Genomic DNA, 57671 nt, shown 5'->3' with positions numbered 1-57671 from the left:
GGCGTTAAAGTTGCCGACAAGAGCGAAGCAATTGACAAACTTGTTTCATTACATGAAAAGTGCGGAAACCTCAAGGATGTTAAAGCCTACAAAGAGGGAATCCTCAACCGTGAAGAACTCGGCACAACAGCTGTAGGTATGGAGGTTGCAATTCCCCATGCCAAGAGCGAAGCTGTAAAAGCTCCCGCCCTCACGGCTATCACAGTTCCAGACGGTGTAGATTATGACTCGCCCGACGGTAAGCCCTGTAAGCTGCTCTTTATGATTGCCGCAACAACAGACGGTGATGTTCATCTTGAAGTACTTGCAAGACTTATGCAGCTTTTGATGCATGAAGATTTTACCGCAAAGCTTAAAGCCGCAAAAACTCCGGAAGAATTCATCTCGATTATTGACGCAAGAGAAACAGAAAAGTTCCCCGATGAACCAAAGGCAGAAGTTCCTGCAAAGAAGGGTTACAGAGTTCTTGCTATCACAGCCTGTCCAACAGGTATTGCTCATACTTATATGGCGGCTGAATCACTCCAGAAAGCCGGCGACAGCCTTAACATTCCGATTAAGGTTGAAACAAACGGTTCGGGCGGTGCAAAGAATGTGCTTACCGAAGAAGAAATTGCAAATTGTGACGGTATCATCATTGCCGCTGACATCACAATAAATCTTGCCCGTTTTGACGGCAAGCCCGTTTTACAGTGTGCCGTTTCAGACGGTATTCATAAGCCGGAAGAGCTTATCAACAAGATTGTAAACAAAGAAGTTCCCGTATATCATCACAAAGGTGGTTCTGCAGATGCTCCAAGGAAGAGAGGCGGCGCTTACGGTCACCTTATGAACGGTGTATCACATATGCTCCCGTTCGTTGTAGCAGGCGGTATCTTCATTGCAATCGCATTCCTCATTGATATTGCATGCGGTGTTAACGCACAGGAGGTTGGCAGTGCATTCGGTACGGTAACTCCTGCAGCCGCATGGTTTAAGACACTCGGCGGTGTGGCATTTAACCTTATGGTTCCTATCCTTTCCGGCTTTATCGCAATGTCAATTGCAGACCGTCCCGGTCTTCTCGTTGGTCTTGTAGGCGGTTTCCTTGCAACATCAGGCGCAACCTTTATGGATCCTGCCGCTGCAGAAACAGTTCCGTCAGGCTTCCTCGGCGGCTTGCTTGCAGGTTTCGTAGGCGGTTACTTAATGCTCGGTATTGAAAAAATGTGCGATAAGATGCCTAAGGCTCTTGAGGGTATCAAGCCCGTTCTCATCTATCCGCTTCTCGGACTCGGCGGTATTCTCGTTGTAATGTGCGCAGTCAACCCGTTCATGGGTATGATTAACTCAGGTATGTCAAACGGCCTTAACGCTATTGCCTCTAACCCTGCAATGATGGTTCCGCTCTGTGCGCTCCTCGCAGGTATGATGTCTATCGACATGGGCGGTCCTTTCAACAAGGCAGCTTATGCATTCGCAACACTTAACCTTGCAAACGCAGACGATCAGGCATACATCATTATGGCAGCAGTTATGATCGGCGGTATGGTTCCTCCAATCGCAATCGCTCTTTCAAACACATTCTTCAAGAATCGTTGGACAGACGAAGAAAGAAAGAATGCTCCCGTAAACTATGTAATGGGACTTTCATTTATCACAGAAGGTGCAATTCCTTACGCAGCAGGTCATCCGCTTCAGGTTATCCCTTCATGTATCGTTGGTTCTGCAGTAGCAGGCGCACTTTCAGCTCTCTTTGGCTGTAAGCTTATGGCTCCTCACGGCGGTATCTTCGTATTCGCAACAATGCAGGGTACATGGTATTTCTACCTCCTTGCTCTTGCAATCGGTGCAGTAGTTACAATGCTTATGCTTGCACTTCTCAAAAGACCGATTAAAAAATAATTAATTTGCTATTACCCGTTTTTTGAAATGTTTTGTTCCTCGGCACCGGTGTAAAAGCCGGTGCCACCCCTCAAAACTCAAAGAACTTTCACGACATTAGATTCAAAACTTCAAAACACAAATTTATTTTATAAAGGAGATTTTATTATGGTATCAAAAGAGCTCGTACTCACAAATGCACAGGGATTTCATATGCGTCCGGCATCGGTTTTTGCAACAGCTATGGGCAAATACAGCTGTGATGTAACAATCAAATTCAACGGCAATCAGTACAACGCAAAGAGCCTCCTCAACATTATTGCGGCTTGCATCAAGTGCGGCAGTGAAATTGAAGTTGTTTGCGACGGTGCTGACGAAAACGAGGCACTTGCAGAGGCAGTACAGCTCATTGAGAGCGGTCTTGGCGAGTAATGGCTCCGATGATAGACCAGTTACAAGAGGTGAAGATTATGCTACACGGAACAGCCGCATCCGAGGGTATCGGAATCGGTAAGGTAATGCTTATTGAAGAACATTCGCTTGAATACACTCCACGAACAGTAACGGATACTGAGGCAGAGTCACAGCGTTTTAAGGCAGCAGTAGATGCTTTTTGCTACAATACTGAAAAACAGGCAGAAAATCTTCGCAGTTCAGCCGGTGAAAAAGAGGCAGAAATTCTTGCAGGTCACATTCAGATTATCAAAGATCCGTATCTCAGCGGTGAAATTGAAAAGCTGATTGCAGACGGTCAATGTGCGGAATCTGCTCTTGAGCATATGTGCGATATGTTTATTGCAATGTTCTCGGCAGCTGACGATGAGCTTACAAAACAGCGTGCGGCTGATGTCAGAGATATCAAGAGTGGTGTTCTCGGCATTCTTCTCGGAGTAAACGAAATTAAAGTAAGCGATGCGCCAAAAGGCACTGTGCTTGTTGCAAGGGAGCTTACTCCTTCTGTTACGGCAGGTATTGTAAAAGAAAACATAGCAGGCATTATTACTGAAACAGGCGGAACAACTTCCCACTCTGCAATTCTTGCAAGAGCGCTTGAGATTCCCGCCGTACTCAGTGTTGAGGGTGTCGCATCAAGCCTGAAAAACGGCGACACAGTTGTAGTTGACGGCAGTGAGGGTGCTGTAATTGTTAATCCGGATGATAACACAGTTGCAGAATACTCCAAAAAGCGTGACGCTTTTCTTGCAGAACGCAAAGAGCTTGAAAATTACAGGGGACGAGAAACAAAATCCGCAAGCGGAGAAGTTTATGAACTTTTCTGCAACATAGGAAAACCCGAAGACGCTGTCAAGGCAGTTGATGCAGACGGCGAGGGTGTCGGACTTTTCAGAACAGAGTTTCTGTTTATGGACAGAACTTCAATTCCGACAGAGGACGAACAGTTTGAGGCCTACAAAAAGGCGGCTCTTATCTTAAAGGGCAAGTCGCTGATTATCAGAACACTTGATATCGGCGGTGACAAGGACATTCCGTACCTTGGACTTGAAAAAGAAGAAAATCCGTTCATGGGATTCCGTGCAATCAGATATTGCCTTAAAAACCGTGAACTTTTCAAATCACAGATTAAAGCCATTTTGCGTGCAAGCGCATTCGGTGACATCAAGATTATGTTCCCGCTCATCACAACTATGGATGAACTTCGTGAGGGCAAAAAGCTTGTTGCAGAATGCAAAGCCGATTTACGCAATATGGGCATAAATTTCAACGAAAACATTCAGGTTGGTGTTATGGTTGAAACAGCGTCTGCGGCAGTTATCGCAGATATGCTTGCAAAAGAGGCAGACTTCTTCAGCATCGGCACAAACGACCTCACAGGCTACACAATGGCTTGTGACAGAGGCAACAACGATGTGTCTTACCTCTACTCTCCCCTCCAGCCAAGCGTTCTCAGAATGATTAAGCGCACAATTGAGTGCGGTGTTCAGAACGGCATTTCAGTCGGAATGTGCGGTGAGGCTGCCGCAAACAAGCTGATGATTCCGTTGCTTATTTCATTCGGACTCACAGAATTCAGCGTTTCTGCTCCGTCAGTTCTCAATGTGAGAAAAATAATTTCCACATGGACAAAAGAAGAGGCAGACAAAGTTACTGCAAAGGTGCTTGAAATGAGTACACAGCAGGAAATTGTCGAATACCTCAAATCGGTTGTGTAAAACAACCAAGTTAATATGCGTTAATCTCAGTTAAATAATTTGCAAACACGATTAATCCCCGTCAGAAATTCTGACGGGGATTTGTCTTTTGGTATATTAATTAGTTTTTTCTCTGCATACTATCCCTTTTTGAAAAGACGCAGCCGCAGTAGTTTTGGCGGTAGAGGTCATATTCTTTTGAAAGGATGATTGAACGCTTGTAGCCTTCACGCTTTTTGAAGTCGCTGTACAGCCACGGAATGCCGTACTTCTCGCCAAGCTCCGCACCGATTGAATTGAGCAACTGCGCATTTTTCAGCGGACTGATTGTAAGCGTGGTTGTGAAATAATCAAAGTCGTGTTCCTTTGCGTAGCGTGCAGAGGATTCAAGTCGCAGTCTGAAGCATTTTTCACACCGCTTTCCGCCCTCGGGTTCATTTTCAAGGCCTTTGACATACTCAAAGTAATCCTTGGGCAAATATTCGCCCTCGACCACCTTTACAGGATGTTCAAACGGCATAAGCGACACAAGACGCTTTTCTTCGCTCAGGCGGTAATTATACTCATCCGCAATCGAAATATTCGGATTGTAAAAATAGACCGTGATATCAAAATATTTTGAAAGATACTCAAGACAGTATGACGAACACGGGGCGCAACACACATGCAAAAGCAGCTTAGGGACTTTTCCCTCCTCCGTTATTTTTTCAATCACCCTGTCGAGTTCTTTCTGATAGTTTATCTTGTTCATACTATTATATAAATTTGCAAATGTAATCAAAAAGTTCTTCGGCTGTGTCTGCAACAAAGGGCGCACCTGCGTTCATAAGCTCGTTTTTTCCCCTGAATCCCCATGAAACACCTGCCATTTTTACACCCGCATTGTTTGCCGTAAACACATCGACATCGCTGTCACCGACATATAAACATTCTTCGGGAGTTACGCCGCTCATATCAAGGAGTGCAAGCAGAGCATCAGGCTCGGGCTTTGTCTTGTACTGTGGTTTCTGCCCCCATGCCTGAGTAAACTTGTGATTTGTAAATGCTTTTTTTAGCATTTTATCAACAAATTCATCGGGCTTGTTTGAAAGCACACCTGTTTTTACACCCTTTTTTGCAAGCTTTTCAAGCATTTCGGCACAACCGTTATATGCGGCAGTGTGGTCGTTGCAATGAACGGCATAGTGTCTGTCGTAATCAGCCTTGACCTTTTCAAAAAGCTCGTGGTCGGTCCACGCATCTCCCATTGCCCTTCTGATGAGCATTTCTCTGCCGTTTCCGACATATGTTTTATAATTTTCAATCGGCTTTTCTTCAAGACCGTTAAGCTTCAAACCGTAGTTCACACTTATAGCAAGATCGGTAAGCGAATTCATAAGCGTGCCGTCAAGATCAAATACTACCATTTTTACCATAAATATCACCTTAGTTTAATCCTTTTTCCTGTTCAAAGAGTATTGCTCTGCATGGTGCCGCCTCAACTCCACCGAGCTTTATCGGAAACGCACACAAATCATATTCGCCGTCAGCCACTCCCGAAAGATTGAGATTTTCGAGAACGGCAATATCCGCTCTGCCGAGTTCAAGATGTGTTTTAACTTCATCAAACGGAGGTGCGATTGACTCGGCATCCGTACCGACAAGCACCACCCTACTTTGTGCAAGCACAATTGCGGCAGAATGTGAAAGGTATGTTTTGCCGTTCCCACGAAAGAGTATGCGTTTTCGGCAATACGGCAACAGCTTGTCCATATCTTCGCCCGTCAGCACACCCTTGACCGTTATTACGGTGCATTTTCCGTAGAAAGTGTTGAGCCTTAAATCAGTTATCCCTTTACCGTCAGGGCAAAAGTGGAGAGGAGCGTCAATATGCGTGCCTGCATGAACGCACATAGAAATCTGCGAAAGATTGCACTCGTCATCTTCATCAATACTTCTCAGCGGAGTCACAACAGTTTCGGGATCACCCGGATATGTTTCGGTTGTAAGAGTATCTCTCGAAATATCATGAATATACATACATCCTTCGCCTCTTTTCTTTTTGAACATTTTTAATTAACGCAGAGCATCAGCTCCTCAGAGTCTAAGTAAAATATAACTCTGCTTAAATTCAGAACGACCCCACCGTATGAGTAAAGCGGAACATCTACACTATGATTATACCACATATTACTGCACTTTGCACCTTTATCGGCAAAATTTCCTTGTTTTACGGCAAAAAATAACCCCACAGGAGAACCCTGTGGGGTAAATTGCAATTGTGAATTTAATCAACAGCGATTAATTATTCAACAGAAATCGGTGAACCGACATTGCCTGTTTCGTAACCGCCAACGATGTACTTCTGAACGATAGTAGCATCCTTGATTGAGATTCTGCCGTCCTCGTTAGCATCACATGTCTTGAATGCGTTTGCATCATCAGCAGCAATACTCATAAGGTTGATAGCAATCTTCTGAATTGTTGTAGCATCTACAACTGTAATTGAGTAGTCACCGTCAGCATCGCCGAGAAGCGGAACACGGTTACCGTCAATCTTAATATTAGCCTTAGCACCTGAGCGTGACGGATAATCAAACTTAGTAAGATCAAGTGTGATTGTTACATCAACGAGTGAATCTTCCGGATAACCGGCAGAAACTGTGTTAAGGAGCATATTTTCACCATTGAATGTAAGGTCAAAATCTTCGCCTATAGTAGCTGCGCTCTGCTCAGGAAGACCCCAGTTAGCAGCCCAATCGTCGTTAACTGCAAACTTGAACTGGTATGCAGCATCAGCAGATTCAACACCTGTGTATGTAATCTGATAAACCTTGTCAGCAATCTGAGTCATGTGGTTAACTTCAGCGTCAACGCCCCATGCTACACCGTTAAGCCAGCTGTTTTCGCCGTTACCAACAACTGTGATGCTGTTGATTTCAAGGTCTGTAACCATTTTAACGCCGTCACCTGTTACAGCAATCTCGTTTGTAGCAGGATTGAAAGTTACAGTTACATCACAAGCACTTTCTACATCGAAAGTTACATTGTTGTCTGTACCGTCAAGACCGATCCACTTCTGCTCGTCGCCTGTGTTTGCAACGACCTTGAGCTGATAGCTTTTGCCCACCGGAACAGCTGTAAATGTCTTTGTATAAACATCGCCGCTCTTTGTCATTACATTTTCGGGAGCGAGTGCAGGAGAACCCTGCCATTCATAACCTGTGAGTGACTCAACGCCTGCTACAACATACTGTGTTGCGTCAACAGGCTCTGTTGCAGGTTCTGTTGTGGGTTCTGTTGTGGGTTCAACAGTTGTAGGCTCAACAGTTGTTGGTTCAACAGTTGTAGGTTCTTCTGTTGCAGGAGCTGTTGTACCTGAAGGATCAACACCGAGAAGTGTAGCTACTGTTGTAAGCGGAGCACAGTCGGGATAAGCTACGGGATCAGCAAGCTCTGTTGCATACATTTCAGCATAAGCGTTGTAAACATCCATTGGCTCAGCCTCAACCTGTGCACAAATGTCAGCTACAGTTTCGGGAGTGTAGTTTTTAGGATTCTTAACAGCCCAGTTGAAAATAGCCTGTGCAACCATTTCTGCTCTTGAAAAGTAAATTGGGAATCTACCCTCAGTTACATGACCGAGTGATGTGATTGCAGCCTTTGGACCGTAGTTATCACTGTTATTCTTCCATGTTGCAGCAAAGTCACGCTTTGATGAATCTTCGGTATTCTCAACTGTACCGCCTGTGAGGTAAATTGTGTCGCCGAGACAAGGCTTGCCGAGTGTTACATTACAGGTCTGGTGACTCTGTGATTTAGTATCAATTGTTGAGAAAATTACAGCATAGTCAGCGTTGTCTTTAAGACCGCCGTGATTTGTGCCGTCAGCTGACTTCAATTTTGCAGTATCGAAGTAGTAAAGACCTGTAGCAGTATCCTTCTTACATTTCTCTGCCTTACCCTGCCAAGATGTTTCAGGTAAATCATCGCCTGCTACAGCGTAAAGGTGACAGTATACTGTCTTTGTTGTTCCCCACTCTGCAGGGAGATTAGATGCGTCAAAATAGATTTTTGTGTCGGTTTCTTCAGCTGATGCAGAGAATATGGTCAAGCCTGAAAAACAGGATACAGCCATAAGAACTGCAAGCACCAAACTGAGAACCTTGGATGATTTTTTCATCGCTAATTCCTCCTTTTTTTTACTCAATTTTCGAGTAATTACATTATATATCAAAATGTTCAGATTTACAAGTGGTTTTTGGCAAGTTTGTAAATTTTTTCTAATTCTTGTTTTAAACCTATTGTTATGCGCTAACATTTGGTGTTTTTACTTGACAACAGTTGCAAATAATTGTATTATTTTAATGGTTATTTTTATCTATCTATCTGTTAAGAGAGGTTAAGTTATGGAAAACAGCAAAAAAACCATGGATAAAATCGTTGCCCTGTGTAAAAACAGAGGCTTTGTTTACCCAGGCTCCGAAATTTACGGCGGTCTTGCAAACACATGGGATTACGGTCCGCTCGGTGTTGCACTTAAAAACAATATCAAAAACGCATGGCTCAAAAAGTTTGTTCAGCAGAACAAATATAATGTAGGTCTTGACTCTGCAATTCTTATGAACCCGCAGACATGGGTTGCATCGGGTCATCTCGGCGGTTTCTCTGATCCGCTTATGGATTGTAAGGAATGTAAAACCCGTCACCGTGCCGACAACCTTATTGAAGATTTTGACGGCACAAATGTTGCAGGCTGGACAAATGAAGAAATGATGAATTACATCAAGGAAAAAGAGATTCCGTGCCCTAACTGCGGCAAGCACAACTTTACCGACATTCGTCAGTTCAACCTTATGTTCAAAACATTCCAGGGCGTTACAGAGGACAGCAAGAATGAAATTTATCTTCGTCCCGAAACTGCTCAGGGCATTTTCGTGAACTTCTCTAACATTCAGAGAACAAGCCGTAAGAAAGTTCCTTTCGGTGTTGCACAAATCGGTAAATCTTTCAGAAACGAAATCACACCCGGTAACTTTATTTTCCGTGTTCGTGAGTTTGAGCAGATGGAGCTTGAATTCTTCTGCAAGCCGGGCACTGACCTTGAATGGTTTGAATACTGGAGAGGTTTCTGCCGTGACTGGCTCTATTCTCTCAATATTAAGGAAGAAAATCTCCGTCTTCGTGACCATGCAAAAGAGGAGCTTTGTTTCTATTCAAAAGCCACAACAGACTTTGAATATCTCTTCCCGTTCGGTTGGGGCGAGCTTTGGGGCGTTGCCGACAGAACAGACTATGACCTTACACAGCACAGCAAAACAAGCGGTAAGACACTTGAGTATTTTGATCCGACAACAAACGAGAAGTACATTCCGTATGTTATTGAGCCGTCACTCGGTGTTGAGCGTCTTTTCCTTGCTCTTGTTGTTGAGGCTTACGATGAAGAAGTTATTGACGAAAAGGATACACGAGTTGTGTTAAGACTTCATCCGACACTTGCTCCTTACAAAGCTTGCGTTCTTCCGCTTTCAAAGAAGCTCAACGAGCAGGCCGGCAAGGTTTATGAACAGCTTTCAGCCGACTTTATGACTGATTATGACGATGCCGGTTCAATCGGCAAGCGTTACAGAAGACAGGACGAAATCGGTACTCCGTTCTGTATCACATATGACTTTGAGTCTGTTGACGACGGTTGTGTAACGGTTCGTGACCGTGACACAATGCAGCAGGAAAGAGTTGCAATTGACAAGCTCAACGATTATATCGCTGAAAAGATTAAGTTCTGATTTTAATATGATATCAAAAGGACATTCCAAATGGAATGTCCTTTTTTTATTGCGTATTGCATTCATCGGATGCCGAAAAATTTTCTATCAAGATTGAGTTTATAAATGGCACAAATTAGTAGCGGCGAACAAGGTTCGCCACTACTGTATGACAATTATTTTGTGGCATTTATATAATCTGTCTTATCACAAATATTGTGCCGTTACTTAGCGGGCACCCAATGAGCGCCCCTACTGATAATAACCGATAACAAAAACAGCGGATAACCTCAAAATTCGGGTTATCCGCTGTGTGTTTTATTCAATATAATAATCTGAATTCAATCAAATTACTTTGAGAGGTTTGTGAGAACCTTTTTGATTCTCTCAACAGCCTCAATCGTGTTTTCTCTGTCACCGAATGATGTAAGACGGAAGTAGCCGGCACCGTTTTCGCCAAAGCCCTCACCCGGAGTACCTACAACATTTGCCTCGTTGAGGAGGAGGTCAAAGAATTCCCAACTGCCCATATTGTTCGGACACTTGAGCCAGATGTAAGGTGAGTTCTTACCGCCTGTGTAGTAGATGCCGAGTTCATCAAGAGCAGATGCGATAATTCTTGCATTTTCCTGATAGTAAGAAATGTTCTCCTTGATCTGCTTCTGACCTTCTTCGCTGAATACAGCGGCAGCAGCACACTGAACAGGCCATGAAACACCGTTGAACTTTGTTGCCTGACGGCGGTACCATGTTGCATAGATATTGTGACCGTCACGCTCAAGCTCCTTAGGAATTACCGTGTAACCGCATCTTGTGCCTGTGAAGCCTGCTGTCTTTGAAAGTGAGCACATTTCAATTGCGCACTTTCTTGCACCTTCGATTGCAAAAATTGAACGAGGAAGATCCTCTGTGATGAATGCCTCATAAGCTGAATCGTAGAGGATTATTGCATCGTTTTTGAGAGCATAGTCAACCCATGCTTTGAGCTGTTCGGCATTGTATGCAGAACCTGTCGGGTTGTTAGGTGAGCAAAGGTAGATGATATCTGCCTTTACATTTTCATCAGGGAGAGCGGCAAAGCCGTTTGCCTCATTTGATGTAGCATAAACAATTTCTCTGCCTGCCATAATGTTTGAGTCAACATATACGGGGTAAACAGGATCGGTTACGAGAACAACATTATCCTTTGAGAAAATGTCACCTATGTTACCGCAGTCCGACTTTGCACCGTCTGATACAAAGATTTCGTCAGCGGCTACTGCAACACCAAAGCTCTTGTAGTAATCTGAAATAGCCTGTCTGAGGAACTCGTAGCCCTCATAATCGGGATAGCCCTTGAAGGTTTCCTTGTGAGCAAGATCCTCTGCGCCCTTTTTCATTGCCTCAACAACAACAGGAGCAAGCGGAAGGGTTACATCACCGATACCAAGCTTGATAACCTTTTTATCGGGATGAGCCGCAATATATGCATTTGTCTTTTTTGCAACATCTGCAAAAAGATAGTTAGGAACGAGATTGTCAAAATTTCTGTTAATCTTCATTAAAATCAGTCCTTTAAATCTGAAAGTTAAGTGGAAAAATCAATTACTTTTCAAGTGATGCTTTAATAAATTCTCTGAAAAGCGGATGAGCACGGTTCGGGCGTGACTTGAATTCGGGATGATACTGAACAGCAACGAAGAAACGGTTGTCGGGAACTTCAACAGCCTCAACAAGAAGTCCATTAGGTGAAGTACCTGTAATCTTCATGCCTGCATTTTCAATTTCCTCTCTGAAATCGTTATTGAACTCATAACGATGACGGTGACGCTCTGAAATTTCATGCTGACCGTAAGCCTTAGCCATAAGCGAATCGGGCTTGATAACACACGGATATGCACCAAGACGCATTGTGCCGCCCATATCCTCAATGCCTTCCTGTTCAGGCATAAGGTCAATAACATTATGCTTGCCCTCTGGTGTAAACTCACCGCTGTTGGCATCAGCATAGCCGAGAACATCTCTTGCGTATTCGATTACTGCAGTCTGCATACCGAGGCAGATTCCGAGATACGGAATATCATGCTCACGGGCATATTTTGCAGCCATAATCTTACCTTCGATACCTCTGTTACCGAAGCCGCCCGGAACGAGGATACCGTCAACATCACCGAGAAGCTCGTCAACCTTGTACTTTGTAAGAAGTTCGCAGTCAACCCACTTGATTTCAACATCGGCGGAATTTTCATAGCCACCGTGACGAAGTGCCTCTGCAACAGAAAGATATGCGTCATGGAGAGCAACATACTTACCGCAAAGAGCAATCGTGCATTTCTTTGTACGGTTGTTGATACGGTTAAGCATTTCTTCCCACTCGGAAAGGTCGGGCTTTTTGTCTGTTACAATATTGAGCTCACGACATACAACATTTGAGAAATTGCTCTTTTCAAGCATAAGAGGTGCCTGATAAAGCGTTGGGAGAGTAATATTTTCGATTACACAATCCGGCTTTACATTGCAGAAAAGTGCAATCTTGTTGAAAATGCTCTCCTCAAGAGGTTCGTCACAACGAAGAACGATGATATCGGGATTGATACCGAGTGAACGAAGCTCTTTTACAGAATGCTGTGTCGGCTTTGATTTGTGTTCCTCGCTGCCCTTGATATAGGGAACGAGAGTTACATGAATAAAGATGCTGTTCTCTCTGCCGACTTCAAGAGATACCTGACGGATAGCCTCAAGGAACGGCTGGCTTTCGATATCGCCCACCGTACCGCCGATTTCCGTAATTACAACATCGGCATTGGTCTTTTCACCTACATTGTAGATAAAAGACTTAATTTCATTTGTGATGTGAGGAATTACCTGAACTGTCTTGCCGAGGTAGTCGCCGTGACGCTCCTTTTCAAGAACATTTGAGTAAACCTTACCTGTTGTGAGGTTTGAATACTTGTTAAGGTCCTCATCAATAAAACGCTCATAATGGCCGAGGTCGAGGTCGGTTTCTGCACCGTCCTCCGTTACATATACCTCGCCGTGCTGATACGGGCTCATTGTACCCGGATCGACATTGATATACGGGTCAAGCTTTTGAGCAACAATCTTGAGCCCTCTTGCCTTTAAAAGTCTGCCGAGAGATGCGGCTGTGATACCCTTGCCAAGACCGGATACGACACCGCCTGTTACAAATATATATTTTTTATTTTTCTTATGTTCGGTTATCTCCACGATTACACCTCAACTTCGCCTTCAAATACTTTTTCCGCATTACCTGTCATATATACCGTTTCATCAGTATAGTTGATAATAAGATCGCCGCCCTTGAGCTTAATCTTGATGTCTTCGCCCTTTTTGCAGAAACCGTTTTCACAAGCGGCAACCGCAACAGCACAAGCGCCTGTACCGCAAGCCCATGTTTCGCCTGAGCCACGCTCCCACACTCTCATCTTGATTGTATGGTCATCGAGAACTGTTACAAATTCTGTATTCACTCTTTCAGGGAAGAGCTTATCGTTTTCAAACTCCGGTCCTACGGTTTCAATGTCAAGATTATCAATATCGTCCATAAATACCACGCAGTGTGGGTTACCCATTGATACGCAGGTAATGTTATAGTTCTTGCCTGCAATTTCAACAGGTCTGTCAACAACCTTGTCACCGTCGAGAACAACAGGAATTTCCTTCGGAGCAAGAATTGCCTTGCCCATATCAACTCTGAGGCGGTTAACCTTTCCGCCTGAAGTATAAGCCTTGAGTTTCTTGATACCGCTGAGTGTTTCAATTGTAATTTCGTCTTTTTCGTTGATATCAACCATACCGTGGTCATAGAGGAACTTACCTACGCAACGGATACCGTTACCGCACATCTTACCCTCTGAACCGTCAAGGTTGTACATTTTCATCTTTGCATCTGCAACCTTTGAAGGGCAAACAAGAATAATACCGTCACCGCCGATACCGAAATGTCTGTCAGAAAGTCTTACGGCAAGCGCCTCGGGGTTGCTGATTTCCTGATCAAAAGTGCTGCAATAGATATAGTCGTTGCCTATACCCTGCATCTTAGTGAATTTTAACATAAGCTTTTCCTCTCTCATGTGGTTAATGTCGATAAGCTCCGTGCTGTGCTGTGAATAGTGGCTCTTGAGGCAATCTGCAAGTGCATTTGCCGTATCAAGAGATGTAAGACACGGAATATTTCTTTCAACAGTCTTACGACGGATTTTAACAGAATCTCTTGAAGGAATTCTGCCCTTTGCAGATGTTGAAATAACATACTGAATCTTGCCCGATTCAATGAGTGTAAGAGTATTGTTTGTCTTGGACTCGTGAATTTTCTTTACGCTTACGGCGTCAATACCGTACTTCTTGAGTACATCCGCTGTACCCTCTGTTGCGTAGATTCTGAATCCGAGGTCGTAGTATTTCTTTGCGATTTCACCGATTTCAGCCTTATCCGAATTACGGACTGTGATGAACACACCGCCCTTTTTCTTCATCTTGTAGCCTGCACCGATGAGTCCCTTATAGAGAGCCTCCTCAAGTGTGCCTGCAACACCGAGAACTTCACCTGTTGACTTCATCTCGGGACCGAGGTGGTTATCAACATTGATAAGCTTTTCAAAGCTGAATACGGGAACCTTAACCGCAATGTAAGGACTCTTTCTGTAAAGACCTGTGCCGTAGCCCATATCTTTGAGCTTTTCACCGAGCATTGCTCTTGTTGCAAGGTCAACCATAGGAACGCCTGTTACCTTACTGATGTAAGGGATTGTTCTTGAAGAACGGGGATTTACCTCGATAACATAGAGTTCGTCTTTATAGATAAGGTACTGAATGTTTACAAGTCCCTTTGTACGGAGTTCGATTGCAAGGTTCTTTGAGCTTTCAATAATAATCTGAGTCATTCTGTCTGAGAGATTCCATGCCGGATAAACCGCAATTGAGTCGCCCGAATGAACACCGGCACGCTCGATATGCTCCATAATACCCGGAATAAGAATATCTTCACCGTCACAAATGGCGTCAACTTCAAGCTCTGTACCCTGAAGGTACTTATCAATAAGAATCGGATTTTCAATATTCTGTGCAAGAATGATTGCCATATACTCTTTGACATCATCTTCGTTGAATGCAATAATCATATTCTGACCACCGAGAACATATGACGGACGGAGAAGAACAGGATAACCGATTTTGTCTGCAACATCGAGAGCCTCGTCTGTTGTCATAACCGTTACGCCACGGGGACGCTTGATGTGATACTTTTCAAGAAGCTCGTCAAAACGCTCTCTGTCCTCTGCCATATCAATGGCATCGTATGATGTGCCGAGAATATTTACACCGTTGTCGCTGAGGAACTTTGTAAGCTTAATTGCTGTCTGTCCGCCGAATGCAACAACTACACCGAACGGATTTTCTGTCTTTATTATGCCCATAACATCTTCGGTTGTGAGCGGTTCAAAATAAAGTCTGTCGGCTGTGTCAAAGTCTGTTGATACTGTTTCAGGGTTGTTGTTTACGATAACAACATCGTAGCCTGCCTTTTTGAGCGCCCATACGCAGTGAACAGACGCATAGTCAAATTCGATACCCTGACCGATTCTGATAGGACCCGAACCGAATACGATAACTGTTTTCTTGTCGCTCTTCTGCTCTCTGATGAATTCCTCAGCTTCATTTTCCTTATCAAATGTTGAATAGAAGTAAGGAGTTTCAGCCTCAAATTCTGCGGCGCAGGTATCAACCATTTTATAAACAGGAACAAGCGGATTTTCAACCTTCCTGCCTGTGATTTTTTCAATTGTTCTGTCAAGGAATCCCTTGTTCTTGGCACGAACATAGAGATCCTCCGTAAGCTCGCCGTTCTTGAGTTCGTTTTCAACGGCAATAAGATTTTTGAGCTTTTCAAGGAACCACTCGTCAATGAGAGTGATGTTGTGAATCTGTTCTACTGTAATGCCTCTCTTGAGAGCCTCATATACGCAGAAAATTCTTCTGTCATCGCAAACGCTGAGTCTGTCATAAACCGATGCGTTTGAAAGCTCTGCAAATTCCTTGTCGTTGAGAGTATCGTGAGAAATCTCGGCACCTCTTACGGCTTTCATAATAGCCTGTTCAAATGTCGGAGCAATAGCCATAACCTCGCCTGTTGCCTTCATCTGAGTACCGAGTGTTCTCTTTGCATATACAAATTTATCGAAAGGCCATTTCGGGAATTTTACAACAACATAGTCAAGCGCCGGCTCAAAGCAAGCGTATGTTGTACCTGTAACGGCATTCTTGATTTCATTAAGTGTGTAACCGATAGCAATTTTAGCGGCAACCTTTGCAATAGGATAACCTGTTGCCTTTGACGCAAGTGCCGATGAACGGGATACACGGGGATTAACCTCGATAACCGCATATTCAAATGTTTCGGGGTTGAGTGCGAACTGGCAGTTACAACCGCCCTCTACTTTAAGCGCAGAGATAATGTTGAGAGCCGCACTTCTGAGCATCTGATATTCCTTGTCGGCAAGTGTTACCGTAGGAGCGATAACGATTGAGTCGCCTGTGTGAACGCCTACAGGATCGAAGTTTTCCATTGAGCAGACAGTAATAACATTTCCGTCGCTGTCACGCATAACCTCAAACTCGATTTCTTTCCAACCTGAGATACATTTTTCAACAAGCACCTGTGTGATAGGAGAAAGTTCAAGACCGTTTGATGTGATTTCACGAAGCTCTTCCTCGTTATCGACAATACCGCCGCCTGTACCGCCGAGTGTGAATGCAGGACGGATAATTACAGGATAACCGATTTCATCGGCAAACTTAACAGCTGATTCAACATCTGTAACAACAAGTGACGGAATAACAGGCTGACCTATTTCAATCATTGTGTCTTTGAAAAGCTGTCTGTCCTCTGCCTTGTCGATTGTTTCGGGGTTTGCACCGAGAAGCTGAACATTGTATTTATCAAGGAAGCCCTCTTTTGCAAGCTGCATTGAAAGGGTAAGACCCGTCTGACCGCCGAGGGTTGAAAGAAGGCTGTCAGGGCGTTCCTTTTTGATGATTCTCTTAACTGTTTCAAGCGTCAACGGCTCAATGTAGATTTTATCAGCCATTGCGTTATCAGTCATAATTGTAGCAGGGTTTGAGTTTACGAGAATAACCTCAAGTCCTTCTTCTTTAAGCGCACGGCAAGCCTGTGTGCCTGCATAGTCAAATTCGGCAGCCTGACCGATTACGATAGGGCCCGAACCGATTACCATAACTCGTTTGATATTCTTTTTGAGTGGCATATAATCATTCCTCGTTCAAGTAATTATTGTATCTGTTCTTATGCTGAATAGTAATCCGAATTTCGGACTCTTATTTTCTGTTGTTCTTCATCAATTCAATAAAACGGTCAAACAAAAATGCTGTATCGTGAGGACCGCCGCAAGCTTCCGGATGGAACTGAACCGAGAAAGCAGGCATATTTGTGTAGTTTACACCCTCGCAGGTGTTATCATTACCGTTTACAAAGCTTACTTTGCCGTTTTCGGGCATACTGTCGCTTACAACAGCGTAGCCGTGGTTCTGTGATGTAATGTAAACTCTGCCTGTTTCAACCTCTTTTGCAGGCTGGTTTGCACCTCTGTGACCGTACTTGAGCTTTTCTGTTTTTGCACCCTGTGAAAGTGCAAGGAGCTGGTGACCGAGACAGATACCGAAGGTCGGAATCCCGAAGTCACAAAGCTTTTTGAGCTCTGCAATAATCTCTGTGTTGTCCGAAGGATCTCCCGGTCCGTTTGAAAGCATTACGCCGTCGGGATTCATAGCCTTAATTTCCTCCGCTGTTGTGTGGGCGGGAACGACTGTAAGGTTACAACCTCTCTTAACAAGCTCTCTGCCGATGTTATGCTTTGCGCCAAAATCCATAAGCACAACATTGAGGTCGCCGTTTTCAGCGTCAAAATGCTCTTTTTCTTTTATAGTAGTGCTTTCAACAGCCTCTGTAATAACATAGTTCTTAATCTCGTCAAGTTCTTCCTTTGTTACATCGGGAGAATAGGAGATTTTGCAGTTCAGAACACCGTATTCACGCACAATTCTTGTGAGCGCACGGGTGTCAATTCCGTAAATGCCGGGAATTCCCGACTCTTTTAAAAAGGTGTCAAGATCACCCTCACAACGGAAGTTTGAAGGAACTTGGCACCATTCTCGTACAATATAACCTTTCAGCGACGGAGAGTCACTCTCAAAATCGGCAGGGATAACACCATAGTTGCCGATTAAAGGGAATGTCTGAATAACCACCTGACCGTAATAGCTGGGGTCGGTGAGTGTTTCAAGATAACCTGTCATTGCTGTAGTAAAAACAAGTTCTCCCGTAGTTTCTTTTTCGGCACCAAACGCCTTGCCCTCAAAAACTGTTCCGTTTTCAAGGATTAAGTATGCCGCACGGCTCATAATAACACATTCCTTTCAATAAACTAAAAAAATTGCAGTCAGTTCTCATATGTTCTGATAACCTGCTTTGCAACCTCAAGCTTGCTTGTTCTGAGATCCATAGCCTGTTTTTCAAGATAGCGATGCGCCTGATCTTCGGACATATTAAGGCAGGTAATAAGCAGGAACTTTGCTCTGTTTATTATCTTCATATCCGCAACCATATGCTTGAGCTTTTCATTTTCCTCAATCACACGGAACATACGCATCTTAAAACATTCCGTAAACTGCAAAAAGTGGTGAAACAGGTGCTTGTTTACGGGCTTTGCAATAACAAGAACACCGTGCTCCGTAAGTGCGTCGTTCACATAATCCGCATTACGCTGCGGAACGATAATCACAACACTTGAACGGGTTGTTCCGGCAAAGTACTTTGAAAGCTCAATGCCGTTTTCCTTTTCAAGCGGTGCATTGACGCAGATGAGGTCAAAAACCTCACCATTTGCAAGCTCCTTAGCCTCCTGTGAGGTTTGGCAGACGGAAATCTCCGTATAGCCTTCGCTTCCGAGCAATTGTGACAAAGAAACGGCACTCTGTTCAGAGTGTGAAATCAACAAAGCATTTTTCAAGAACCTCACCACCGCATATTGTTTCATTCATCTTATTATTTTACAAGATTAACCCCTATTGTTATTTACTTAAAGGAATTATGACAATATTTTTTACAATTTTGTAAAAACATTTTCATTGCAAATTTGTTTTACACTTTTCAACATTTTTCGGGCTTTACAACAAATTGTCTTTTCATTATTATTTATGGTTTTAAGCTGTATAATTCAAATATCCTTCATAGTGTAAACTTTGATTTTTGACACTATATATAGTATAGAGCCAAAACACCCCGAACAGCTATTGCCGTTCGGGGCGTCTCGGTTTATGTGAATTAAAAAGGATAGGTTAATTAAGCTATTGGGGATTATTCAATATCCTGCATAGCGTCGTAGCCTGTTTCGCCTGTTCTAACCTTAACAACATCTTCAACATCATAGATAAAGATTTTGCCGTCACCGATGTGACCTGTGTAAAGTGCCTTAACAGCCGCATCAACAACTGCCTTTACAGGAACCTTGCAAACTACGATTTCAACCTTCATCTTAGGAAGGAGGTTACTTTCAATAGCAACACCACGGTAATACTCTGCTTTACCCTTCTGAGCACCGCAACCGAGTACCTGAGATACTGTCATACCTGTGATGCCGAGCTTATCCATTTCTTCTTTAAGAGCTTCAAGCTTTGACTGCTTGAGAAGAATGTCAATCTTAGTAATCTTTGTGCCGTCGGTAGCCATATCATACTTGCCTGCAAGCTGAACGGGAACTGCCTGAGTTACAGGAACATTGCTGTCAACATCAAATGTTTCATCAAGTGAAGCTGTACCGACACCGATTGGCATAAAGTCTGCATATGCGCTGATAAGACCGTGCTCGCAGATATCGAGGCCCTTCATTTCTTCGTCCTTTGTAACACGAAGACCTACTGTCTTTTTGATGATTGTGAATACGATAATCATGCAAACAACTGTCCAAGCTACGATTGTAACAATACCGAGAGCCTGCTTACCAAGCTGAGCAAAGCCACCGCCGTAGAAAAGACCTGTGATGCCGTTCTGACCGTTACCTGTTGCGAAAAGACCTACTGCAAGGCCGCCCCACATACCGTTTACGCCGTGTACCGAGAATGCGCCGACAGGATCATCTATTTTAAGCTTGATATCAACGAATTCAACTGCTACTACGATGAGGATACCTGCAACGATACCGATAACTGCTGCACCGATTGCGTCAACATCTGCACAACCTGCTGTGATTGCTACAAGACCTGCGAGTGATGCGTTAAGACACATTGAAACATCAGGCTTGCCGTTCTTGATCCATGTAAAGAGCATAGTTGTTACTGTTGCAACTGCCGGAGCAATTGTTGTTGTAAGAAGAATCTGACCGAGACGAGCGCCGTCTTCAGCAGCGGCACCGTTAAAGCCGTACCATGCAAACCAAAGAATGAATACACCGAGAGCACCGAGTGTGATGCTGTGACCGGGGATAGCGTTTACCTTGCCGTTCTTGCCGTATTTACCGATACGGGGTCCGAGAATGATTGCGCCGACAAGTGCCGAGATACCGCCGACCATATGAATTACTATTGAACCTGCAAAGTCGATACAGCCGAGCTGTGCAAGCCAACCCTGACCGTTCCAAACCCAACCTGCTTCAATCGGGTAAACAACGAGTGAAATAATTGCGCTGTAAACACAGTATGCCGAGAATTTTGTACGCTCTGCCATAGCACCTGAAACGATAGTAGCTGCTGTAGCACAGAATACAAGCTGGAATACGAATGAGTTCCAATCAAAGTTCATCCAGTCTGTGAACATATTGAGGTTTGGAACACCGATGAATCCTGCAACATAGTCCTCAGACATCATAAGTCCGAAGCCTAACAGGCTGAATACAACCGTACCGATACAAAAGTCCATCAGGTTTTTCATAATGATGTTACCTGCGTTTTTAGCTCTTGTAAAACCGGTTTCAACCATTGCGAATCCGCACTGCATAAAGAACACGAGTAATGCGCCGATCATAAACCAGACGCCTGTGCCTCCGTAAATTAGTTCTGCCATATAAATCTCTCCTTTTATCAAAATAACAAAAACGGCGTGGAGTTGACAGTTTAATTCTGTCAATCACACGCCGTTGTGTTACCTGTTATACAATATAAATAATGTTATTTAGTATAAATAGAGGTTCTATCAATCACACACCGAAAAGAAGTTCGCCGTATGAAGGATAAGGCCAGTATTCCGAAGCTGTTTCTGTTTCCATTGCGTCACCGACAGCTCTGAGTTCCTGCATAAGTGCAAATACTGTTTCTCTGTAGTACTTAGCATACTTGAGGTTGTCATCGCTGTAGTCGCTTGCCTTGATAACAGCCTCTTCAAGCTCTGCAGTTTTCTTTGAGAAACATACAAGTTTGTTTGAAAGGCTTGTAATAAGGTCTTCCTCAACACTTGTAGGAATAGCGTCTGAAAGTGCCTTCTTGGCAAGTGCTGTATCCGTAAGATCTCTTACATATGATGTAACGGCAGGAAGAATGTTCTTCTTAGCCATATCAATCATTGTGAGAGCCTCAATGTTAATCTGCTTAGAATAGCTTTCAAGCTCAATTTCATATCTTGCACGGATTTCGTCTGCCGAACAAATCTTATTCTTAACAAAGAGGTCAACATTCTTCTTGTCAAGGAAGTGTTCCATTGCGTCAGGAAGTGACTTGAGGTTAAGAAGTCCTCTTCTTTCAGCCTCTTCAACCCACTCGGGAGCGTAGTTGTTGCCGTTGAAGATAATGTTCTGATGCTCTGTGAATACTTTCTTAACAAGAGCCTTGATAGCTGCGTCCATATCATCCGCATCTTTAAGCTCATCGTAGAACTCTGAAAGTTCTTCGGCTACCATAGTGTTGAGCATATAGTTAGGACAGGCAATGTTAAGTGAAGAACCAAGTGCTCTGAATTCAAACTTGTTACCTGTGAATGCAAAAGGTGATGTACGGTTACGATCCGATGTGTCCTTCATAAAGTCAGGAAGAACATCAACGCCTGTTCTCATCTTCTGCTTACCCTTGCTTACATATTCTCTGTCATTGATGATTGAATCAACGAGTTCGCCGAGGTCATCACCGAGATACATTGAAATGATTGCAGGCGGTGCTTCGTTAGCGCCGAGACGGTGGTCGTTACCTGCCGATGCAACCGTGATTCTGAGAAGATCCTGATACTCGTGAACAGCCTTTACAACTGCTGCAAGGAAAAGCTGGAACTGAAGGTTGTTTTCAGGAGTCTTGCCGGGATCAAAAAGGTTTTCGCCTGTGTTGGTCGAAATTGACCAGTTGTTGTGCTTACCGGAACCGTTAACACCTGCAAACGGCTTTTCGTGAAGAAGACAAACAAGACCGTGTCTTTCGGCAACCTTCTTCATAACTTCCATTGTAAGCTCGTTGTGGTCGGTTGCAATGTTTGTTGTTGTGAAGATAGGAGCAAGCTCGTGCTGTGAAGGAGCAACTTCGTTATGCTTTGTCTTTGCAAGGATACCGAGTTTCCAGAGTTTCTCATCAAGGTCTTTCATATAAGCAGCAACTCTTGTCTTGATTGCACCGAAGTAATGGTCGTCAAGTTCCTGTCCTTTAGGAGCTTTTGCACCGAAAAGTGTTCTGCCTGTATAAATAAGGTCCTCTCTCTGGTCGTAAGCGTCCTTATCAATAAGGAAGTATTCCTGCTCCGGACCTACTGTTGTTGTAACTCTTGTAACATCTTCTTTGCCGAGAAGATGAAGAATCTTTACAGCCTCTGTATTCATTCTCTCCATTGAACGAAGAAGAGGAGTTTTCTTATCGAGAACCTCGCCTGTATAAGAACAGAAAGCTGTAGGAATATAAAGTGTTCCGTCCTTAACGAATGCATATGATGTCGGATCCCATGTTGTATAGCCTCTTGCCTCGAATGTGGCACGAATACCGCCGCTTGGGAAAGAAGAAGCATCAGGCTCGCCCTTTACAAGCTCTTTACCTGAGAACTCCATGATAACCTGGCCTTCACCGTTCGGTGCGATAAAGCTGTCATGCTTTTCGGCTGTGATACCTGTCATCGGCTGGAACCAGTGTGTGTAGTGGGTACAGCCCATTTCAACTGCCCAGTCCTTCATAGCAGCCGCAACAACATTTGCAACGCTGAGGTCAAGCGGTTCACCGTTCTGGATTGTCTTTTTCAATGCCTTGTAAGTTGACTTTGGAAGTCTTTCCTGCATCTTCTGGTCATTAAATACCATGCTGCCAAAAATTTCGGGAACTTTTGCCATTTTAATTCTCTCCTATCCATTTTGAAAATAAATTTTAATGGTCTGATTTTTGCTTTATAAAAACAGAAAAGGACACTGTAAGCCTCAGCTCACAGCGCCCTTGCTGTCTTTGATGTTGTTAGTATATTCCACTTTTGCGAATTTGTCAATACATTTTTTGAAAAAAGTTTTGAAATTGCAAGTTTTATTAAATTTCCTGCAAAATTAAGTTGAAACACCAATAAGAGTTGCATATTTTCTACAACAATCACAGTAAAATGAAAGTTTTACCCTTAAAAGTTGCAATTTTCCTCTATTTTCCCTTGACAAAGCACAATGTATAGTTATATAATCTAAGTGCTGATTTTTCTTGATCAACGATGACAGGGCATTTCAGAACATCAGCCGACCTGCACATTCACCTTTGCAGGATATAGCACAGGCTGAGCATAGCGGTTTTACCGCTGAGAAGAGATCGGGCATTTTACAATTACATATATATGATTGATTATTAACCGGCAGAACATTAATTGCCACTTTGAACCGATAAGTTTACGAAAGCAAACTTCCTTTTACATATATATGTATATAAAAAGTCCGCTGAATAATTTTTGTGATTAACAGGAAAGGGTGATCATTAATGGAACAGACAGTCAGAGAGAACAACAAGACTCTGTATTCTCCGAAGTTTGAACATGATAACTGCGGTATCGGAGCTGTTGTTAATATTAAGGGTATCAAGTCACACGACACCGTGGCAAACGCTCTGACAATTGTTGAAACTCTCGAACACAGAGCAGGTAAGGATGCCGAAGGCAAAACAGGTGACGGCGTTGGTATTCTTCTCCAGATTTCACACAAATTTTTTAAGAAGGCAGCTGCTGAAATCGGCATTAAGCTCGGTTCCGAAAGAGATTACGCTGTAGGTATGTTCTTCTTCCCTCAGAATGAGCTTGCAAGAAATCAGGCAAAGAAGATGTTTGAAATCATTGCAGAAAAAGAAGGTCTTACAGTTCTCGGTTGGAGAAATGTTCCTTCAAAGCCCGAGGTCCTCGGTCACAGAGCTGTTGAATGTATGCCTGCAATCATGCAGTGCTTTATCAAAAGACCTCACGGTGTAAAAAGAGGTCTCCCGTTCGACAGAAAGCTCTATGTTGCAAGAAGAGTTTTTGAACAGAGTAATGAAGACACATATGTAGTTTCACTTTCAAGCAGAACTATTGTATATAAAGGTATGTTCCTTGTCGGCGATCTCCGTAACTTCTTCCTTGATCTTCAGGACGAAGATTACGAGTCTGCAATCGCTATGGTTCACTCCCGTTTTTCAACCAACACAAATCCAAGCTGGCAGAGAGCTCATCCTAACAGAATGATTGTTCACAACGGTGAAATCAACACAATCAGAGGCAACGCTGACAAGATGCTTGCCCGTGAGGAAACAATGCGTTCGGAGCATCTCAAGGGCGACCTTGACAAGGTTATCCCTGTTGTAAACACAGAGGGTTCAGACTCTGCAATGCTTGATAACACACTTGAATTTCTCGTAATGAGCGGCATGGAGCTTCCTCTTGCCGTTATGATTACAATTCCGGAGCCGTGGGATAATAACGGCACAATGAGCCAGAAGAAAAAGGACTTCTATCAGTATTATGCAACAATGATGGAGCCGTGGGACGGTCCTGCGTCAATCCTTTTCTCTGACGGCGACATTATGGGTGCGGTTCTTGACCGTAACGGTCTGCGTCCGTCAAGATATTACATCACGGATGACGGCAACCTCATTCTTTCATCGGAAGTCGGCGCACTTCCTATTGATCCCGCAAAGATTGTTACAAAGGAAAGACTTCGCCCGGGCAAAATGCTCCTTGTCGATACGGTTCAGGGCAGACTCATTGATGACGATGAACTCAAAGAGTATTATGCATCAAAACAGCCTTACGGTGAATGGCTCGACAGTAATCTTGTTTGTCTTAAAGACCTCAAAATTCCTAATATGAAGGTTGAGGAGCATTCATATAAAGAAAGACAAAAACTCCAGAAGGCTTTCGGATATACCTACGAAGATGTTATGACATCAATCCTTCCTATGGCAAAGAACGGCACAGAGTCAATTGCCGCAATGGGTACAGACAGTCCGCTTGCAGTTCTTTCAAAAGAACCGCAGCCGCTTTTCAACTACTTCAAACAGCTCTTTGCACAGGTTACAAACCCGCCGATTGACGCAATCCGTGAGGAAGTTGTAACATCAACAACAATTTATATCGGCGAGGACGGCAATATCCTTGAGGAGCGTCCCGAAAACTGCAAGGTTATGAAGATTCACAACCCGATTCTTACATCAACCGATATTCTCAAAATCAAGAATATGCACATTCCGGGCTTTAAGGTTGCTGTTATCCCGATTCTCTACTACAAGAACACAAGACTTTCAAAGGCTGTTAAGCGACTTTTCATTGAAGCTGACAAGGCTTACAATGACGGTGCAAATATTCTTATCCTCTCCGACAGAGGAGTTGACGAAAACCATCTTGCAATTCCGTCACTTCTTGCAGTATCCGCTCTTCATCAGCACCTTGTTGCAACAAAGAAGAGAACTTCACTTGCAATGATACTTGAAAGCGGTGAGCCGAGAGAAGTTCATCATTTTGCAACACTTCTCGGTTACGGTGCAAGTGCAATCAACCCGTATCTTGCTCAGGAAACAATTCACGAGCTCATCGGTGATGACCTTCTTGACAAGGACTACTACGCAGCAGTTGACGATTACAACAGCGCAGTTCTCCACGGCATCGTAAAGATTGCGTCAAAAATGGGTATTTCAACAATCCAGTCATATCAGGGCTCACAGATTTTTGAGGCTATCGGTATCGGCAAGGATGTTATTGACGAATACTTCACAGGCACAGTCAGCAGAATCGGCGGTATCACAATCAAGGATATCGAAAAGAATGTTGACAAACTTCACACAGCGGCATTTGATCCGCTTGACCTCGGTGTAAGCGATGAGCTTGAATCCCGTGGTTCACACAAGTTCAGAAGCGGCAAAGAGGAACACCTCTACAATCCGCAGACTATATATATGCTCCAGCAGGCAACAAGAACAGGCGATTATGAGCTTTACAAAAAGTATTCTCATATGATTTCCGAAGAAATGGATCCTGTAAATATCAGAGGTCTTTTCGACTTCAACTTTGCAGAAACTCCTGTTCCGCTTGATGAGGTTGAAAGCGTTGATTCAATCGTAAAGCGTTTCAAGACAGGCGCTATGTCCTATGGTTCAATCTCACAGGAGGCTCACGAAACACTTGCGATTGCAATGAATCAGCTTCACGGCAAGTCAAACTCCGGTGAGGGCGGCGAAAGCCTTGAACGACTTCTCACAAAAGGACAGAAGGTTGACAGATGTTCTGCAATCAAGCAGGTTGCGTCAGGTCGTTTCGGTGTTACATCAAGATACCTCACATCTGCAAACGAAATTCAGATTAAAATGGCTCAGGGTGCAAAGCCTGGCGAAGGCGGACATCTTCCGGGCAAAAAGGTTTATCCCTGGATTGCAAAAACCCGTCATTCAACACCGGGTGTATCGCTCATCTCTCCCCCACCGCACCACGACATTTACTCAATCGAGGACCTTGCACAGCTTATCTACGACCTCAAGAATTCTAACAAAGATGCAAGAATCTCTGTTAAGCTCGTTTCGGAATGCGGTGTAGGTACGGTTGCCGCAGGCGTTGCAAAAGCAGGTGCAGGCGTAATCCTTATTTCAGGTTATGACGGCGGTACAGGCGCTGCTCCGAGAAACTCAATCTACAATGCAGGTCTGCCGTGGGAACTCGGTCTTGCCGAGGCTCATCAGACACTCATTATGAATGACCTTCGTAACAAGGTCGTTATTGAAACCGACGGTAAGCTTATGAACGGCCGTGATGTTGCAATTGCCGCAATGCTCGGTGCAGAGGAATTCGGTTTTGCAACTGCTCCGCTTGTAACTCTCGGTTGTGCAATGATGAGAGTATGTAACCTTGATACCTGCCCGTTCGGTGTTGCCACACAGAACCCCGAGCTCAGAAAAAGATTCTGCGGCAAGCCCGAATATGTAATAAACTTTATGAAGTTTGTAGCAAGCGAACTTCGTGAATATATGTCAAAGCTCGGTGTAAAAACCGTTGATGAGCTTGTCGGAAGAATTGACCTCATCAAGAGAAAAGAAGGCATCACAGGACAGGCTGCCGAGGTTGACCTTTCTAACATTCTTGATACAAACTTTGTTTCGGAAAAGGTTGAATACAACAAAAAGAGCCTTTATGATTTCAAGCTTGAATCAACACTTGACGAGAGAATCCTCTGCAAAGAATTTGCAAAGGTTCTTGCAAAAGGCACAAAGAAAAAGGTTGAAGTCAATGTTAAGAACACTGACCGTTCATTCGGTACAATCTTTGGTTCTGAGGTTACAAGAAAGCATTACAACAACCTTGATGACGATACATTTACAGTAGTCTGCAACGGTTCGGGCGGTCAGAGCTTTGGCGCATTCATTCCAAAGGGACTCACACTTGAACTTGTGGGCGACTCAAACGACTACTTCGGCAAGGGACTTTCAGGCGGTAAGCTGGTAGTTTATCCTCCGAAGAACTCAACATTTGACGCAGGTAACAACATCATCATCGGTAATGTTGCACTTTACGGTGCAACAAGCGGCAAGGCATTCATCAACGGTGTTGCAGGCGAGCGTTTCTGCGTAAGAAACTCAGGCGCAACAGCAGTTGTTGAGGGTGTCGGCGACCACGGTTGTGAATATATGACAGGCGGTCGGGTTGTTGTTATCGGCAAAACAGGCAAAAACTTTGCCGCAGGTATGTCCGGCGGTGTTGCCTATGTTCTTGATGAAGAAAGAGATCTTTACACAAAGCTTAACAAGGAAATGGTTCACTTCTCGGAAGTATCCGAAAAGTACGATATAATCGAACTCAAGACACTTATTGAAGAACATGTTGCAGCAACAGGTTCACAGAGAGGCAAGAAAATCCTTGATAACTTTGACGAGTATCTTCCAAAATTCAAGAAGATTATTCCGCACGACTACAAGAGAATGATGGCTGCAATTGCCGCTTATGAAGAAAAAGGTCTTACAAACGAGCAGGCACAGATTGAAGCTTTCTACGAAATTGTGAATAATAAATAAGGAGGGGATATTTATGGGAAAGCCAACAGGATTTATGGAATATAAGCGTGAGGATGCCCCGGCATACTCCGTAAAAGAAAGAATCAAAAATTTTGACGAATTTCACGATCCCCTCAGCAAAGAGGATCAGCAAAAACAGGGTGCAAGATGCATGGACTGCGGCGTGCCTTTCTGTCAGGCAGGAATGCAGATTGGTTCTGCATTCTCAGGCTGTCCGCTTAACAACCTCATTCCCGAATGGAATGACCTCATCTACAAGGGCAACTGGGAACAGGCTTACAACCGTCTTAAAGTTACAAACAACTTCCCCGAATTCACATCCCGTGTATGTCCCGCTCTCTGTGAAAAGGCATGCACCTGCGGTGCAAACGGTGACGCTGTCAGCGTAAGAGCCAACGAATACGGAATCATTGAAAATGCCTATGAAGAAGGTCTTGCAGACGCAAGAATTCCAAAGGTAAGAACAGGCAAGAAAATTGCAATCATCGGTTCGGGTCCATCTGGACTTGCCGCTGCCGACCAGCTCAATCAGCGCGGTCACTCTGTAACGGTATTTGAACGCAATGACAGAGTAGGCGGTCTGCTTATGTACGGCATTCCGAATATGAAGCTTGAAAAAGATGTTATCGAACGCAAGATTAACATTATGGAAGAAGAAGGCGTAACCTTTGAAACCTGCTCAAATGTCGGCAAAGACATCAAAGCAAGCGAAATTCTCAAGGACTTTGACCGTGTAATCCTTGCTTGCGGTGCATCAAATCCGAGAGATATCAAAGTTCCCGGCAGAGAGGCTAACGGCATTCACTTTGCCGTTGACTTCCTCAAATCAACAACGAAGTCACTTCTTGACTGCAACCTCAGAGAGGGTACATTCATCAGCGCAAAGGGCAAGAATGTAATGGTAATCGGCGGCGGCGACACAGGTAACGACTGCGTCGGCACAAGCATCAGACACGGTGCAAAATCCGTTCTCCAGCTTGAAATGATGCCTAAACTTCCTGACACAAGAAGCGCCGATAACCCATGGCCGCAATGGCCGAGAGTCTGCAAAACAGACTATGGTCAGGAAGAGGCTATTGAAGTTTACGGTCACGATCCACGAGTTTATCAGACAACCGTTAAGCAGTTCATTGCTGACAAGAACGGTAATCTTGTAGGTGCGGAGCTTGTTAAGCTTAAACCCGAAAAGGATGCTAAAACAGGCAGACTTATGATGAAAGAGGTTGAAGGCTCAGAATACAAGGTTGATGTTGAACTCGTACTCATTGCGGCGGGATTCCTCGGCAGTGAAAACTATGTAACCAAGGCATTCGGTGTTGAAACAAACGCAAGAACCAATGTTGCAACGGCAGAAGGCTCACACAAGACAAATGTTGAAAATGTATTTGTTACAGGCGATATGCACAGAGGACAGTCACTTGTTGTCTGGGCGATTCGTGAGGGCAGAGATGTTGCCAAAGAGGTTGACGAAAGCCTTATGGGATACACAAATCTTTAATTGATTGCAAATAACCTGATAATCCTCATTTTTTCGATATACCGGTTAATAATCAGAAAGCGCAGGAGCGGATTTCCCTCCTGCGTTTTTCTTTGTCATTTAGGGTTTGTTTCTGTTGCATATCAATATGATTGATGATAAAATAAAGGATATATACAATGCAATAAAATGTGAGGAAATATTATGAGTAACAGACCTGAAACCAATAAACAAAGCTGTCCCGTTTACAAAAAATGCGGCGGTTGTCAACTGCAAAATCTGTCATATCCCGAACAGCTTGAATTCAAGCAGAGGAAAGTTGAAAAACTTCTCAAACGCTTTTGCACCGTTGAAAAAATTATCGGAATGAAAACTCCCTACCACTACCGCAACAAGGTTCAGGCGGCTTTTTATACGGACAAAAAGGGCAAAATCATTTCGGGTGTGTATCAGTCTGGCAGTCATCATGTTGTCGGAATTGACAGCTGTCAGACAGAGGATGTTATTGCCGACAAAATCATCGTTGCAGTACGCAAGCTCCTCCCCTCTTTCAGAATGACAACCTATAACGAGGACACAGGCAAAGGTTTTCTCCGTCACATTCTTGTGAAAAGAGGCTTTGCGACAAATCAGATTATGCTTGTGCTTGTGACAGGTACACCTGTTTTTCCGTCAAAAAACAATTTTGTAAAAGCGATTCTGAAACAGTTTCCCGAAATCACAACCATTGTGCAAAATATAAACCCCTACCGCACCAACCTTGTACTCGGTGACCATCAGAAAGTGCTGTACGGTAAGGGTTATATTGAGGATATTCTCTGCGGTTGCAGGTTCAGAATTTCGCCGAAAAGCTTTTACCAAATTAACCCCGTTCAAACCGAAGTTTTGTACGGCAAAGCAATTGAATTTGCTAATCTCAAAGGCAACGAAACCGTGCTTGACACCTACTGCGGAATCGGCACAATCGGCATAATTGCCGCCAAAAACGGCGCAGGCAATGTTATCGGTGCAGAACTTAACGGCGATGCCGTGAGGGATGCAATCGTAAACGCAAGAGCAAATAATCTGAAAAATATCCGTTTCTACAAAGCCGATGCGGGCGAGTTCATGAGAGAAGCTGCAGACGAGGACGAAAAGCCCGATGTTGTGTTCATGGATCCGCCAAGAGCCGGAAGTGACCGAAAATTTCTCGACTCACTAATCAAAATGTCTCCGAAAAAGGTTGTCTATGTTTCCTGCAACCCCGAAACATTGGCAAGAGATTTAGCCTACCTAACCCAAAACAGCCCCTACAAAGCCCAAAAAATCCAACCCGTAGATATGTTCCCCCACACCGCACACATCGAAACCGTAGTCTTGATGTCAAGAAAATAATTAAGCAATATAAAATTCGGCTTGTTTGCTGACTTTTTCTAAATCTAAAATTGTACATTTAACTACCAAAAGCACTCGACTATATCTTACGGAAACATATCCAACGCAAAATTTCGTTCAGGTTGTAGCCTCGGATTAGATAATGCAAATTGAGTGAGTGGATTAGATGTCAGGGTGTTTGGAGAGAATTTTATAGAACAAAAAGCTGACAGGCAATCCTGCAATTCGACCGTTTTGAGGGGTTCATGAACAGTGAAATAGATGTTAATAGAAATTAGATAAATCTGAATTTATGGAGGATAAAGCTGATGAACAACAAAAGGATAATTATAGGAGTCACTATCGGAATAATCGCAGCAATACTTTGGAGCGTTGTTTTTATAAATGTCTTAAATAGCATGGCTGGAATTGGAATCGGAATATGTCTGGGTATATCTTTTGGTATATCTGGCAGTCTTCTTTTTTCAAAAAAAGATAAATGATGATACAACTTCCAGTTTGTAGGAATGACATGAAAAATGAAGTTTAAGGAACAGAGCTTTACCCTGTCTGCCTATACAAATTATAGGACAATTCAAGGTTGTCACAGGCTCGAACCACTAGATTTTAAGGGAAAAGGTGCGTTCCACCATTTCCTTGTACAATAGGGGTTGAGTATGTTTTTCGTTGAACAACCGTGCCACATTGAGACGGTAGTATTGATGTCAAGGAAATAAGCGAACGGCTTAAAAAACGGCTTGTTTACTGACTTTTGCAGCAGTTTAAATTATACGCACAACTGCTGCAAATGCTTGGCTGTATCTTGCGGAAACATATCCGCTAATGTTAGGTATCTAAACAGCACAAAACAATTCGAATTAGATGCAGTGGCTCTGTTTTTATCGGGGTACCCCTATTTATTGACATTGAGCCTGCTTAGTTAGCTTTCTGATAGACAACTGTTAGACAAACAGATTTTCAGATGGGTTTTATCTCTGCTGAACGCAAAAGAAAAACGCCCTAAACTTCAATGTTTAAGGCGTTTTTTAAGCTTGGTGGGAGAAGATGGATTCGAACCATCGAAGCGAAACGCAACAGATTTACAGTCTGCCCCCTTTGGCCACTCGGGAATTCTCCCCTATCAAGTTTTTCAAAAATCAAAGCCTACTGCCTAAACAGTAGGCTTCAATGGAGCTGGTGGACGGACTTGAACCCCCGACCTGCTGATTACAAATCAGCTGCTCTACCAACTGAGCTACACCAGCGAATTTAGCTTTCGCTCTTGCATTCACTCTTTAATTTCGAGTGCTTATATAATATATCACATTCTTCATCATTTGTCAACACTTTTTTTAAATTTTTTTAATTTTTTTGAAGCATTTTCATTTTTTGAAGATGTCCTCGAATGAGTCAGCTTGACTATTATATCATCCTCAATCCTATTCGTCAAGGGTTTTTGCAAAAAAATTTTTCATTGTATTTTTCAACAAAATATCCTATGAATTTTTTGTCGCTCTGTTGCTAAATTGCAAACCTTTCGGTTTACAGCTAAATTAAATTCACTTTTAGCTGTCCGTCAGGACAATTTAGCTATCTACAGGATAATTTAGCTTGCGTAGCAAATTTAGCTCACGCTTGCGTGAATTTAGCTGAAAAAAGCACGCCCCCGTAGGGTGTCACACTTTCATCTTATCACTACTTCTGCCCGAAGTACTTTGTACAGACCTAAACTTTCCGCCTCGCTTGTTGCGTCCTGTGCATAGCTATGCCTCCATAAACGCTCCTCCCTAAAAATGCCCCACAGGGGCATTTTCTTTACGGTCGGCTTCAAATCCCTTCGGATTCTAAACAGACCAAAAAAGGACACCCCGTAGGGTGTCCTTTTTTGGCCTGCCCGAAGGGATTTGAACCCCCATTCTCCGGAATCGGAATCCGTTGCGTTATCCAATTGCGCCACGGGCAGATATATGCGGCAGGGTATTTTGCCTGCCGTTTTTCATTTTTAATTCGCATAATCTTTCATCTGAAAATCAACTGCAAAAACTGCTGTGCAACAGTCTTTAGCTTATATTATGCGGTTATTATACAACAATTTTTTACTTTAAGCAAGGGAAATTTGTCGCTCATCCAGACTGTAAGTCATTCTGCCATACTTTCGAGTTCCTCCCAGATTTCGTACTGCTCCTCCTGCTGTTTTTGCAAATCCTCGAGCAGTTTTGAAAGCTCCATAAGTTTTTCGTAATCTGCGGCAACTTCCTCACCTGAGAGAAGCTCCTGTGTTTTGGCGATTTCTTCGTCAAGTCGCTCAATTTCAGCCTCTGCCTTTTTAAGCTTAGTCTGTCTTTTGCGTTCTTCACTCTGCTTTTGCTTTTGCAAAAAGTAATCATTCTGCGTTTTTTCTTTTTTATCTTTCTTATTCTCAGTCGGAACAGCACCCGATTTTTCGGCTGTTGTGCGTTCAAGATAATAATCGTAATTACCGAGATATTCCTTTACTCCGTTATTTGTAAGGAGTAAAATTCTATCTGCAATTTTATTTATAAAATAACGGTCATGGCTGACAATCAGCATTGTACCGCTGTAGTCAAGCAAAGTTTTTTCAAGTTCTTCCCGTGACGATGCGTCAAGGTGGTTTGTCGGCTCATCGAGGAGCAAAAAGTTACTGCCCTTTAGCATTAGTTTCAAGAGAGAAACTCTCGCCCTCTCGCCGCCGCTCATTTTTGAAAGCGGTTTAAACACTTCGTCACCTTTGAACAGGAATGACGCAAGCGCACTTCTGACTTCGGTCTGCGTCATATTCGGGAAGGTGTCCCACACCTCATCAAGTGCGGTTTTTGACAGGTCAAGATTTTGCTGCATCTGATCAAAATAACCGATTTCAACATTTGCGCCGTAGTCATATTCACCGCAGTTCATAGGAGTTTTGCCCGTTAAAATTCTGAACAGAGTTGTTTTACCGCAACCGTTGCCGCCGATGATGAACACTCTCTCGCCTTTTCTGATATGTATATCAACATTTTTGAAAAGCTGTTTGTTGTCAAACGACTTGGCAAGGTTTTTACAGATTAAAACATCGTTGCCACTTTCACATCTCGGCTCAAAATGCATACGCATTGTTTCAAGCTCGCTTTCGGGGGCAACAAGCCCGTCTTTGATTCTGTCAGCCTCTTTCTGCTTACTTGCGGCTGTGATAAAATTGTGAGCCTGTCCCCAGCGTTTCTGCTGTTCAACAATGCCCTCAATACGCTTTATTTCCTTTAAATCGTGTTCATATTTATTTTTAAGCGACTCGTTCACCGATTCCTTTTTCTTGACAAATTCAGAATATGAGCCCTTATAAACCATAGCACGGTTGTGTTCAAGTTCAATCGTCTTGTTGGTTACATTATCAAGAAAATAACGGTCATGGCTGATGATAATCATTGCACCCTTGAAATCTCTCAAAAAGCCTTCAAGCCATGAGATTGCGTCAATGTCAAGGTGGTTTGTCGGCTCGTCAAGGAGGAGCATATTGCTCTGCGACAGCAACAGCTTTGCAAGGCAGAGCTTTGAACGCTGACCGCCGCTTAAATTGCCGACAGGCATTGTAAAGTCATTTTCGGAAAATCCGAGTCCCAAAAGTGCGGAACGGGTTCTGCTTTTATAGGTCAAACCGCCTGCTCTTTCAAACTGTTCAATAAGCATGGTCTGCCTCTCAACAAGCTCGTCAAGATTTCCCGACTTGTTGTCAATCTGATGTGCAAGTGCGGAAATTTCGGTTTCCATATCCGAAAGACGGTCGAATACGGAAAGCAGCTCGTGATACACATCTGCCCTCGGATTGTTGCAGGCATGCTGTTCCATATATCCCGGACGGACATTTTTTGAAAAGGTAACAGTTCCCGAAACAGGGCTGATTTCGCCGTTGAGTATCTTAAAGAGAGTTGTTTTACCGACTCCGTTAGCTCCGATAAAACCCACCTTATCTCTTTCTTCAACATCAAACGAAACATCGGTAAAAAGGTTTCTTTCGATAAAAGTCATTGTAAGATTTCTTACTGATAATGCCGGCAAAACATACACTCCCTTTCAAATTCGCTACCCACTATTGTACATTAAAATCGACAAAAGAGCAATACAAAATTGAAAATATGCCATAGGTTTACAAGGGCATAAGACACAATTCCGACCGTTAAAAGCATTTCAGCCGTTTTGCTCCTGCCGATTTCGGCAAGCTTATAAATCAATGCACAACCCAGAACAAGCACAAGCGGCAAAATTCCCTTGATTAACAATGTCAGCCAAAAGTTTTCAAGCACAGGCTGCATAACGGGATTTGCCTCAACAAAATGTCCGCTGCCGATGAGCGCCTCTGTACAAATCCAGTCAACAATATTGAGAAAATAGAGTAAGCCGAGTTTGTAATAAAACGAACGGCTCTCATGACCTTTTTCATTGACGATATTATTGACATCAGATTCATTTGCCGATTTCAAATTAAACACAACAGTTTTTTCAAGTCCGGTTTTTTCTGTCATACACAACACCTCAACGGTATTTTTTCCCGCTGAGAATGTTATATTCACACAAAAGAAAAGAGCCTCCCCTCGGAAGCTCAATTTGAAACGAATTATTCAAAGTTAATGTCGCCCTCATATTTCTTTTTGAAAAGCTCAAATACCTTGTTAAGAGTATCTTCATCGTCAATGCTGACATATTCCTCTGTTTCTTCGTCAATCTGATTAATCTGAAGAATAACAACCTCGTCTGCATCTTCGTCATTTTCGATGAGAACAATGTACTCTGTACCCTCAAACTCGATTACATCAAGAAATTCAAATTCAACTTCCTGACCGTTTTCATCCTCAAGAGTGATGAGCATACCCTGATCTTCTTCGTTAATAAGCTCGTTTTTTGTATCTGCCATAGCGTATTCCTTTCCGAATGCGTTTAACGCCTCATAAAATAAATTAAGCTTAGTATAACCCAAAACATCGGCAAAATCAACACTTTATTGATATTTTACATTTAAAAGGTAAAAGCCAAAAACAGCTGCGACCTCTCGCAGCTGTCCTTGGGTTTAGAAGTTTTGAAATTAACGTGAAAACCGTAGATATTTAAGTCAGTGTTTTCAGAATTAACCTACTTTGGCGTTACCTGTGTCGCCGAACATATTAAGTCTGAAAAGCTTGCTCTCGTCGTTCTTGTTTTCGCAAATAATACTTGCTTCTGCAATCCTGCCGCCTTCGATAAGTCTTGTAAGACCGACAAGCTGGCAAAGCTTGCTGCGGAGATTGAGTCTGTCGCCTTCGCTTGTAACGAGATATACATTGCCCTCGCAGGTATCGAGCACGGCGAGGAATTTGGTTACATCAACATTGTGTAAGCTAAGAATTGGTGTCATAAAATTTCCTCCATTCAATTCTTTAAAAATATAAAGTTTTGTTTTCGTGCGCCATTTACCATTTGGCAAAATCATGATCAATTTATCGACTATGTGATAATTCAATTTTACTCGAGTAAGGCTAATTGGAAATCAGCCGATAGTCAAGCGGACTATTTACTTGACAATTATTATTATAGTCAAACATTCGGAAAAGTCAACAATTTTAGCGATTAATTTTTGTTCACAAATACATTTAGGTATCAGTTATGCACAATTAGTTATCGTATTTTTTGTGCAATATGCTTTGTATTTGCTTTTATAGAAATATAGTTTTAACACAAGCATAACATTTGATTGTGTAAATTCAACAACTTATTTCTTTTTCGACATTATATAACTGCTGTTTTTTACAAACTTAATTTAACAGGCATATTGAGATTTTGCTCATTTTAAGTTATAATCTATGTTATGAAGGCTGATATCAAAAAGGATTCAGGATTGCTCCGAATTAAATTTTCAATAAAAGCAATCATACAAATAAGAAAGGAATCATGAAATGCTTAACGATTTTTACAAACAGTTCAAAAGCGGAACAGACATACGAGGAGTTGCAAGCGAGGGTGTTGAGGGACAAAGTGTAAACCTTACCGACGATGTTGTTGCCGATATGGCAGACGGCTTTGTGCTTTGGCTTTCTAAAAAAGTTTCAAAAAAACCGAGCGAGCTCAAAATCTCTGTCGGTCGTGACAGCCGTATTTCGGGACCGCATATAATGGAAATCACAACCGAGCGTTTTAAGCGTTGCGGTGCAGAAGTTCTCTGCTGTCAGCTTGCGTCAACTCCGTCAATGTTTATGACAACCGTTGACCTCGGATGTGACGGTGCTCTTCAGATTACCGCAAGTCACCATCCGTTCAACAGAAACGGTCTTAAATTTTTCACCCGTGAGGGCGGTCTTGAGGGCAGTGACATTGAGGAAATTCTTCTCTACGCACAAAACGGTGAACATCCCGAAGAAAGCAACGGCGGAAATATTACGGATGTTGACTATATGAGCGACTACGCAAAGGGACTTTGCGAGAAGATTAAGAATGAAGTTAATGCAGAAGATTACGAGCATCCGCTCAAGGGCTTTAAGATTGTTGTTGACGCAGGCAACGGTGCAGGCGGATTTTATGCCGACAAGGTGCTTTCTGTTCTCGGAGCAGACACAACAGGCAGCCGTTATCTTGAACCTGACGGAATGTTCCCGAATCATGTGCCGAATCCCGAGGCTAAAGAGGCAATGGATTCAATCTGTGAGGCTGTCAGGGAATCCGGCGCAGACCTCGGCGTAATCTTTGATACAGATGTTGACCGTGGCGGTGCTGTTGACAGCAAGGGCAACGAAATCAACCGAAACAGACTTGTAGCCGTTGCGGCGGCAATTGCTCTTGAGGGCAATGACGGCGGTATGATTGTTACAGACTCAATCACATCAAGCGGTCTTAAACAGTTTATTGAAAATGACCTCGGCGGAAAGCATTACCGCTATCGCAGAGGCTATAAGAATGTTATCGACAAGGCTCTTGAGCTCAACGCTCAGGGCATAAACTGCCCTCTTGCAATCGAAACATCGGGACATGCCGCAATGCGTGAAAACTACTTTCTTGATGACGGTGCATATCTCTGCACAAAAATTATTATCAAGGCCGCTCAGATGAGAAAAGAGGGCAAGGAGCTTGACGAGCTTACCGCCTCACTCAAAGAACCGCTTGAAAGCACAGAAATCAGATACAAAATTCTTGAAAAAGATTTCAGAGCCTGCGGTGAAAAAATTATTTCCGACCTTACAAAGTATGCCGAGGAGCAGGACGGCTGGTGTGTTGCCGATGATAACCGTGAGGGCGTCAGAGTTTCGTTTGACAAGGATAACGGTGACGGCTGGTTCTTGCTCAGACTTTCGGTACACGATCCGATTATGCCGCTCAATGTTGAAAGTGACAGCGAGGGCGGTGTAAAAATCATCTGCGACAAGCTTGGTGAATTTTTAAAGACTACAACAGGTCTTGACCTCTGATATTGGAATATTTTGCGATTTTATTGATTTTTATTGTCGCAACTACGGGTTGCAACCGAGAGTTGCGACAATGGAACCCGAAATGTATTGTTTTTTTGGGCAGGCAACCGATATAATTTTCTCACAAGGTAAAACCCTAAAGCAATATTTGAGGAGGAAATTTTATGAACATTGAAACTGCCAACAGACTTTTGCAGTACAGAAAAAAGATGAATCTAAGCCAGGAGGAGCTTGCCGCAAAAATAGGTGTAAGCCGTCAGGCTGTGTCAAAATGGGAGCGTGCAGAGGCATCGCCCGACACGGATAATCTTATTCTTCTTGCCGATATCTACGGTGTTTCGCTTGATGAATTGCTTAAAGGCGAAAAAGAAACCGAAAGCGAAACACAGTCGGAAGAACCCGAAAATAATGCCGAAAATAATCCCGACAGCGACACAACATACAAAAAATCAGACAAGGTTTCGTTCAAACACGGAATCCATGTTGACTCAAAGGACGGTGATTCTGTTCACCTTAATTTCAGGGACGGAATCCATGTTAAAGATAAAGACGGTACAAAGGTTGATGTCGGCTGGAACGGAATTCATGTTGAAGAAAACGGCAAAACAAAAGTCTATACAGACGAAAACGGAAATGTTATGTATGACGAAAGCATTGAAGAGCATAAACATTCAAAGTCGCACCGCTTTTGGAAACACTTTCCGTTTTGGTTGATTGCCGTTATCGGATTCCTCGTTTGGGGATTCAGCGGAGTATTGCTCGGTTGGGTACTCAGCTGGGTATGCTTTCTGACAATTCCTCTCTATTACACACTTGTTGACGCAATCTACAAACGCAAGCCGAGTCATTTTGCTTATCCCCTGCTTGTCGTTATTGTGTATATGTTTTTCGGATTTCTCGACATCTGCGGCGGTTGGTCATTTGGTTGGATTGCATTTTTAACAATTCCGATTTATTATGAAATCTGCAAGCTTTTCAAAAGCGAAAGAAAAAGTTCTGACGATTAAAACTGAATTAAAGATAAACAAAAACACGGCAGTTTTTTATCAACTGCCGTGTTTGATTTTGCTGTAAACTATGTCCTTGTATAAAGTGTAAACCATGTTGTTGACATAGTATTCGCCCATAGATTGTGCAAACAGATAATTGTACAAATAAAATTTTACGGAATCATAACTGTGTCTGTTGTGTCGAGCTGTGAAGTTCTCATTGCGGGCTTGCAGAGTTCAATCTGCCTGCCGTCTTTGATAAAGAGCGGAACTTCATTGAGAGCAACCTCAATATAATGAGTACCCTTGCTCATTTTTTCTGTCGTAATGCTTGTACCGCTGAGTTTTACAAAAGTCATGTTCTCGGGGAGATAAACATATCTTCCACCTACATTCTGCTCATATACAGGACAAATCATGCACTCGTCACCGAGCATAAGCTGTGTTTCACATTCACGGGCAATTTTATCATCGGGATAATCAAACGAGAGCGGTCTGAAAATCATATCGTTTTCTTCGCTTGCCTTTTTGAATGTTCTGTAAAGGTACGGAATAAGTCTGTAACGAACCTCAACAATATCCTTGAAATCATCGCTGTTTTCAAAGCTGTAGCACTCCTGATTTCTTGTGCCGAGAGCGGCATGGTTACGCATAAGCGGAGTAAACACACCGAGTGCAAGAAAACGAAGAACAAGGTCACGGGTTGCGTTTTCGTTAAAGCCTCCGAGATCTGCACCGCAGTACAGAAAGCCGCACATATTTGCCGACGGGAGCATTTTGAGGTCAAGAAGAATGTGCGACCACCAAGAGTGGTTATCGCCGAACCAGATACCGCTTGAACGGTGAGCGCCTACATATGACGCACGGGAGAACATAAGAATTTTTTCTTTACCGAACTCCTCCGCAAAATATTCGCCGGCTGCCTTTGTCATATTAGCGCCGTAAATGTTGTGAACCTGATCATGGCAAACCTGTTTGCCGTCAACTGTATGGTAAATGCTTGAATAATCCTCGGGACTGTTTGAAAGACCTGCGAATGTGTCCTTGAGCTCAAAGAATTTTGAAAGGTCAAGGTTCTGCCCTTTGAGAGAAGCCGCCTTGTCAAGTGCTTTGTTAAGTCCTTTTACCGAATAGAAAATTGCTGGCTCGTTCATATCGTTCCAGAAACCGTCAATTCCCATATCTGTAAGAATTTTATATTTTGAGCCGAACCACTTTCTTACATCCGGTCGGAGAAAATCGGGAAAGCCAACGATACCGGGCCATACACCGCCCTCAAAATCCGTGCCGTCCTCGTTTTTGCAGAAGTATCCGTTCTTTCTGCCCTCTTCATAGATATCGTAGCCGTTCTCTTTTTTTACGCCCGCATCAATAATCGGAATGAGGTGGATTCCTTCTTCCCTTTTCTTTGAAACATAGTCCTTGAAATTCGGAAATTTTTCATCATCAACAGTAAAGTCCTTGTAACGCTCCATATAGTCGATGTCGAGATATACGCAGTCAAGCGGAATCCCTGCCTTGTTGTAACCGTCAACAACAGCGTCAACAGCTTCGGCATTGTGATAGCTCCAACGGCTCTGCTGATAGCCGAATGCCCAAAACGGCGGAACATAGCTTGTGCCGATTGATTTTCTGAACTCTTTTACGATTTCAAGCGGCTTTGTGCCGTCAATGTAATAAATATCAAAATCCGTGCCGTCAATTGTGATAACGGTTTTGTTTGTGGTTGTGTAGCCGATGTCCCAACGGATTTTTGACGGGAAGTCGATAAAAATACCAAAAGTTTTTGAACCGCTGAACATAAGGAAATTGTGAGCGGCATAGAGGGATGACTTTGTTTCGGTGTGGAACGGGTCATCACTGCAAAAACTGTTATACACCCAACCACGCTTGTTGATTCCTCTCGGAGCTTCGCCGAGACCGTAGACGATGTCGCTGTCTGCCATATCAAATTCAAAGACAAAATTTCCGTTCTCAAACTTGCCGCCGAGCGGAAATTCCGCAATAGGCAGAGCATTAAATTTTTCAACAACAGCCTGCGTATCAATCGGGTTGCCCGATGTAAACTTTTTAATCATTAAAGCACTTCCTTCTTTATTAAAATTTTCCGATTTTTTTCAAAGCGTTCTGCAAAATCTTGCCGACACGCACTTGCAATTTTAGTATAACATTAATTTTGATTATTGCAATGGTAAAATTTATTTTTGCACATTAAAAAAGCACCTTTACGAGCCTGTAAAGGTGCAAATTTTATTCTTTTACGCTTTATCAGTCAAAAATGTCATTCTTGCTTTCAGACTTTTCGTCTTGGTAAATCTTGAGGTTTCCCGTATCATCACACACACCGAGAAAAACATCTTTGAGCCGTTTGCGGTTGTTGTCAAGCTGTTTTTTGAGCCATTCAAGATTATAGCCCGATTCGGCAAGATTTTTCTCAAGAATTTTTCCGTCCGTAATAACCACAGACTCGGGTCTGGTTTGGTGAACAATGATTTTTAAATCATCCGGAGTTGCAGGGCGCTTTTTGTCCTTTGGCAGAACCGACAAATCGCCGTTCTGTTCAAGAAAAACCGTTTCGACATCATCAAGACTGAAATATCCCTTTTCACGCATTCGTGTAAGAAATTCGTTTATATCAATTTTTGCAACCGAAAAATTCTTTTTGTACAACTTTCCTCTGTCGAAAATCACAATAGACTTGCCTGTTAAAAATCTTCGTAACATTGTTGATTTTTGCGAAAGCCACGAACAAAGCATAACAATTATTACATAAACAATGAGTGCCACAAGACACGCCCAAAAGTCTGACATTTCGGTTGTCGCCATCTCCGCTGCGATTGAACCGATTGTGATTCCGTTGATGTAGTCAAAAAGATTAAGGCTTGACATCTGCTTGTTGCCGATAAACTTTGACAGCAGGAACAATACTGTAATTGAAACGGGCGCCGTTATTAATGCACGCAAAAAGTCCATAATATCCCTCCGATAGGGTTATTATGGACTTTAAATTATTTTTTATTCCGCAAAATTACCAAGGCTTAACTGTGCCTGTGATTTCCGAAACGCTCTTGATTCCGTTTTTGTCGAGCCATTCGTTCATACCGTCGGCAATCTTAATAGGCGCATACGGATCCGTAAAAAGGACAGTACCGATTTGAAGTGCGGTTGCGCCTGCCATCATCATCTCGATTGCATCCTGCCAGCTTGAGATACCGCCCATACCGATAATCGGAATTTTAACTGCGTTTGCAACCTGCCAAACCATTCTTACTGCAACAGGGAAAACTGCAGGGCCGCTCATTCCGCCTGTGTTGTTGCGGATAATCGGTCTGCGTGAGTTGATGTCGATACGCATACCTGTGAGCGTGTTAATCATTGAAATTGCGTCTGCACCGTTTGCCTCTGCCGACTGTGCGATTGATGCAATGTCGGTAACATTTGGGCTGAGCTTTACGATAAGCGGTTTTTTGCAATACTTTTTGACAGCCGCAGTAATTGCACCTACGGATTCACAGCTTGTGCCGAACTGTACTCCGCCGCTCTTGACATTAGGGCATGAGATGTTGAGCTCAATCATATCAACATCGGTTTCGCTGAGTTTTTCAGCCATTGCACAATAATCTTCGGGAGTGTTGCCGGCAATGTTTGCAATGATAACCGTATTCTGCTTTTTGAGCCACGGCAAATCCTCATTGATAAAAACATCAACACCGGGGTTTTGAAGTCCTACTGCATTCAAAATGCCTGAAGGAGTTTCGGCTACTCTCGGAACAGGGTTGCCGTCACGGCGGGTAAGTGTGATACCCTTGCATGAAATACCGCCGAGCTTTTCAAGGGGATAAAGCTCTGAATATTCCATACCGAAACCGAATGTTCCCGATGCGGCAATGAGAGGATTGTTAAATTCCACTCCGCAAACTTTTACAGATAAATCAGCCATTGAAAACTACCTCCTCAGCATTGAATACGGGGCCGTTTTTGCAGACATGCTGCATAATTTCTTCACCGTTTTTTCTTACCTTTACTGCGCACACAAGGCATGCGCCCATTCCGCAGGCCATTCTCTCCTCAAGAGAAATCTGACACGGCTTTCCTGCCTCTTTGCAAACATCGGCAATAGCCTTGAGCATCGGGGTAGGACCGCATGCACAAACCTCGTCAACCTCTGAGATTTTTTCTTTGAGAACATCTGTTACAAAGCCGTGGATTCCCGCACTTCCGTCATCTGTTGTCAGCACAAGTTCTGCACCGGCTTTCTTGAAATCGTCCTGAAGAATAATAAGGTCTTTGTTTCTAAAGCCTGTGATAACAAGCGGATTTTCACACTGCTTTGCTGTGTAGAGCATCGGAGGAACGCCTATACCGCCGCCGATAAGGCAATAACGCTTGCCTTTTTCAATCTTAAAGCCGTTGCCGAGAGGAGCGAGAATATCAACGCTTTCGCCATTTTTCATCTCGGACATAATTTTTGTTCCCTCACCCTTTACCTGATAAACAAGGCGGAGAACACCGTTTTCGCTGTCACAAACCGAAATAGGTCTGCGCAGAGTTTTTGAAGGCACATAAACATGGGCAAACTGTCCACACTTTGCAAGCGGAGCAAGCTCGTCATTTTTTACCCTCATATCAAAAATGCCGTCTGCAATCTGTTCGTTTGACAAAAGTTCAAACTTCTGAACATCATACTTTTTCATAATATCATTCCTTTGGTTAGCTTTATTTATATAAAATCAATTCATAACAAATCAATTTCCAATCGGAGTGTCCCTGCATTGCGGACAAAAGTGAACATCTCATCACATCGCTGTTAATCAACATATTCAAGTTCAACAGTCAGCACACCTAACTCATCCTTGCGATAAACATAACAGCTTTCCGCAAGCCTTGGTGAATAACCGTTAATCTCATTAGCCTCTGAAACCCAGTTATAAAGATAGCCGTCATTCATCATCCTGTCATACATATAATTGAAATCGGTGTTCTTATCAACAACAATGCTGAAATATTCATCTCCGTTTTTTGCAGCATTTGCAATAGCTTGGCTTACATCATCGGCATTATCTGGATCCGAAACAGTCGGGTACTTATAGTTAAAATAGTTGTACTTTTCAGCCGTACACTTTGGAACATAAAAATTGCACCATGTAGCAACGCTCAAATAAGTTTGTGAATTAAGCTCGGAATACTTATATGACAGCTTATGATCCTTGAACATAAGGTCATCGGTTAGGTTAAAATAATCGTTTTCCGCATAATTATTTTCGCCGTCGGTATCATTCCATGTAACATCAATTTGGTACCAATCGCCGCTGATTTTTACACCGTTCCATGCGTGATTGTCTGAATCGGCTGTTCCCGAAAGTAATACGCAGTCAATATTCGCCTTGTTGCACAAAAGCTGAAAGGCTCTTGCGTAACCCTCACACACGGCTTTACCGTCAACCAAGGCGCCGTAGGAATCGTTCTCGTTGCCCTCAATATTCTCTGTCTGTGCCGCCGCATCATCATATTTGCAGTTTTCAATTATATAGTTGTTAATGTATTCTTCTCTTTCAAAATCATTTCCCGAAGGTAGTTTTTTCAAAGCAGAAGTAACGGCAGTATCAAATTTTTTCTTGGCGGCTATAAGCTTATCATTTTGAACAGTATAATCAAGCTTTACGCTTGTTGTGTCACCATACGGAACAAAAAGACTTGACCCCTTGAGCCAAAAAGTTTCGGGGTGGTCGTTTTTGTATGCCTCAACAGCTTGTGTAATCTGATAATCGGAAAGCGAGCCTGTTGTTGTAATGTTCGGTGCATACACTGTGTCAACGCTCTTTGCAATTCTCATATACAGTTCTTTTACATAATCATCGGTAAGCGTCTCGTAGGCATAATCGGTTTTTACATCTGCATAATCCTTGTCGTTTTCAACATCTTGTGCGCTCGGAGTTGTAACGGATTTTTCTATGATAGAGCTTCTCTTTGGTTCACTGCTTTCGGAATCATCCGTCAACGAACATGAACAGCCGAAAAATGCAACCGCACAAGTCATTAAACAAACTAAGGCAGTTTTATATATTTTCAAAGAATCATCTCAATTTTATTTTAAACTATTTATTCCGTATACGGAATACGGCAGCAGCCAAAGTTGACTGTCGCCGTATGGATTTGTCATGTTCTATTTTACTTTATTTTCGCCTTGCAGTCAATGTTATAATCAATCATGCAGCATTTAATTAATATATTCAAGTTGAAATGTTATCAAATTAGACTTTTCATCATAAAGCATATTGCAAGTATCATTCAACTTTGGTGAATCAGAGTTAATTTGGTTAGCCTTTGTAAGCCAATCATACATATATCCATTCCGCACCTCATCATACACATCATCGTAATTTACATTTTCATCTACTATAACTACGAAATACTCTTCTCCGTTCTTTGCCGCTTTTGCAATTGCTGTGCTGACATTATCGGAATCATCAAGATTAGATACTGTAGGATATTTATAATTATAACAATAGTTGTGATAATTGTATTTCTCAGCAGTACATTTTGGAACATAGAAGTTACACCAAGATTCCAAATTCAAAAAAGATTCTGCATCAATCTCCGAGTATTTTGGAGACAGCGTGTGCTCCTCATACATAAGACTGTCGGTAAGATTAAAGTACTCATGTGAATCATAAATAAAATCATCAACATCGTCCCAAGTAACATCAATCTGATACCAATCTCCGCCAATCTTCACGCAATTCCATACATGATTGTCTGAGTCAACGATTCCCATAAGTTGTATGCAATCAATATCAGCCTTATTACACAAAATCTGAAATGCCTTTGAGTAACCCTCACATACTGCCTTACCATCAACAAACACACCATAGGCATCGTTTTCATTGCCCTGAACCTCCTCAGATTCAGCCGCTTCCTCATCATAATCACAATTATTAATTATATAATTATGTATATATTCTTCTCTTTCACATTCAGTGCCATAAGGGACACTTTGGGAAATAGTATCAACTGCAGTATTAAACTCTTTTTTTGCAGTAACAAGTTTATCACCGCTCATAGTATATGTAAGCCAAATTCCTGTTTCATAATCATAATTTTCGTATTCATAGTAACTTTTAAGCCAGAACACTTCAGGGTGGTCATTTTTATACGCTTCCACAGCCTGTGTCATTTGATATTCACTAAGATTCCCTTCAGCGTAAAATGACGGTTCATATTCGGAATCAATATTATCACTTATTTGATTGTACAGCTTTTTCACATAATCATCAGTAAGTGTGCTATAGGCATAATCTGTTTTTGGTTCATTATACACACACGGCTCTGTCGGTTTAGGTTTAGATGTTGTTTTTACACTTGTACTGCTTTTTTCGGAAGTAGTTACAGGTACACTCGATTCGTTGTTATCATCCTCAAGCAATGAACACGAACAGCCGAAAAATGCAACCGCACAGGTCATTAAACAAACTAAGGCAGTTTTATATATTTTCAAAGAATCATCTCAATTTTTGTTTTGGATTATTTATTTAATATACAGAATACGGCAGCAGTCAAAACTGACTGTCGCCGTATGGATTTGTCATGTTCTATTTTACTTTATTTTCGCCTTGCAGTCAATGCAAATTTGAGCATTAAACTACTTTCCCGTAACATGGGTATCACCGAAAACCTCGGCATAAACATTGTTGTCGAGAATCATTCTTGAAACGGTAAAGAGGTTGTTGCATCTGTCATTGAGTTCGTCAATATCATCCTTGCCCTTTGCGCCCTTGAAAGCGGTGTATTCGCCTGTTGACGCATTGTATTTTCCGTTCTGGGAAATCCAGCTTCTGTCGGCAAACACAACGAACGGTTCTTTGTTTCCGAAAACATCCGTACCTGCCAACATTCTGCTGTCATATTCAAGACCGAGCATATTTGAAATCGTGGGCAGAATATCAAGGCTTGAACAGTATGTGTCAACCTTGACGGGCTCTTTCATTGAACCGCTCCACAACAGCCATGCATTTTTGTACTGTTCAAAGGTTGTGTCAACCTTGTGACCCGCAAGTTCGGACACACCGTCAAATTCATCAAGCGAATACGGATAATGGTCGTCCGTAAGGCAAATAAGGGTGTTGTCAAGCTTGCCTGCTTTTTCAAGTCTTGCAAGAAGATATTCCATTGCCTTGTCAAGCTCAATGTTTGCGGCAAGATAGCCCTTGACCTCATCGCTGTATTTCAGGTCTTTTACAAGGTCTGCGTTGCGTTCGCTCATGGTGTTGTATGAATATCCGCCGTGACCGCTGACCGTCATATAATAAACGCTGAAGCTGTCGGAATTTATGTAATCGTCAACAGTTTTCTGCATCATCTTGAGGTCGGAATTCGGCCACACATTTTCACCGAGGTCAAGACCTTTTCCGATTGCAGAATAGTCATAGCCGATATTTGTAAGGTACTTGTCCCTGTCGTAGTAATCATAGGTGTGATTGTGGTAAGCGTTAACTGTTTTGTAACCAAGTTTTCTGCTCTGCTCACCGAGAGTGAACGGGAAGCTGACATTATTTTCGGCTGACTTTGAAAAGCTCCACACACCGGATTTTGGAATCAAGCCTGTAAGATTTGCATATTCACCGTCAGTTGTGCTTACACCCCACGCAGGCGAATAGTAATTTTCAAATTGGAATCCCTCGTTATACATTTTGTAGAGCGTAGGAGTCAGATCCTTGTCAATTGCATACTGCGAAAAGCTTTCGGCTGTAATGAAAATTATGTTGTAGCCCTTGAACATACCCGTGTATTCGTTGGTATAGCTCGGTTCTTCGCTGTCAAAATATTCATAAAGCGACTTTAACTCATCATTATTTGTATTCTTTGTAAGCTTTGAAAAATCAGCACTCATAATCTGAGCTTTCTGCTCTGTTTTTGTAATTTCATCGGCAGTCGATTCTTTATTTTTCGGCTTGCTGTTTGTGCGTATATTCGCTTTGTAACCGAACATAAGGCGGCTGATGTCAAGCCTTTGCATTGTGTAAAGTCCGTAGCGTTCACACACGGCAACCTGTTGCAATTCACCGTAATAAAGATTGTAGTTGCTCTTTGTGTCGGAAGAATCACGGTCAATGCCTACCGCAAGGACAGTTCCGATCTGAAAAACTACCGCAATCAAAAGTACAATCAGCTTACCCTTTAACTTTACTTTTGAAAAGTCAAACAGCTTTCCGCCGAAAATTATAAAGAAAGCAAGCGGAACAAAAAGTAAAACAACAAACACGATTCTGCTTGTTATCGCAGTCATAATCATATCAATTGAATTGAATGCCTGCCCTGCACCGCCGTTTGTAACGCTGCTTACAACAACCATTGTGCCGAAAACATTATAGTATATCATCTGCACACCGTACCATATCGTCAGCACAGCCGTGAGTACGGTTGCAATCCCTCTGTTTACCCCTCTGCGTTTTGAAAAAGAACACAACAAAACAAGTACCGCCGAAAGCACGATTGTGAACAGGAATGTGAAAGCAAAACCGCCGAGCACATCAAATCCCGACGCAATTTTAAGGTCGGTTTCAAGCCATAGAATCAAAAGCGGAAAGTACGCAAAAAATGCGACTCTCTTTGCAAAGCCATGACTTTTTTCAGGCTTTCTGTAGTAGTCAAAATTTGAAGTTCCGACTTTTACGGCAGGCTGTCCCACATAGTGATTTCTTCTTGAAAATCCGCTGTTTGTACCGTCTGAATATGTCATTTAATTCTCCTTTCTTTTTCAATGCAGTTATTAAGTAGATTATAAAACGAAAACGCCGCCATTGCAATGACAAATTTAACCAAAATTCGCCCTATATGACACATTCGGACTTTTTATATATTGAAACAGTTGACCTTTTGTAGTATAATTATAGTTTAATGAGAGGCTTGTGTGAAAAGCTATGCAAATTGCGGTTTTGAACAAGGCTTCTTAATTTATGTATTATTATGAAAAGGAAGATTTTTATGGCAAAGAAACAGTTTAAATCAGAGTCAAAAAGACTTCTCGACCTTATGATTAACTCAATTTATACTCACAAAGAAATTTTTCTTCGTGAGATTATTTCAAATGCAAGCGACGCTATCGACAAGCTTTGCTTCATTTCTCTTACCGATGACAAGGTCGGTCTTGACAGAGGCGATTTCAAAATCGTTTTAAAGCCCGACAAAGAAAGCCGTACTCTTACAATCACGGATAACGGTATCGGCATGAACAAGGATGACCTTGAAAACAACCTCGGCACAATCGCATCCTCAGGCTCACTCAAATTCAAGCAGAGCATGGAAGAAAAGCAGGACGACATTGACATTATCGGTCAGTTCGGTGTTGGTTTCTACTCGGCATTTATGGTTGCAAAGAAGATTACCGTAAACACAAAGAAGTACGGCGAGGATACGGCATATTGCTGGCAGTCAAGCGGTGCAGACGGCTACACAATCAGCGAGATTGAAAAGGAAAATGCCGGCACAGAGATTATTCTTGAAATCAAGGATAACACAGACGATGAAAACTATGACGAATTTCTTGAGCAGTACAGAATACAGGGACTTGTCAAGAAGTATTCCGACTACATCCGCTACCCGATTGTTATGGATATGACAAAGAGCAGAGTTAAGGAAGAAACCAAGGACAGCGACAAGCCCGAATATGAGGATTATACGGAAACCGTAACACTCAACAGCATGATTCCTCTTTGGCAGAGAAGAAAGAAAGATGTTACTCAGGAAGAATACGACAAGTTCTACAGCGAAAAATTTATGGCTATGGACAAGCCACTTAAAACTATCGTAACTTCTGTTGAAGGTGTTGTAACCTACAAGGCATTGCTCTTTATTCCGTCTGTTGCTCCTTATGACTACTACACAAAGGAATACAAAAAGGGACTTCAGCTTTATTCAAGCGGTGTGCTTATTATGGATAACTGCGAAGAGCTTTTGCCCGAGCACTTCCGTTTTGTAAAGGGTATTGTTGACAGCGCAGACCTTTCGCTCAACATTTCAAGAGAAATGCTCCAGCATGACCGTCACCTCATTACAATTGCTCAGAACATTGAAAAGAAGATTAAAAACGAGCTTACTTCAATGCTTCAGAATGACCGTGAGAATTACGAAAAATTCTTCAACGCATTCGGCAGACAGCTTAAATACGGTGTTGTTTCGGACTACGGTATGCACAAGGAAGAACTTCAGGACCTTATTATGTTCTATTCTTCAAGCGAGAAAAAGCTTGTTACGCTTTCGGAATATGTTGACAGAATGAAAGAAGACCAGAAGTTCATCTACTTTGCAACAGGCGAAAATGCCGCTGCAATCGACACACTTCCGCAGACAGAGCTTATCCGCTCAAAGGGTTACGAAATTCTTTACTGCACAGAGGAGATTGACGAGTTTACTCTACAGTCACTCATGACATATAAGGAAAAGAAATTCTGTTCGGCAATGAACGATGACCTCGGCATTGAAACCGAGGAAAATAAAGAGGATGAAGAAAACAAGGACGCACTTCTTACATTTGTTAAGGAAACACTCGGTGACAAGGTTGCAGAGGTTACCGCATCAAAGAAACTTGTTTCACATCCTGTTTGCCTTACGGCAAAGGGCGGCATTTCATTTGAAATGGAAAAGTATTTTAACTCAGTTCAGCCTGATGCAAATATGAAGGCTCAGCGTGTGCTTGAGCTTAACCTTTCACATCCTGCCGTTAAGAAGATGGAAGAATTTATCAAGAGCGATGTTGACAGAGCAAAGAAGTATGCCGAGGTTCTCTACAGCCAGGCACTTCTAATCGCAGGACTTCCGCTTGAAAATCCGTCCGAATACACAGACCTTGTCTGCTCAATTATGTAAATTTACCGATTTCCGCAATTCAGTAAGGGCGCTCATTGGGCGTCCGCAGGAGCATTGTACGCTCCTTTACATAAATCACACATACATTCTCACATTTCATACCCGATTTCCGACCAAAACGGAAATCGGGTGTTTTGTTTTTGCAGAAAATTCCGCAAAATCTTTTGCAATAATATTGATATAATTTTTGCGTTGTGATACACTGATTTCAGTAAAAGTTTTTTCGGAGGCGGACTTGATGAAACATTACGATGAAAAGCAAATGCAGGAAAATATTCTCTATCTTGAGGCACTTTCGGAGCAATATCCGAACATTCAGTCGGCGGCGGCAGAGATGATTAATCTTCACGCAATCCTTGATTTGCCAAAAGGTACCGAACATTTTCTTTCCGATATTCATGGTGAGCATGAGGCATTCAGACATATTCTCAACAACGCATCGGGTTCAATCAGAGAAAAGATTGACGACCTTTTTTCAAATACTCTCACATCCGAACAGCGTGCCGAGCTTGCAACGCTGATTTATTATCCAAAGGAAAAACTCAGTGTTTACAAAAGCGAAATAACCGACATTGAAGAATGGTACAGATTAACACTCATAAGATTGCTTGCAATCTGCCGACACATTTCTTCAAAATACACACGAAGCAAGGTTCGTAAAACTCTGCCAAAGCATTATGCCTACATCATTGAGGAGCTTATGTTCGGTGATTCCGGCAAAAAAGACCGTGAAACCTACCACGAAAATATTCTGCACACAATTATTGAGGCAGGACAAGCCGATGTTTTCATACTCTCGCTTTGTGACACGATAAAAAGACTTATTGTTGACAAGCTCCACATTGTCGGCGACATTTTCGATAGAGGTGCAAGACCTGACATTGTGCTTGACGACCTTATGATGCACCACGGTGTTGACATTCAGTGGGGCAATCACGATATTCTTTGGATGGGTGCGGCATCGGGCAGTATGGCTTGCATTGCCGCTGCACTTAACAACGCATTTTCATACGGCAATCTTGACACAATCGAGGTCGGCTACGGAATAAGTCTGCGTGACCTCTCGCTTTTTGCAAAGGATGTTTACGGCGGCGGAAATGTTGAACGCTTTATGCCGAAAGGTCCTTTTGCGGATTCGCCCTACACCTCAAACGATCCGTTGCTTGTTGCCGATATGCACAAGGCGATTGCCGTTATTCTCTTTAAGCTTGAAGGTCAGCTTGTCAGCCGCAATCCTAACTTTAATATGAGCGACAGGCGATTGCTTGACAAGATTGATTTTGAAAATGCGACCGTAACTGTCGGCGAAAAGAAGTATCCGATTTCCGACACCTTCTTCCCCACAGTTGACCATGACTATCCATATGAACTGACAAAGACGGAAAAACGGGTTATGGAACAGCTTAAAAATGCCTTTATGGCAAGTGAAAAGCTGAAAAGACACATTGATTTTCTGTTTGCCAAGGGCGGAATGTACAAGTGTTGCAACAACAATCTTTTGCTCCACGGCTGTATTCCGATGAATAAGGACGGCAGTTTTATGGAATTTGACACGGGCAACTGTGTGCTTTCGGGAAAAGCATTGCTTGATGAGCTTGAAAAGATTGTTCGTCAGGGACACTCTGCCCCCGAAAATTCTCCCGAAAGGCAAAAAGGCAACGACTATATGTGGTATCTCTGGTGCGGAAAACATTCACCGCTTTTCGGCAGAGAAAAGATGTGTTCGTTTGAGCGTTTCTTTATTGACGATTCCGAAACTCACACGGAAACACGCAACCATTACTACACGCTCTATCACGATGAAGACGCCTGCGTGAAGATTTTGAAAGAATTCGGTCTTTCGGAAAATCACGGTCACATAATCAACGGTCATGTTCCCGTTATCCGCAAAAAGGGCGAAAGTCCGATAAAGGCTAACGGCAAGCTGATTGTGATTGACGGCGGATTTTGCAGAGCATATCAGGACAAAACAGGCACGGCGGGCTACACTCTTGTCTATAATTCCTACGGTATGCGAATTGTCACCCACGAACCCTTTGCGGGAATTGACAACGCAATCAAATCAAACAAGGACATTCTCTCAACAACAAAAGTTTTTGACACCTCGGAAAACCGAATCCGTGTTGCACAAACCGATGACGGTCAGACAATCCGTAACCGCATTGAAGGACTTTCAATGCTCCTCTGCGCCTACCGCAACGGTGTTCTGAAAGAACAGTAATTTAAAGGAGAATTGTTATGTTCAACTGCATTAAATCATTTTCCTACAAAATGAACATTTCTGCCAATCAGGTTTCTAACGCTTTAAGAATAAAGGCTTTGGGCAATACAAAACCCGATACACCAAAAATTGCAGGCAATTTTTTTGCGAACAAATTCACAATTCATCTTTCAAAAAATCACCCATTTGGCGGACCTGACAACCAATCTCCCGATTTTGACGGAACTGTTGAAAACTCAGCAAACGGCTCGGTTCTGACATTAAAAATGAAATCATTGAAATATCTGCTTTTACCGATACCTTTTATGATTTTCGTGCTGTTTTTGGCAGGTCTTTCAATATACGATTATTTTTGTAATGAAAACTTAGCATCGCTGATATTCTCAATTGTTCCGATATTACTGTTTGCAGGTGTGTGGATTTTAATATTCACAAAGCTTAATCGACAATATAAGAAAATGAAGAATTTTATTGAGGAATTTTTCAAAGACAATATAATTATGCAATAAAAACCACCCGTCCAACGGGTGGTTTGCTCTAGGGCTATAAGCCCATGCTACCGGTCAGCGCCCTTTTCAGGTGTGTAAAACACTTATCACAGACAGACCGTTTTCCGTTAATCTTGAATTTATAGCCCTGTAATGGTAAAATTATCCTATAAACTCAGAAACGGAGATATTATGATGCACAAATTAAAAGTCAGAGCAAATCATACGGTATATATCATATTTGCCGTTTTGTCATTGTTTTCCCTGACACTTATATTTAATGACAATATATGGTTTGACGAGGCGTACACGCTGTCGCTGATTCAGCACAATTATTCAGACATAATCAATATTCTGAAATCCGATATGCACCCACCGCTGTATTTTTTGTCGCTGAAAACATTTTGTTGCATCTTTGGATACTCAATAACAGCAACAAAAATATTTTCGGCAATCGGTTACATTGCAACGCTGTTTTTGGGATGCACAATCATAAAAAAGCACTACGGCAGTAAAACATCAATAATTTATATGCTGACTGTCGGAGCTGTGCCAATGATGCTCTATTTCAGCGTTCAGCAAAGGTCATACTCATGGAGCATATTTTTTGTTACATTATGCTTTATTGAGTCCCTGCTTTTTATAGCAAACAAAAAGTTTCATCACTGCATTTTATTTGCTATAGCAGGACTTGGGGCTGCATACAATCACATCTACGCACTTCTTGCAGTTGCAATTATCTTTGCTTTTGCAAATATATATCTGCTCATTAAAGACAGAAATTTGTTCAAGCGTGTTATTATTGCAGACCTTATTATGGTGGCAGGATATTCATTTTGGATAATTCCTCTTTTAAATCAAACAAAATCAGCCTCAAGTAATTTTTGGCTCAGCGGAGTTGAACCGTTGTCTGTAATTGTATTCATATCGGGCATAGCAGTATCTGCACTTGTTCTTATGAAAAAGAGCAACCGAAAATTGTGTGTAATTTTCGCAGATGTCTGCGTTATGGGGATTCAAATAATCGGGTTGTTCGTAACCGTTTTTATACGCCCGTTTTACATTGCAAGATACAGCGTTGTAATTCTCGGTATCTTTGCAATTCTCGTTGCTTTCGGCGTAAAAGATATAAAACCAAAGCCGAGCAAAGTAATATGCACCCTGCTTTGCGTTGTAAATATCGGCTGTCTTGTTGCAACAGGATTGTTTGAATATAATCCGTCAATGACAAATTTTCGTGAAAGATTCAGTTCTCAACAGTCAGAATCAGACACTTTTGTTTACTGCGACAGTGCATTCGGAATTATGTCGTATTATTATCCGAACAACACCCACCTTTGCACCTACAAAGAAAACTGGTTTGAGGCATTTGAAAATGTTGAATATATAAACAAAAATGAAATTGCAGACAAAGTTGACCCAAATCATAAAATTTGGTTTGTAAAAAATGAACTCACAAAAATGCCAAAATGCATTAAAAGTAATTTCAAGTATAAAAAGATTGATTCTTTCCAATGTGACTTCAATAAATTTGACCTATATTTACTTATTCTAAAGTAAATATAGGTCTTTTGTTTATGGTATAAATGCAGAAATTAAAACTAATTTGCCTCTTATTTTCTGCTTTCGTAGTCCTTGTCTATCTCATCACTCCAAGACGATGAAAGCGGTCTGCTTTTTCTGAAATTGCACACGGTTTTCGATACTGCGTCAAAAACAACAGCTGTACCCTGACCGTCAGCGTGATAATTAACGGAGCGGTCGGAATTGATTCCAAAATGCTTAGCGGTTTCAACAGAATCAATGTTAGCTCCGATAAAAAGAAATTCCCAGCCGTAGCGATTTTTCTGACGCTCAATCATTTTCTTGACCTTATTGCTTGAATAGATACGGCTTGCGTTCTCCATTCCGTCGGTCATTATCACAAACAAGGTGTGTTCGGGAACATCTTCTTCTCTTGCATACTTATGAATGTTGCCAATGTGATGAATTGCACCGCCGATAGCGTCAATGAGTGCAGTTGAGCCACGAACCGTATAATCGTTTTCAGTCATTTTTGAAATTTCAGACAATTCAACCCTGTCGTGAAGAACCTCGGTTTCGTGATCAAACAATACGGTTGAAACATAGCACTTGCCGTTCTGTCTGCGTTGCTTTTCAATAAGCGAATTAAATCCGCCGATTGTGTCCTGTTCAAGTCCTGACATTGAACCGCTTATGTCAAGAATGAATACCAACTCTGTAATGTTGTTTTTCATAGTTGTTACCTCCAAAAGTAATTAAGTTTTTTATCTTGACTTAATCATATAACTTTCGGGATAACATATGGTCGCCTGAAATGCGACATTTACTGACCCAACAAAACTTGGTCAAATTCAAATAAAGCCTCGTTTACAGTAAAAATATCATACTCGCCCTTTTGAATAAAATATTCAATGATAACATCAAATTTATTCGAGTGCGAAAGTGCATAGCCGGCCTTTTGGAGCATTTCTTTAGTTTCATCAAGCGACAGTTCAAGTGCAACGGCAAAGGCAATTGCGGTAGTTTTCTTAGGTTTATAGTTGACATTGTTTCTTATTTTAGAAAACAGCTTGCGGTCAACATTCGCCTTTTTATAACACTGAGAATCCGTAAGACCTTTTTCGTCAATTTTACGCAAAAGCATCTGAGAAAAGCTTTCATCAAGCTGATTTACAACATCAGCTAAATTCAAAGCTGCGGTTTGCATTGGATAAGTCTCCGGCTGTCTTAAAAGACGGGATAATCCACGACTGCGGTTGTCGGAATAGTTCGTTTCAACATAGTGTTCGTCAATGTATTCGGCAATATCACGAACAAGCTTTTTGCTGACACGGAATCCGTCTTTGTCAAACACAACAATATAAACGAGCATATCGTTGTCTGCAAGAAATTTACAGATTTCGTTGATTGCCACCTGTAATGCCTGTTCTTTCGGATAGCCGTAAACACCCGATGAAATCAAAGGAAAGGCAACCGATTCGCATTCATAAGTCTTTGCAAGCTGCAACGAGTTACGATAACATGACGAAAGCAGTTCTTCCTCATGATAATTTCCGCCTTGCCATACAGGGCCGACCGTGTGAATAACATACTTGCAGGGCAGTTTGTACGCACCCGTAATTTTCGCCTCACCCGTTCTGCAACCGCCAAGTTTTCTGCATTCATTAAGCAATTCGTGCCCCGCCGCACGGTGAATCGCACCGTCAACACCGCCTCCGCCAAGCAACGAACTGTTTGCCGCATTAACAATTGCGTCACATTTCATCTTAGTTATATCATTCCGAACAATCTGCAACGGCATAATAATCACCCTTTAAATTCAGAATTTTAATGTTTTATTACTCTGATATTAATTATATAGCACCTCTCAATTAAATTCAATGCAAAATTAAATAGTATGGTTTGCATTTTAACAACAAAACAAGCGACAGCTTAATTCGTTGCCGCTTGTAATTCTCATATATTTTGTTTTTTCGGGTTACCCCAACTATTGACATTGAGCCGATAAAAAAACAGAGTAGTCAAAAGACTACTCTGTAGTGGCTCCCCCAACTGGGCTCGAACCAGTGACATCATGATTAACAGTCATGCGCTCTACCGACTGAGCTATGGAGGAA

At 42.5% G+C, this 57671-nt stretch carries 38 protein-coding genes and 4 tRNA genes (1 of these 42 running past the window's edge); 14 read left to right on the top strand and 28 right to left on the bottom strand.

What is annotated here, in order from left to right; all coding sequences use genetic code 11:
* The 3 genes from WMO31_RS09470 to ptsP all read left to right on the top strand — a co-directional run.
* Positions 1-1884, top strand: partial view of a PTS fructose transporter subunit IIABC gene (locus tag WMO31_RS09470; RefSeq protein WP_117979572.1) — the 3' portion only. It extends 42 nt beyond the left edge of the window; the window shows 1884 of its 1926 coding nt (coding positions 43-1926); its start codon lies off the left edge, out of view; its stop codon occupies positions 1882-1884.
* Positions 1885-2031: 147 nt separating this feature from the next.
* A complete protein-coding gene (locus WMO31_RS09465) occupies positions 2032-2295 on the top strand; it encodes an HPr family phosphocarrier protein (RefSeq protein ID WP_015522639.1) in 264 nt (87 codons plus the stop codon).
* 38 nt (positions 2296-2333) lie between these two features.
* Positions 2334-4034 carry a phosphoenolpyruvate--protein phosphotransferase gene (gene ptsP, locus WMO31_RS09460; protein WP_021883523.1) on the top strand — a complete coding sequence of 567 codons (1701 nt, stop codon included), beginning with the start codon at positions 2334-2336 and terminating at the stop codon, positions 4032-4034.
* 100 nt (positions 4035-4134) lie between these two features.
* Here ptsP and WMO31_RS09455 read toward each other — a convergent pair whose 3' ends face one another.
* The 4 genes from WMO31_RS09455 to WMO31_RS09440 all read right to left on the bottom strand — a co-directional run bounded on the left by WMO31_RS09455 (position 4135) and on the right by WMO31_RS09440 (position 8175).
* A complete protein-coding gene (locus WMO31_RS09455) occupies positions 4135-4764 on the bottom strand; it encodes an epoxyqueuosine reductase QueH (RefSeq protein WP_367999624.1) in 630 nt (209 codons plus the stop codon).
* 4 nt (positions 4765-4768) lie between these two features.
* Positions 4769-5428, bottom strand: coding sequence for an HAD family hydrolase (locus WMO31_RS09450; protein WP_303807061.1), 660 nt, complete (start codon positions 5426-5428; stop codon positions 4769-4771).
* A gap of 10 nt (positions 5429-5438) precedes the next feature.
* On the bottom strand, positions 5439-6032 hold the full coding sequence (locus WMO31_RS09445; protein ID WP_021883520.1) for a cyclase family protein: 594 nt from the start codon (positions 6030-6032) through the stop codon (positions 5439-5441).
* A 265-nt stretch (positions 6033-6297) separates the two neighbouring features.
* Positions 6298-8175 (bottom strand): dockerin type I domain-containing protein, encoded by a 1878-nt coding sequence (locus tag WMO31_RS09440; protein ID WP_367999596.1) that lies wholly within the window; start codon positions 8173-8175, stop codon positions 6298-6300.
* A 226-nt stretch (positions 8176-8401) separates the two neighbouring features.
* Here WMO31_RS09440 and WMO31_RS09435 point away from each other — a divergent pair, with 226 nt between their 5' ends.
* The gene (locus tag WMO31_RS09435; protein ID WP_021883518.1) at positions 8402-9778 is read left to right on the top strand and encodes a glycine--tRNA ligase; all 1377 of its coding nucleotides are present in this window, start codon (positions 8402-8404) and stop codon (positions 9776-9778) included.
* Positions 9779-10107: 329 nt separating this feature from the next.
* Here the strand turns inward: WMO31_RS09435 and WMO31_RS09430 are convergent, their stop codons facing one another.
* The 7 genes from WMO31_RS09430 to WMO31_RS09400 all read right to left on the bottom strand — a co-directional run bounded on the left by WMO31_RS09430 (position 10108) and on the right by WMO31_RS09400 (position 23055).
* Positions 10108-11298 carry an LL-diaminopimelate aminotransferase gene (locus tag WMO31_RS09430; RefSeq protein ID WP_298178981.1) on the bottom strand — a complete coding sequence of 397 codons (1191 nt, stop codon included), beginning with the start codon at positions 11296-11298 and terminating at the stop codon, positions 10108-10110.
* A 43-nt stretch (positions 11299-11341) separates the two neighbouring features.
* Positions 11342-12964: a CTP synthase gene (gene pyrG, locus WMO31_RS09425; protein WP_242956421.1), complete on the bottom strand. Its 1623-nt coding sequence runs from the start codon at positions 12962-12964 to the stop codon at positions 11342-11344.
* 2 nt (positions 12965-12966) lie between these two features.
* Positions 12967-17019 (bottom strand): carbamoyl-phosphate synthase large subunit, encoded by a 4053-nt coding sequence (gene carB / locus WMO31_RS09420; protein WP_367999595.1) that lies wholly within the window; start codon positions 17017-17019, stop codon positions 12967-12969.
* Positions 17020-17089: 70 nt separating this feature from the next.
* Positions 17090-18172 carry a carbamoyl phosphate synthase small subunit gene (locus tag WMO31_RS09415; protein WP_101028924.1) on the bottom strand — a complete coding sequence of 361 codons (1083 nt, stop codon included), beginning with the start codon at positions 18170-18172 and terminating at the stop codon, positions 17090-17092.
* A 38-nt stretch (positions 18173-18210) separates the two neighbouring features.
* Entirely contained in the window at positions 18211-18780 is a 570-nt protein-coding gene (locus WMO31_RS09410; protein ID WP_046431936.1) for an ANTAR domain-containing response regulator, read from the bottom strand.
* A 347-nt stretch (positions 18781-19127) separates the two neighbouring features.
* Positions 19128-20828 carry an ammonium transporter gene (locus WMO31_RS09405; RefSeq protein WP_367999594.1) on the bottom strand — a complete coding sequence of 567 codons (1701 nt, stop codon included), beginning with the start codon at positions 20826-20828 and terminating at the stop codon, positions 19128-19130.
* 133 nt (positions 20829-20961) lie between these two features.
* Entirely contained in the window at positions 20962-23055 is a 2094-nt protein-coding gene (locus WMO31_RS09400; RefSeq protein ID WP_367999593.1) for a glutamine synthetase III family protein, read from the bottom strand.
* Between the two features lie 619 nt (positions 23056-23674).
* On the opposite strand from WMO31_RS09400, the gene gltB reads away from it, so the two are divergent.
* The 4 genes from gltB (at position 23675) to WMO31_RS09380 (ending at position 31549) form a co-directional block, all read left to right on the top strand.
* Entirely contained in the window at positions 23675-28216 is a 4542-nt protein-coding gene (gltB, locus tag WMO31_RS09395; protein ID WP_117970499.1) for a glutamate synthase large subunit, read from the top strand.
* A gap of 13 nt (positions 28217-28229) precedes the next feature.
* Positions 28230-29714 carry a glutamate synthase subunit beta gene (locus WMO31_RS09390; RefSeq protein ID WP_015522626.1) on the top strand — a complete coding sequence of 495 codons (1485 nt, stop codon included), beginning with the start codon at positions 28230-28232 and terminating at the stop codon, positions 29712-29714.
* A gap of 183 nt (positions 29715-29897) precedes the next feature.
* Positions 29898-31067 carry a 23S rRNA (uracil(1939)-C(5))-methyltransferase RlmD gene (gene rlmD, locus WMO31_RS09385; RefSeq protein WP_367999592.1) on the top strand — a complete coding sequence of 390 codons (1170 nt, stop codon included), beginning with the start codon at positions 29898-29900 and terminating at the stop codon, positions 31065-31067.
* Positions 31068-31375: 308 nt separating this feature from the next.
* Entirely contained in the window at positions 31376-31549 is a 174-nt protein-coding gene (locus tag WMO31_RS09380) for a hypothetical protein (protein ID WP_303688994.1), read from the top strand.
* A gap of 550 nt (positions 31550-32099) precedes the next feature.
* Here the strand turns inward: WMO31_RS09380 and WMO31_RS09375 are convergent.
* The 7 genes from WMO31_RS09375 to WMO31_RS09345 all read right to left on the bottom strand — a co-directional run bounded on the left by WMO31_RS09375 (position 32100) and on the right by WMO31_RS09345 (position 36429).
* Positions 32100-32184: transfer RNA gene (locus WMO31_RS09375), tRNA-Tyr, on the bottom strand.
* 51 nt (positions 32185-32235) lie between these two features.
* Positions 32236-32311, bottom strand: a tRNA-Thr gene (locus tag WMO31_RS09370).
* Between the two features lie 621 nt (positions 32312-32932).
* Positions 32933-33009, bottom strand: a tRNA-Arg gene (locus WMO31_RS09365).
* A gap of 176 nt (positions 33010-33185) precedes the next feature.
* Positions 33186-35099, bottom strand: coding sequence for an ABC-F family ATP-binding cassette domain-containing protein (locus tag WMO31_RS09360; protein ID WP_367999591.1), 1914 nt, complete (start codon positions 35097-35099; stop codon positions 33186-33188).
* 41 nt (positions 35100-35140) lie between these two features.
* Positions 35141-35563 carry a DUF5658 family protein gene (locus tag WMO31_RS09355; RefSeq protein WP_117970392.1) on the bottom strand — a complete coding sequence of 141 codons (423 nt, stop codon included), beginning with the start codon at positions 35561-35563 and terminating at the stop codon, positions 35141-35143.
* A 92-nt stretch (positions 35564-35655) separates the two neighbouring features.
* Positions 35656-35952: a DUF1292 domain-containing protein gene (locus WMO31_RS09350; RefSeq protein WP_015522579.1), complete on the bottom strand. Its 297-nt coding sequence runs from the start codon at positions 35950-35952 to the stop codon at positions 35656-35658.
* A 210-nt stretch (positions 35953-36162) separates the two neighbouring features.
* Positions 36163-36429: a hypothetical protein gene (locus WMO31_RS09345; RefSeq protein ID WP_015522578.1), complete on the bottom strand. Its 267-nt coding sequence runs from the start codon at positions 36427-36429 to the stop codon at positions 36163-36165.
* Between the two features lie 538 nt (positions 36430-36967).
* On the opposite strand from WMO31_RS09345, the gene WMO31_RS09340 reads away from it, so the two are divergent.
* Together WMO31_RS09340 and WMO31_RS09335 are read left to right on the top strand one after the other, a co-directional pair.
* Entirely contained in the window at positions 36968-38470 is a 1503-nt protein-coding gene (locus tag WMO31_RS09340) for a phosphohexomutase domain-containing protein (protein ID WP_367999590.1), read from the top strand.
* Between the two features lie 164 nt (positions 38471-38634).
* A complete protein-coding gene (locus WMO31_RS09335) occupies positions 38635-39477 on the top strand; it encodes a helix-turn-helix domain-containing protein (RefSeq protein WP_278418968.1) in 843 nt (280 codons plus the stop codon).
* 155 nt (positions 39478-39632) lie between these two features.
* Here WMO31_RS09335 and WMO31_RS09330 read toward each other — a convergent pair whose 3' ends face one another.
* The 7 genes from WMO31_RS09330 to WMO31_RS09300 all read right to left on the bottom strand — a co-directional run bounded on the left by WMO31_RS09330 (position 39633) and on the right by WMO31_RS09300 (position 49195).
* Positions 39633-41537, bottom strand: a complete 1905-nt coding sequence (locus tag WMO31_RS09330; protein ID WP_367999589.1) for a glycoside hydrolase family 31 protein — start codon at positions 41535-41537, stop codon at positions 39633-39635.
* Positions 41538-41727: 190 nt separating this feature from the next.
* A complete protein-coding gene (locus WMO31_RS09325) occupies positions 41728-42432 on the bottom strand; it encodes a DUF421 domain-containing protein (RefSeq protein ID WP_367999588.1) in 705 nt (234 codons plus the stop codon).
* A gap of 55 nt (positions 42433-42487) precedes the next feature.
* The gene (locus WMO31_RS09320; protein ID WP_367999587.1) at positions 42488-43399 is read right to left on the bottom strand and encodes a dihydroorotate dehydrogenase; all 912 of its coding nucleotides are present in this window, start codon (positions 43397-43399) and stop codon (positions 42488-42490) included.
* Positions 43392-44153: a dihydroorotate dehydrogenase electron transfer subunit gene (locus WMO31_RS09315; protein ID WP_367999586.1), complete on the bottom strand. Its 762-nt coding sequence runs from the start codon at positions 44151-44153 to the stop codon at positions 43392-43394. Before WMO31_RS09315 ends, WMO31_RS09320 begins: the two co-directional genes overlap by 8 nt.
* A 113-nt stretch (positions 44154-44266) precedes the next feature.
* The gene (locus WMO31_RS09310; protein ID WP_367999585.1) at positions 44267-45529 is read right to left on the bottom strand and encodes a transglutaminase domain-containing protein; all 1263 of its coding nucleotides are present in this window, start codon (positions 45527-45529) and stop codon (positions 44267-44269) included.
* A 147-nt stretch (positions 45530-45676) separates the two neighbouring features.
* Positions 45677-46954 carry a transglutaminase domain-containing protein gene (locus tag WMO31_RS09305; protein WP_303829341.1) on the bottom strand — a complete coding sequence of 426 codons (1278 nt, stop codon included), beginning with the start codon at positions 46952-46954 and terminating at the stop codon, positions 45677-45679.
* 144 nt (positions 46955-47098) lie between these two features.
* Entirely contained in the window at positions 47099-49195 is a 2097-nt protein-coding gene (locus WMO31_RS09300; protein WP_367999584.1) for an LTA synthase family protein, read from the bottom strand.
* A 245-nt stretch (positions 49196-49440) separates the two neighbouring features.
* Here WMO31_RS09300 and htpG point away from each other — a divergent pair, with 245 nt between their 5' ends.
* The 4 genes from htpG to WMO31_RS09280 all read left to right on the top strand — a co-directional run bounded on the left by htpG (position 49441) and on the right by WMO31_RS09280 (position 55590).
* Positions 49441-51321 (top strand): molecular chaperone HtpG, encoded by a 1881-nt coding sequence (gene htpG / locus WMO31_RS09295; protein WP_021883495.1) that lies wholly within the window; start codon positions 49441-49443, stop codon positions 51319-51321.
* 238 nt (positions 51322-51559) lie between these two features.
* Complete coding sequence (locus tag WMO31_RS09290; protein WP_117839225.1) at positions 51560-53542, top strand: fructose-1,6-bisphosphatase; 1983 nt, start codon at positions 51560-51562, stop codon at positions 53540-53542.
* Between the two features lie 17 nt (positions 53543-53559).
* Entirely contained in the window at positions 53560-54051 is a 492-nt protein-coding gene (locus WMO31_RS09285) for a hypothetical protein (RefSeq protein WP_367999583.1), read from the top strand.
* A gap of 171 nt (positions 54052-54222) precedes the next feature.
* The gene (locus WMO31_RS09280; protein ID WP_367999582.1) at positions 54223-55590 is read left to right on the top strand and encodes a glycosyltransferase family 39 protein; all 1368 of its coding nucleotides are present in this window, start codon (positions 54223-54225) and stop codon (positions 55588-55590) included.
* Between the two features lie 53 nt (positions 55591-55643).
* Here WMO31_RS09280 and WMO31_RS09275 read toward each other — a convergent pair whose 3' ends face one another.
* From WMO31_RS09275 to WMO31_RS09265, 3 genes are all read right to left on the bottom strand, one after another.
* Positions 55644-56288: a vWA domain-containing protein gene (locus WMO31_RS09275; protein WP_367999581.1), complete on the bottom strand. Its 645-nt coding sequence runs from the start codon at positions 56286-56288 to the stop codon at positions 55644-55646.
* Positions 56289-56377: 89 nt separating this feature from the next.
* The gene (locus tag WMO31_RS09270; protein WP_367999580.1) at positions 56378-57355 is read right to left on the bottom strand and encodes an O-acetyl-ADP-ribose deacetylase; all 978 of its coding nucleotides are present in this window, start codon (positions 57353-57355) and stop codon (positions 56378-56380) included.
* A gap of 239 nt (positions 57356-57594) precedes the next feature.
* Positions 57595-57670: transfer RNA gene (locus tag WMO31_RS09265), tRNA-Asn, on the bottom strand.
* Position 57671 lies beyond the last annotated feature (1 nt).

This window comes from Ruminococcoides intestinale (genome assembly GCF_040095935.1).
In the GTDB taxonomy this organism is placed as follows: domain Bacteria; phylum Bacillota; class Clostridia; order Oscillospirales; family Acutalibacteraceae; genus Ruminococcoides; species Ruminococcoides intestinale.
The sequence above is the reverse complement of the archived record's forward strand: the minus strand, read 5'-3'. Positions and strand labels throughout refer to the sequence as shown.

Bases quoted from the DNA above. Each gene is read 5' to 3' on its own strand.
- WMO31_RS09465 (WP_015522639.1), top strand. From the start codon at position 2,032: ATGGTATCAAAAGAGCTCGTACTCACAAATGCACAGGGATTTCATATG.
- ptsP (WP_021883523.1), top strand. From the start codon at position 2,334: ATGCTACACGGAACAGCCGCATCCGAGGGTATCGGAATCGGTAAGGTA.
- WMO31_RS09455 (WP_367999624.1), bottom strand. From the start codon at position 4,764: ATGAACAAGATAAACTATCAGAAAGAACTCGACAGGGTGATTGAAAAA.
- WMO31_RS09450 (WP_303807061.1), bottom strand. From the start codon at position 5,428: ATGGTAAAAATGGTAGTATTTGATCTTGACGGCACGCTTATGAATTCG.
- WMO31_RS09445 (WP_021883520.1), bottom strand. From the start codon at position 6,032: ATGTATATTCATGATATTTCGAGAGATACTCTTACAACCGAAACATAT.
- WMO31_RS09440 (WP_367999596.1), bottom strand. From the start codon at position 8,175: ATGAAAAAATCATCCAAGGTTCTCAGTTTGGTGCTTGCAGTTCTTATG.
- WMO31_RS09435 (WP_021883518.1), top strand. From the start codon at position 8,402: ATGGAAAACAGCAAAAAAACCATGGATAAAATCGTTGCCCTGTGTAAA.
- WMO31_RS09430 (WP_298178981.1), bottom strand. From the start codon at position 11,298: ATGAAGATTAACAGAAATTTTGACAATCTCGTTCCTAACTATCTTTTT.
- carB (WP_367999595.1), bottom strand. From the start codon at position 17,019: ATGCCACTCAAAAAGAATATCAAACGAGTTATGGTAATCGGTTCGGGC.
- WMO31_RS09415 (WP_101028924.1), bottom strand. From the start codon at position 18,172: ATGAGCCGTGCGGCATACTTAATCCTTGAAAACGGAACAGTTTTTGAG.
- WMO31_RS09405 (WP_367999594.1), bottom strand. From the start codon at position 20,828: ATGGCAGAACTAATTTACGGAGGCACAGGCGTCTGGTTTATGATCGGC.
- WMO31_RS09400 (WP_367999593.1), bottom strand. From the start codon at position 23,055: ATGGCAAAAGTTCCCGAAATTTTTGGCAGCATGGTATTTAATGACCAG.
- gltB (WP_117970499.1), top strand. From the start codon at position 23,675: ATGGAACAGACAGTCAGAGAGAACAACAAGACTCTGTATTCTCCGAAG.
- WMO31_RS09390 (WP_015522626.1), top strand. From the start codon at position 28,230: ATGGGAAAGCCAACAGGATTTATGGAATATAAGCGTGAGGATGCCCCG.
- rlmD (WP_367999592.1), top strand. From the start codon at position 29,898: ATGAGTAACAGACCTGAAACCAATAAACAAAGCTGTCCCGTTTACAAA.
- WMO31_RS09380 (WP_303688994.1), top strand. From the start codon at position 31,376: ATGAACAACAAAAGGATAATTATAGGAGTCACTATCGGAATAATCGCA.
- WMO31_RS09355 (WP_117970392.1), bottom strand. From the start codon at position 35,563: ATGACAGAAAAAACCGGACTTGAAAAAACTGTTGTGTTTAATTTGAAA.
- WMO31_RS09350 (WP_015522579.1), bottom strand. From the start codon at position 35,952: ATGGCAGATACAAAAAACGAGCTTATTAACGAAGAAGATCAGGGTATG.
- WMO31_RS09345 (WP_015522578.1), bottom strand. From the start codon at position 36,429: ATGACACCAATTCTTAGCTTACACAATGTTGATGTAACCAAATTCCTC.
- WMO31_RS09340 (WP_367999590.1), top strand. From the start codon at position 36,968: ATGCTTAACGATTTTTACAAACAGTTCAAAAGCGGAACAGACATACGA.
- WMO31_RS09335 (WP_278418968.1), top strand. From the start codon at position 38,635: ATGAACATTGAAACTGCCAACAGACTTTTGCAGTACAGAAAAAAGATG.
- WMO31_RS09330 (WP_367999589.1), bottom strand. From the start codon at position 41,537: ATGATTAAAAAGTTTACATCGGGCAACCCGATTGATACGCAGGCTGTT.
- WMO31_RS09325 (WP_367999588.1), bottom strand. From the start codon at position 42,432: ATGGACTTTTTGCGTGCATTAATAACGGCGCCCGTTTCAATTACAGTA.
- WMO31_RS09320 (WP_367999587.1), bottom strand. From the start codon at position 43,399: ATGGCTGATTTATCTGTAAAAGTTTGCGGAGTGGAATTTAACAATCCT.
- WMO31_RS09315 (WP_367999586.1), bottom strand. From the start codon at position 44,153: ATGAAAAAGTATGATGTTCAGAAGTTTGAACTTTTGTCAAACGAACAG.
- WMO31_RS09300 (WP_367999584.1), bottom strand. From the start codon at position 49,195: ATGACATATTCAGACGGTACAAACAGCGGATTTTCAAGAAGAAATCAC.
- htpG (WP_021883495.1), top strand. From the start codon at position 49,441: ATGGCAAAGAAACAGTTTAAATCAGAGTCAAAAAGACTTCTCGACCTT.
- WMO31_RS09290 (WP_117839225.1), top strand. From the start codon at position 51,560: ATGAAACATTACGATGAAAAGCAAATGCAGGAAAATATTCTCTATCTT.
- WMO31_RS09285 (WP_367999583.1), top strand. From the start codon at position 53,560: ATGTTCAACTGCATTAAATCATTTTCCTACAAAATGAACATTTCTGCC.
- WMO31_RS09280 (WP_367999582.1), top strand. From the start codon at position 54,223: ATGATGCACAAATTAAAAGTCAGAGCAAATCATACGGTATATATCATA.
- WMO31_RS09275 (WP_367999581.1), bottom strand. From the start codon at position 56,288: ATGAAAAACAACATTACAGAGTTGGTATTCATTCTTGACATAAGCGGT.
- WMO31_RS09270 (WP_367999580.1), bottom strand. From the start codon at position 57,355: ATGCCGTTGCAGATTGTTCGGAATGATATAACTAAGATGAAATGTGAC.